Raw genomic sequence first — 57,021 nt, forward strand, 5'->3', positions numbered from 1 at the left:
GTCTGTTCCGGCGCCCGTCATCTGCTCCGCCCCGGCGCCCGCGGCCGGGCCTGTTCCGGCGCCCGTCACCTGCTCCGCCCCGCCGCCCGCGGCCGGGCCCGTTCCGGCGCCCGCCGCCGAGTCTGCCGAGTCCGTCCCGCCGCCCGGCACAGGGCGCGCCTCGGTACTCGACGCCGCCTCCCCCTCGTTCCCCGGCGTCGCCTCCCCCTGGTTCCCCGGCGCCGCCTCCCTCTGGTTCCCCGGCGTCGCCTCCCCCTGGTTCCCCGGCGTCGGGCAGGGCCAGAACACCCCGTTCTCCTCGGCCAGTCGGCGGTAGGTGATGCCCGAGTAGTCGGCGAGCCCGCCCGCGCTCGCCCGGCGCAGCTCCTCGAAGACCTCCTCGGCGTCGGTCGGGAACCCCTTCTCGACACCCAGCCGGTCGGCCAGCTCGTGCATGACCTCCAGGTCGCTGCGGACCCCCTCGGGCGGCGTGATCGCGCGCCGCCGCAGCAGCACCCGGCCCTCCAGGTTGGTGATCGTGCCGGTCTCCTCGGCCCACTGCGTCACCGGCAGCACCACGTCCGCCAGCGCTGCCGTCTCCGACAGCACGACATCGCACACCGCGAGGAAGTCCAGCGACCTGATCCGCTCCTCGATGTGCGCGGCGCGCGGCGCCGACACCACCGGGTTGGAGCCCATCAGCAGCAGCGACTTGATGTCACCGCCGAGCGCGTCCAGCAGCTCGTACGCGCTGCGCCCCGGCCCGGGCAGGCTGTCGGGGTCCACGCCCCAGACCTCGGCGACGTGCCGCCGTGCCTCGGGGTCGACCAGCTTGCGGTACCCCGGCAGCTGGTCGGCCTTCTGGCCGTGCTCGCGCCCGCCCTGCCCGTTGCCCTGCCCGGTGAGGCAGCCGTACCCGGACAGCGGCCGCCCGGCCCGCCCCGTCGCCAGCGTCAGGTTGATCCACGCGCCGACCGTGTCCGTGCCCTTGGACTGCTGCTCGGGCCCGCGCGCGGTGAGCACCATCGCGTGCTCGGGCTCGCAGAACAGCCGTACCGCCTCGCGGAGTTGGGGGACGGAGACCCCCGTGATCCGTTCCACGTACTCCGGCCAGTGCGCCATGGCGGCCGCCCGGGCCTCCTCCCAGCCGCTGGTCCGCTCCCGGATGTAGTCCTCGTCCACCCGCCCCTCGGCCACGATCAGATGCAGCAGGCCGAGCGCGAGGGCGAGGTCGGTGCCGGGGCGCGGCGACAGATGCAGATCGGCCTGCTCGGCCGTACGCGTGCGGCGCGGATCGATGACGATCAGCGTGCCGCCGTTCTCCTTCAGCTCGGTGAGATAGCGCAGCGCCGGCGGCATGGTCTCCGCGAGGTTGGACCCGACGAGGACGACACACCCCGTCCTCGGGATGTCCTCCAGCGGGAAGGGCAGCCCCCGGTCCAGGCCGAAGGCCTTCGTCCCGGCGGCCGCGGCCGAGGACATGCAGAACCGGCCGTTGTAGTCGATCTGGGAGGTGCCGAGGACGATCCGCGCGAACTTGCCGAGCAGATACGCCTTCTCGTTCGTCAGCCCGCCGCCGCCGAACACTCCGCACGCGTCCGGGCCATGTTCCGTACGCGTACGGGTGAGTTCCTCGGCGATCCGGTCGAGTGCCTCGTCCCAGGAGGCGGGTTCCAGGTTGCCCGCCCTTCTGACCAAGGGACCGGTCAGCCTGACCCGGGACGAGAGCACAGCCGGGGCCGTACGACCCTTGCCGCACAGTGCTCCCCGGTTCACCGGGAAGTCCGCGCGCTCCGTGACCACTACGACCCCTTCGGTCCCGTCCGCACCGGGCGTCAGGTTCATCCCGCACTGCAGGGCGCAGTACGGGCAGTGGGTGGGCGTCGCGGAGTTCGGCATACCGCTCAGCGTGCGTCGCACGTGTTACGCGCCGGGACGCCCCTCGTTACGCGACCGGCACGGGGACCTCCCGGCGGCGTCGGGCGCGGCGTGAGGAAGCGGGTGCCGCCGGATGTCGCGATTCTGTCACCGTATGTGGTCACCTTGCCGCTTTCCGTGCATCCGTTCGGGCCCCGCGTGCTAAGAACTACGGGCGTCACAGACACGGGGGTCGTGCTGCGAGCCCCGTGTGGCGCACGACCTGTCACCCGGCCCGCACGCGGGCCGCAGGGGGAAGAGGACCACCACGTGAACCGTATGCGCACCACCGCCGCCGTCCTGGGTGCCGTCGGCGCCCTGACCGCCACTCAGCTCGGCCTCGCCGGAGCCGCCTCCGCCGCGCCGCAGGCCGCCGGCTGTCCGCTCGAACTCAGCTCGCCGAAGAACTTCACCCTGGACGCGAAGAACCGGGTGCAGGGCGGCCTCTACTTCGCGCTCAAGAACAAGAGCAAGACCGCGAGCTTCAAGGACGTCAGCCTGAAGGTCAGCAAGCCCGTCAACCTGACCTTCACCTACGCCACGCCCACCAAGGGCAGCAAGATCACCAAGCGCACCTCGAAGGTCGCCACCGTCTACACCAAGAAACTGAAGCCGAAGGGCACCACCGGGCTGCGCATCAGCGCCTACATGACCAACAGCAGGAAGCCCTACGAGGTCCGCTTCACCCTCCACGGCAAGACCGCCGCCGGCAAGCAGTGGGGCTGCGCGGTGGACCAGGGCTGGTGGGGCTCCATCAAGCACTAGGGGGCCACCGGCGGAGGCTGCGACAGCCCGCACAGGGCCCTCGACGCACCCTCTACCGCCACCCTCTACTGCCCTTCCGAAGGCCCCCGCCCCGCCGACGCGAGCGCCTTCTCGACCCCCGTTTCCTCCGGTCCGAGGAAGCGGGGGTCCGGCTCGAACAGGGCGTCCAGGGAGGCCTTGCCCGCCGCGAACAGCTCCCGGGTGGCCCCGTAGTACCAGGTCCCGTCGTGCCGGTCCTGCACGCCGACGCCGTACGACTCGACGCCCGCCTCCTCGCACAGCGCGACCGCCCGGCGTATGTGGAAGCCCTGGCTGACGAGCACCGCCCGGTCCACGCCGAAGATCTTCTTGGCGCGGACGCAGGAGTCCCAGGTGTCGAACCCGGCGTAGTCGCTGACGATCCGGTCGTCCGGCACGCCGTGCTCGGTGAGATAGCCGCGCATCGCGTCCGGCTCGTCGTACTCCACGCGGCTGTTGTCCCCGGTGACCAGGACCACATTGATCCGGCCCGACCGGTACAGCTCGGCCGCCGCGTCCAGCCGGCGCGCGAGATACGGGGACGGCTCGCCCTGCCAGAGCCCGGCGCCGAAGACCACCGCGACCTCGGTGCGCGGCGCGTCGGCCGTGGTCCGCAGCCGGTCGGCCGCCGCCGTGTACATCCAGGTCGAGGGCAGCAGCGCCAGCACGCACAGCAGCATCACCGCCTGCACGGCCCGCCGCCGCCCCGCCCGCGTACGCGGCAGCCGAACGGCGCGCGCGATCCGCCCGATACGCCTCACTGCGCCCCCGTCCCCTCGGACCCGCTCACGTGTCCTGTTTGTTTCCGGTTGTCTCCGGCGGGCCCGTCCGGTCCCGCCCGGGCCCGCCCACTCGACCAACGAAGACGTCAGTCACGGAGATCCGGTTCACCGCTCAGCGTGACAAGCTTCACCCGAGCGAGTGGAAAGACCAGGTCACGGAGGTTCACACCGCCGTACCGCGCGCGGTGAAGTGCCGGAAAAGACCCGTCACCACCGCGCAACGGGGAGGCAACGTCCTCCCGACACCATCGGTGCATGACGGCGACGACGAGCAAGTCGAACGCGGACCTCGACAGTACGGCGCACATCATGAACCTGATCAGTGACCAGCTGGCCACCCAGCTCAGCCTCGTCTTCCGCGACGGAACCCGGCGCCCCGCCCCACCGGCGCTCGTCCTGGTCGCGCACGGCAGCCGCGACCCGCGCGCCCCGGCGACCGTTCGCACCCTCATGGAGCGCATCCGCGAGCAGCGCCCCGGCCTCGCCGTGCACCTCGGCCACATCGAGTTGAACGAGCCCCTGCTCCCCGACACCCTGGCCGCCCTCGGCGACCGGGAAGCCGTCCTCGTCCCCCTCCTCCTCAGCCGCGGCTACCACGTCAAGCAGGACATCCCGGAGATGGCCGCGGCCGCCCAGGCCCGCACCCGCCTGGCCGCCCCCCTCGGCCCGCACCCCCTCCTCGTCGACGCCCTGCACGCCCGCCTCGTCGAGGCCGGCTGGCGCACCCGCATGAGCGCGGCCCGGCGCCGGGGGAGCGCGGTCGTCCTCGCCGCCGCCGGCTCCCGCGACCCCGAGGCCGCCCTGGACACCGGCCGCACGGCCCGCCTCCTAGCCGACCGCCTGGGCGTCCCGGTCCTCCCCGCCTACGCCTCCGCGGCGTCCCCCACCGTCCCCGAGGCCGTCCGCACCCTCACCGCCGCGGGCCACACCCACGTGGCGGTCGCGTCCTACTTCACGGCCCCGGGCCGCTTCGCGACGGAATGCGCGGCGGCGGCCCCAGGGATCGCGGCGGCCCCGCTGGGCACACACCCCGCGATGGCAAGCCTGGTACTGCACCGCTACGACGAGACCCTGACCGGGACAAGGTCCCTGCCGGCATTGGCATCGGCATAGGGATCCCCGGAACCCCGGGCTGACGGGAGCGCCCGGAAGGGGCGCGGGGCTGTGTCGAATGTGCGGCTCCGCCGCGTGGGCGCGACCAGCCACCACCCTCTCGCACCCACCCGCACCCGCCCGAAAACCGAACCCGGCGGACGAGTAGGCACCCTTATGTCACTCCCGCCCCGTACTGTCGAATCATGGAAGGCACAACACCCCCCACCCACGACACCCCCGCGAGCCACGACACCCCGGCCGACTACGACCCGCCCTCCGCGGAGCGCTACGCCCCGGAGCCCGACAAACGCCCCGGCCGCACCGCCTTCCAGCGCGACCGCGCCCGCGTACTGCACTCCGCTGCCCTGCGCAGACTCGCCGGCAAGACCCAGGTCGTCACCCCCGGCACCCGCTCCCACGTCTGGGACGCCAGCCCCCGCACCCGCCTCACCCACTCCCTGGAGTGCGCGCAGGTGGGCCGCGAGCTGGGCGCCGCCCTCGGCTGCGACCCCGACCTCGTGGAGGCCGCCTGCCTCTCGCACGACCTCGGCCACCCCCCTTTCGGTCACAACGGCGAACAGGCACTCAACGAATTCGCCGAGGACTGCGGCGGTTTCGAGGGCAACGCGCAGTCCCTGCGCCTGCTGACCCGCATCGAGCCCAAGCGCTTCGTGCGGTCCCCCGAGTCCGGCGACCTCGTCAGCGTCGGCCTCAACCTCACCCGCGCCGCCCTGGACGCCGCCACCAAGTACCCCTGGCCGCGCGGCGGTCACCCCACCGACCCCAAGTCGCCCAAGTTCGGCGTGTACGACGACGACCGGCCCGTATTCGACTGGGTCCGCAAGGACGCCCCCGGCACGAGCACGACCTTCGAGGCCCAGGTCATGGACTGGTCCGACGACGTGGCGTACTCCGTGCACGACGTAGAGGACGGCCTGCACGCGGGCCACATCGACCCCAACTGCCTGCACGCGGAGCCCGAACGCCGAGCGGTCTTCGAGGTGGCCCGCGGCCGGTACGTCCCCGCGGACACCGACCCGGCCGAGCTCGCCGCCGCCCTCGACCGCCTCCTCGACCAGGAGTGGTGGCCCCACGGCTACGACGGAACGGCGGTCGCCCAGGCCCGGTTGAAGGACGCCACCAGCCAGCTCATCGGCCGCTTCTGCCTCGCCGCCGAGGGCGCCACCCGGCAGGCGTACGGCAGCGGCCCCCTCACCCGGTACGCCGCCGAACTGGTCGTCCCGCGCGAGGCGCGGCTGGAGTGTGCGGTCCTCAAGGCCGTCGCCGACCGCTATGTGATGCAGCGGGCCGAGCAGGAGCGGCTCCGCGCGGACCAGCGGATCGTCGTGGCCGAACTGGCCGAGGCGCTCACCGCCCGCGCGCCGGAGGGACTCGAACCCCAGTTCCGCGCACTGTTCGACTCGGCCCCGGACGACCGCGCCCGCAAGCGGGTGATCGTCGACCAGATCGCTTCCCTCACCGACACCTCCGCCCGCGCGCTGCACGCGAGACTGACGGGGCGGAAGTGACGAAAACGTGACCCTGCGTGGCCTGATCGGGTCACTACCCCTTCCCGCATCACGCTCCGTGCGGGACGCTCGCATGTGGACGCACCCTTAAGAGGAGGCATCAAGTGGTCGACGCGGATCAGACATTCGTCATCGTCGGAGGCGGTCTCGCCGGCGCGAAAGCGGCCGAGACGCTCCGAGCGGAGGGCTTCACCGGCCGCGTGATACTGATCTGCGACGAACGCGACCACCCCTACGAGCGCCCGCCGCTCTCCAAGGGCTATCTGCTCGGCAAGGAGGAGCGCGACAGCGTCTTCGTCCACGAGCCGTCCTGGTACGCGCGCAACGACATCGAACTCCACCTCGGCCAGACCGTCGACGCGATCGACCGCACGGCCAGGACCGTCCGCTTCGGCGACGACGGCACCCTCGTCCACTACGACAAACTGCTGCTCGCGACCGGCGCCGAGCCCCGCCGCCTGGACATCCCGGGCACCGATCTCGCGGGTGTCCATCATCTGCGCCGCCTCGCCCACGCCGAGCGCCTCAAGGGCGTCCTCGCCGCCCTCGGCCGGGACAACGGCCACCTCGTGATCGCGGGCGCCGGCTGGATCGGCCTGGAAGTGGCGGCGGCGGCCCGCGAGTACGGCGCGGAGGTCACCGTCGTCGAGCCGGAGCCGACGCCCCTGCACGGCGTCCTCGGCCCCGAGCTGGGCAACCTCTTCGCCGAGCTGCACCGCGAGCGCGGCGTCCGCTTCCACTTCGGCGCGAGGCTCACGGAGATCGTCGGCCAGGACGGGATGGTCCTGGCGGCCCGCACGGACACGGGGGAGGAGCACCCGGCCCACGACGTCCTCGCGGCCATCGGCGCGGGTCCGCGCACGGGCTTGGCCGAAGCGGCGGGGCTGGAGGTGGCCGACCGGTCACAGGGCGGTGGCATCCTGGTGGACGCGGGGCTCCGTACGTCCGATCCCTCCATCTACGCCGCCGGTGACGTCGTCTCCTTCCCGCACGCCCTCTTCGACACCCGACTGCGGGTCGAGCACTGGGCCAACGCGCTCAACGGCGGCCCGGCCGCCGCCCGCTCGATGCTCGGCAAGGACGTCACCTACGACCGGGTGCCCTACTTCTTCTCCGACCAGTACGACCTGGGGATGGAGTACTCGGGGTGGGCGCCGCCCGGATCGTACGACCAGGTGCTGATCCGGGGGGACGCGGGGAAGCGGGAGTTCATCGCGTTCTGGGTGAAGGAGGGGCGGGTCCTCGCCGGGATGAACGTGAACGTGTGGGATGTCACTGAGCCGATCCAGAAGCTGATCCGGTCCCGGGAGCGGGTCGATGTGGACGCGCTGTCGAATCCCCAGGTTCCGTTGGAGAGTCTGACCGCCTAGCCGTCTGCGGGGTGGGGCGCGCGGGCGACCGCGGGTGGTTCGTGGTTGCTCGCGCGGTCCCCCGTGCCCCTTCGGGGCGCCGCCCGTGCCCCATGGTTGTCAGTGGACCACCGTAGAATCTCCGCGTGGCAGGACGGATCAACGACGAGGACGTGAAGGCGGTACGGGACGCGGTCCCGATCGACGCCGTGGTGTCCGAGTACCTCCAGCTGCGCAACGCGGGCGGCGGGAACCTCAAGGGCCTCTGCCCGTTCCACGACGAGAAGTCGCCGTCCTTCCAGGTCAGCCCGAGCAAGGGCCTCTTCCACTGCTTCGGCTGCCAGGAGGGCGGCGACACCATCACGTTCGTGATGAAGGTCGACCACCTGTCCTTCTCGGAGGCCGTCGAGCGCCTGGCCGGCCAGGCCGGCATCACCCTCAGGTACGAGGAGGGCGGGTACAACCCCTCCCACCAGCGCGGCGAGCGGATCCGTCTGGTCGAGGCCCACAAGATCGCCGCCGAGTGGTACGCGGAACAGCTCGCCACCAGCCCCGAGGCCGACACCGGCCGGATCTTCCTCGCCGAGCGCGGCTTCGACCAGGCCGCCGCCGTCCACTTCGGCGTCGGCTACAGCCCCCAGGGCTGGGACCACCTCACCCGCTTCCTGCGCGGCAAGGGCTTCACCGACAAGGAACTGCTCCTGTCCGGCCTCTCCCAGGAGGGTCGCCGGGGCCCGATCGACCGTTTCCGGGGCCGCCTGATGTGGCCCATCCGCGACATCGGCGGAGACGTGGTCGGCTTCGGCGCCCGCAAGCTCTACGAGGCGGACAACGGCCCGAAGTACCTGAACACCCCCGACACCGCGATCTACCGCAAGTCCCAGGTCCTCTACGGCATCGACCTCGCCAAGAAGGACATCGCCAAGGCCAGCCGGGCCGTCGTCGTCGAGGGCTACACCGACGTCATGGCCTGCCACCTCGCCGGGGTCACCACGGCCATCGCCACCTGCGGCACGGCCTTCGGCAGCGACCACATCAAGATCCTCCGTCGGCTGCTGATGGACAACGGCTCGGCCCGTGTGATCTTCACCTTCGACGGCGACGCGGCCGGCCAGAAGGCGGCCCTGCGCGCCTTCGAGGACGACCAGAAGTTCGCCGCCGAGACCTACATCGCGATCGCCCCCGACGGCATGGACCCCTGCGAACTGCGCCTCGCGAAGGGCGATGACGCGGTGGTCGAGCTGACCGAACCCCGCACCCCGCTCTTCGAGTTCGCCCTCCGTCAGATCGTCGCCCGCTACGACCTGGAGACCCCCGCAGGGCGGGCCGCCGCCCTCGACGAGGCCGCCCCGATCGTGGCCCGCATCAAGAACAGCGGCGCCCAGCACGAGGTCGCCGTGGAACTCGCCGGCATGCTCGGCATCCTCGACACCCAGTTCGTCGTCAAGCGCGTCGCCCAGCTGGCCCGCTGGGCCCGCGACCGGGGCGGCCAGGGCCCGGCCCCGTCCGCCCAGCGCACCGCCCAGCCGTACGAGTCCACCTCCCGGCCCCCGTCCGGCCCCGCCCTCACCCTCCGCAACCCGGTCTTCGCCACCGAGCGCGAACTCCTCAAACTCGCCCTCCAGCGCCCCGAGTTGGTGGCCCCCGCGTTCGACGCGTACGGCGTCGACGAGTTCACCGCCGCCCCCTACGCGGCCGTCCGTGAGGCGATCATCGAGGCGGGCGGCGTGGAGTACGGCGCCGAGGACCCGCAGGAGTACCTCGTCCGCGTCCGCGAGGCGGCACCCGACGACACGGTGCGGGCCATGGTGACCGAGCTGGCGGTCGAGGCGATCATGCGCAAGACGGTCGACGACGTCTACGCGGGCGCACAACTGGTCACCGTGCGCCGCCGGGCCGTCGAACGCCGGGTGCGCGACGTCCAGGGCAGCCTGGCGAGGGCGGCCGCCCAGGGCGACCCCGCCCAGCTGGCCGCCGTCCAGAACGAGTTGTGGGTCCTCCAGCAGTACGACCAGGCATTGCGGGAGCGGGGCGCGGAGGCGCTCTGACCCCGCGACGGTTCGCGCCCCCGGCCGCGCACGTCCCCGCAGCACATGCCAATCCGCGCCGGAGCCACCCCGCTCCGTACGGCCTTCAAGCTGTTTGCGGCCCGCCCAGCAGCGCACTCGTGCAGCACGGTAACCGTGCGGTCACGGGCCGGACGCAAAAAGTCACCGCACGCCCCTCGTGGCGGCTGTGTGTCGTACTCCACACTGGGTTGCGGTGCCTGAGTCCTCGGAGCGCGGCCGACCCGTCCCCCATGGGTCCAAGATCCCCGCGGTTCCGCTCGATGAGTACGGGATGGACGGCGGCGAGGCCGCCCGCGTCATCCCAGACGTACCGCTGCCGTACGCCCTGGCAGCGACATTCCTGGAGGTCGCCCCCGTGCAGACCCAGACCCTCATACAGAACGACACCAGTACGGCCATCGGTACCGACGGCTCGGAGCCGGCCGCGGAGACCGATGTCATCCCTGCGGTGCCCGCCCAGAGCCGCGCCGCGCACCACCCCGAGGCGGTCCCGGACGGCCCGCCCGATCTGGACGAACCGCCCGCCGCGGTGGTCGAGGCCCTGGAGACGGCCGACACCCCGGAGCCCGAGCCCGTGGAACTGCCGCGCGCCCGCGCGGACACCAGCGGCCCGTCCTCCGACCTCTTCCGCCAGTATCTGCGCGAGATCGGCCGCATCCCCCTCCTGACGGCCGCGGAGGAAGTGGAGCTGGCCCGCCGCGTCGAGGCCGGCCTCTTCGCCGAGGAGCGGCTCGGCAACGCCCGCGACCTCGACACCGAGCTGGCCCTCGACCTCGACAAGCTGGTCGTCATGGGCCGCATGGCCAAGCGCCGCCTGATCGAGGCGAACCTGCGGCTCGTCGTCTCCGTGGCGAAGCGTTACGTCGGCCGCGGTCTGACCATGCTGGACCTGGTGCAGGAAGGAAACCTGGGCCTCATCCGGGCCGTCGAGAAGTTCGACTACGCGCGCGGCTACAAGTTCTCGACCTACGCGACCTGGTGGATCCGCCAGGCCATGTCCCGCGCGCTGGCCGACCAGGCCCGCACCATCCGGGTCCCGGTCCACGTGGTCGAGCTGATCAACCGGGTCGTCCGAGTCCAACGCCGCATGCTCCAGGAGCGGGGCTACGAGCCCACGTCGGAGGAAGTGGCCGCCCACCTCGACCTCGCCCCCGAACGCGTCAGCGAGGTCCTCCGCCTCGCCCAGGAACCGGTCTCCCTCCACGCCCCGGTCGGTGAGGAGGACGACGTGGCCCTCGGCGACCTCATCGAGGACGGCGACGCGGCGAGCCCCGTGGAGTCGGCCGCGTTCCTGCTGCTGCGCGAACACCTGGAGGCGGTCCTCTCCACCTTGGGCGAGCGGGAGCGCAAGGTGGTCCAACTCCGCTACGGCCTCGCCGACGGCCGCCCCCGCACGCTGGAGGAGATCGGCCGCATCTTCGGCGTGACCCGGGAACGCATACGGCAGATCGAGTCCAAGACCCTGAACAAACTGAGGGACCACGCCTTCGCGGACCAGCTGAGGGGTTACCTGGACTGAGGGGGCGCGTTGTCGGGTGCGGGTCCGGTGGGGCTTCTCGCGCAGTTCCCCGCGCCCCTGAAAAAAGCGGGGCTGCGTCCCGGCTTTTTTCGGGCCCGCAGGGCCTGAATCTTCAGGGGCGCGGGGAACTGCGCGACCAGCCTCACCCACCCGCACCCGACAACGCACCCCCCTCGCCCCCCTCGCCCCCCTCTACCCATCCCCTCAGTCCACCTCGGCCACCGCCTCCGCGAACTGCGCCTTGTACAGCCGCGCATAAGCCCCGTCCGCCGCCAACAACTCCTCGTGCGCCCCCTGCTCCACGATGGAACCGTTCTCCATCACCAGAATCGTGTCCGCGTCCCGGATCGTCGACAGCCGATGCGCGATCACGAACGACGTCCGCCCGTGCGCCAGCTTCGCCATCGCCTTCTGGATCAACACCTCGGTCCGGGTGTCCACCGAGGACGTCGCCTCGTCCAGCACCAGGATCACCGGATCCGACAGGAACGCCCGAGCGATCGTGATGAGCTGCTTCTCACCCGCGCTCACCCCGGTCCCCTCGTCGTCGATCACGGTGTCGTACCCGTCCGGCAGCGTGCGGATGAACCGATCCGCGTGCGCCGCCCGAGCCGCCTCCTCGACCTCACCCCGCGTCACCTTCCGCGACGCGGACGCCCCGTAGGCGATGTTCTCCGCGATGGTTCCCCCGAACAGCCAGGTGTCCTGGAGCACCATCCCTATCCCGTCGCGCAGTTCGTCCCGCGACATGGACGCGACATCGACCCCGTCGAGCGTGATCCGCCCGCCGGTGACCTCGTAGAACCGCATCAGCAGGTTCACCAGCGTGGTCTTGCCCGCGCCCGTCGGCCCCACGATCGCCACCGTGTGCCCCGGCTCGACGACCAGCGACAGATCCTCGATCAGCGGCTTGTCGGCCTCGTACCGGAAGGACACCCCCTCCAGCGCCACCCGCCCCCGCAACTCCTCGGGCCGCACCCCGGGCACCGCGTCGGCCTCCTGCTCCTCCGCGTCGAGCAGTTCGAAGATCCGCTCGGCGGAGGCGACACCCGACTGCACGAGGTTGGCCATGGACGCCACCTGCGTCAGCGGCATCGAGAACTGCCGCGAGTACTGGATGAAGGCCTGCACGTCACCGATCGACAGCGCACCGGTCGCGACCCGCAGCCCGCCCACCACGGCGACGAGCACATAGTTGATGTTCGACACGAACAGCATCAGCGGCTGCATGATCCCGCTGTTGAACTGGGCCTTGAACCCGGCCTCGTACAGCCGCTCGTTCTCCTCGGCGAACTGCTGCGCCGACTCCTCCTGGCGCCCGAACACCTTCACCAGCGTGTGCCCGGTGTACATCTCCTCGATGTGGGCGTTGAGCCTGCCCGTCACCCGCCACTGGGCGACGAAGTGCGGCTGCGACCGCTTGCCGACCCGCGTGGCCACCAGGAACGACACCGGCACGGTCACCAGTGCGACCAGCGCCAGCAGCGGCGACACCCAGAACATCATCGCCAGCACGCCGATGATGGTGAGCAGCGAGTTGATCAGCTGCCCCATGGACTGCTGGAGCGTCTGCCCGATGTTGTCGATGTCGTTGGTCGCCCGGCTCAGCACCTCACCGCGCTGCCGCTTGTCGAAGTACGACAGCGGCAGCCGCGACAGCTTCGCCTGGAGCTCCTCGCGTATGTGGTAGACGGTCCGGTTGATCGCCCGGTTGGAGAGCCGCGTGGCCGCCGCCATCAGCAGCCCCGCGACCAGGAAGATGCCGAGGGCAACCAGAAGAACCGTGCCGACGCCCTCGAAATCGATGCCCTTGCCCGGCGTGAAGTCCGTGCCCGACAGCATGTCGGCGATCGCGCCGTCCCCGCGCTCCCGCATGGACGTAAGGACTTCGGCCTTGGTGGCGCCCGCAGGCATCTCCCGCCCGACGACACCCGCGAACACCAGGTCGGTCGCCTTGCCCAGGATCCACGGCCCCAGCACGGACAGCCCCACACTGATCACCGCGCACAGGACCATCGCGTACATCGTGAACCGCTCGGGCCTGAACTGCGCGAGCAGCCGCTTCCCGGACCCCTTGAAGTCCATGGAGTGCTGATCGGGGGCCCCGGCCCCCGCCATCCGTGCCAACGGCCCGGCCATCAGGCTGCCTCCGCTTCCGTGAGCTGGGAGAGGACGATCTCCCGGTAGGTCTCGTTCTCCGCCATCAGCTCGTGGTGGCGTCCGGTGCCGACGACGCGGCCCTCGTCGAGGACGACGATCCGGTCGGCGTCCCGGATGGTCGCCACCCGCTGGGCCACGATCACCACGGTCGCGTCGGCGGTCTCCCGCGCCAGCGCGGCCCGCAGCGCGGCGTCGGTCGCGTAGTCGAGCGCGGAGAAGGAGTCGTCGAACAGATAGATCTCCGGCCGCTGCACCAGCGTCCGCGCGATCGCGAGCCGCTGCCGCTGACCGCCGGACACGTTCGTCCCGCCCTGCGCGATGGGGGAGTCCAGCCCGTTCTCCAGCCGCTCGACGAACTCCTTGGCCTGCGCCACCTCCAGCGCGTGCCACAACTCCTCGTCGGTGGCGTCCGGCTTGCCGTACCGCAGATTCGTCGCCACGGTCCCGGAGAACAGATACGGCTTCTGCGGCACCAGACTCACCGTCCTGGCCAGCAGCTTCGGGTCGAGCGCCCGCACGTCGACGCCGTCCACCAGGACCTCGCCCTCGGTGACGTCGAATAGCCGGGGCACCAGCCCGAGCAGCGTCGACTTCCCGCTGCCGGTGGACCCGATGACCGCCGTCGTCTCACCCGGCCGGGCCACGACCTCGATCGACCTGAGCACCGGCTCCTCGGCACCCGGATAGCGGAACCCCGCACCCCGGACCTCCAGGAACCCGTGACGCCGCAGCTCCCGTACGGGCTCGACCGGCGGCACCACGCTCGTGTCGGTCTCCAGCACCTCCTGGATGCGCTCGGCGCACACCTCGGCGCGCGGCATCATCATGAACATGAAGGTGGCCATCATCACAGCCATGACGATCTGCATCAGATAGGCGAGGAAGGCCGTGAGCGCACCGATCTCCATGCCACCGCTGTCGATCCGAAGGGCTCCGAACCACACCACCGCGATCGACGAGAAGTTGATGACCGTCATCACGATCGGGAACATCAGCGCGAGCATCCGCCCGGTGCCCATCGACACGTCCGTCAGCTCGACGTTCGCCTTCCGGAACCGCTCCTTCTCGTAGTCGTCCCGCACGAAGGCCCGGATCACCCGGTTGCCGGTGATCTGCTCCCGCAGCACCCGGTTCACGGTGTCCAACCGCTCCTGCATGGTGCGGAACAGGGGGCGCAGCCGGCGCACGATCAGGCTGACGGAGATCCCGAGCACCGGTACGACCGCCAGGAGCACCCCCGACAGCGGCACGTCCAGCCCGAGCGCCAGCACGATGCCGCCGACACACATGATCGGCGCCGACACCACCAGCGTGAACGTCATGAGCACCAGCATCTGCACCTGCTGGACGTCGTTCGTCGTCCGCGTGATCAGCGACGGGGCCCCGAAGTGACCGACCTCACGCGCCGAGAACGACTGCACCCGGTCGAACACGGCGGCCCGGATGTCCCGGCCGACCGCCGACGCGGTGCGGGCGCCGTAGTACACGGCCCCGATGTTGCAGACGACCTGAACCAGCGAGATACCGACCATCAGCGCGCCGAAGGACAGGATGTAACCCGTGTCCCCCTTCACCACGCCCTCGTCGATGATGTCCGCGTTCAACGTGGGCAGATAGAGCGTGGCGCACGTCTGCACGAACTGCAGCAGCACCAGCAGGGTGATCGGTGTCCGGTAGGGACGGAGATGACTTCTCAGCAATCGTATGAGCACGCGAGATCTCTCGGAGTCGAGGACGGGGTTCGGAACGCACCACCCCCCATCGTCGAACACTCCACCCGCGTTACCTCAACCGAATTAACCCGACGGTGAAGGTCCCATGGCCGAATCTCGCAGTTGACGCGCGCCGCGGGTCCTCAACCGGCAGGCACCCCATCGGGAACCGGCAGACACCCCATCAGCCGCCCCATCAGGCACGGAACGCCCCGGGGTGGGTCTGCTCCCGAACCGCCACGTACTGCTGCCGAACCGCCTGCCCCACCGCCAGCTCGTCACCCGGCTCCAGCACCTGCGCCGCCGCCCCCGGCCACATCGGAGGCGTACGCGGATCGAGCGCCCCCTGCGAGACCCCGAGCGCCCACGCGGCCTGCCGCGCCGCGCCCACCGCCGCGTAGTCCGCCGGCTGCGGCACCACCACCGGCACCCCGAAGAGCGCCGGCGCCGCCGCCTGCACGGCCGGCAACTCCGCCGCCGCACCCAGCAGGAAGATCCGCCGTACGTCCACGCCCCGGCCCCGCAGCACGTCCAGCGCGTCCGCGAGCCCGCACAGCATGCCCTCGAAGGCGGCCCGCGCGAAGTGCTCCGGCTTCATCGACTCCCGCCGCAGCCCGGCCAGCGTCCCCGCCGTGTGCGGCAGGTTCGGCGTCCGCTCGCCCTCCAGATAGGGCAGCATGACCAGCCCGTGCGACCCGGGGGTGGACTTCATCGCCAGGTCGGACAGCGCCTCCAGATCGGCCACGCCCAGCAGTTCGGTGGCCCCGCGCAGGGTCCGTACGGCGTTGAGCGTGGTGACGACCGGCAGATGCATCCCGGTCGCGTCGGCCAGCGAGGTGATCATCCCGGAGGAGTCGACGAGCGCCTGGGTGTGTACGGCCATGACGGACCCGGAGGCCCCCAGGGACACCACCGCGTCACCGAGGCCGATACCGAGCCCGAACGCGGCGGCCATGGTCTCGCCGGTGCCGGCGGAGATGAGGAGCCCCTCCGGCGTCGTACCGGCGGCGTCCGAGGGGCCCAGCACCTCGGGAAGCATCACCTGATGTCCGAGCGCCATCTCCACGAGGTCCGTGCGGTACTGCCCGGTCGCCGCGTTCCAGTAGCCGGTCCCGGACGCCCCGCCCCGGTCCGTGGTCCTCCTGACCGGCCGCCCGAGCAACTGCCAGACCAGCCAGTCGTGCGCCTGGAGCAGTACGGCCGTCCGCATCGCGGCGTCCGGTTCCGTACGGCTCATCCAGCGCAGCTTGGTCACCGGCTGCGCGGCCCCCGGCACACAGCCGACGGCCTCCGCCCACGCCCCTCGCCCGCCGAGCGCGTCGACGAGGTCGGCCGCCGCGACCTGGGTCCGCTTGTCGCCGCCGACCATCGCCGGACGCACGGTGTTGCCCTGTGCGTCCAGCGCGATCAGCCCGTTCTGCTGGGAGGAGACCCCGATCGCCTGCACGCCCTCCAGCAGCCCACCGCCGGCCGCCTCTCCCAGGGACAGCAGCCAGGCCTGCGGATCGACGTCGGCGGGGCGCCCCCCGCTCTCCGCCGGCTCCAACGGGTGCGGGGCATACCCCTGCCTGAGCACGGCCCCTGTGTCCGAGTCACAGACGACAATGCGCGTAAAATCGGGCGAACTGTCCAGCCCGGCGACTATCCCCATGGCGGAAATTCTGCCGCACGGGAAGGGGTGGGAGCGCCGCGCGTTGCTCCGGTCGGCGCGATGTGGTCCCTAGGTATTGCTGGTGCCCCAGTCGTCTCCGGCCGAGCCGTTGGCGTTGCGCTCCCGCAGTGAGCGAACCCGCTCGGCGACCAGATCGGGCATGCGGTCGCCGACCTTCTCGCTGACCACGTGGTACGCCTTGCCCGCGTAGACCCGCCCCTGCTGGGCGGCCGACTCGGCGGTGTTCCGTACGGCGGGGTTCTGTGCGACCTGCCGGGCGGACTTCTTCAACTGTTCGTAGCGTTCGCGACCGGCCTTCGTGCCGAGCACGTACCCCAGGGCCAGTCCGGCAAAGAACGTGAGCCGATAGCGCATGGCGACCACCCTTCCCTTACGTCTGCGTCGGTCCCTTGCGTGCCCTGCGCGGGCGACGGGCGCGGGGGATACCGATTGGCGGAGCACCCCCCTGCTTGCGCTAATGTATGTGTCGCAGCGAGCGCACGCCCCCTGGCGAATACCCAGGGAGGTACGTTCGATGCAGCGAAGCGATCCTCCGTAGCTCAATTGGCAGAGCAGCCGGCTGTTAACCGGCAGGTTACTGGTTCGAGTCCAGTCGGGGGAGCTTCGATCTTCCGTAGCTCAATTGGCAGAGCAGCCGGCTGTTAACCGGCAGGTTACTGGTTCGAGTCCAGTCGGGAGAGCAGTGAGGAAGGACCCCTTGAGGGTCCTTTTTCATGTTCGGGGGAACCGTGTGCGCCGCGCCGAGGTCTTCAAGGTCAAGAAGCGCATGCGAAGGCCGACCATCCGAAGCAGGAGATCGTATGAGCGGCTATGCTGCGGCAGACGGCGCGCACACATGTACGCGACACGCCGTACGGGGCGGTAGCTCAGCCGGTTAGAGCAGCGGACTCATAATCCGTCGGCCGTGGGTTCGAGTCCCACCCGCCCCACCAGTGCAGGGCTTTGACCTGCGGAAACGTTCATTTTCGGGTGTCGGAGCGTCAACTTTGCCTGAACGGACTCAATCCGCTGCTCGTGGGTTCGGCTCCGTTGCGGTCGGTGTTAGTCCGCATCGCTCTCACCTGCGTAGATGTCGTGTTCCGGTGATGAGGCAGGTCTCCGCGGGTGGCGTGTACGAGGCCTGGGCGCCGGATTCTGGACGCTGGCTGGACGCGAGGATTCAGAAGTGCTGCCAGGGACCTTCGAGTAGGCGGCTCTGCTGGGTCGGCCGCTGGGTACGGAGGCCGCCCGAATGGGGTGCGGTCCGAGCTGGGACGCGAAAACGGCCCGTACTGGAAACGGCCCGGAAAGGACCGGCAGACATGGCGGGACGGGCCGGACTGGGCGGGTCGCGCCCCACTACAGCCGCACCGGTGCTCCTGCTCATCCTGTCCATCGAGAGGCATCGATGGCCACTGCTCAGGCGTGACGTGATCCGGTGTGCAGGCGCGGGTGGGCTTGGTTTTACCGACGGGACCTGGCACCAGAACCGGCAGGGCTCGGCGGCGGCCGCACACCCCTCAACAGAGGTATGCCCGCCCGCCGCCGAGCCCTGCCCTTTCAGGGGTGTGATCTTGAGCAGCAGTCACTTCCGGTGTACGGACTTTCCGGGGTGCCCGCCCGAGGCTCAGCGGACGCGGTTCGCCAGTTTGGTGGTGGTGTTGAGGAGGTACTCCAGCGGTCCGCGGTGGAAGAAGCGGGACCAGATCGCCGCGAACAGGGTGGCTCCGACGACGAAGCAGAGCAGCAGCTCGAAGGAGGCGGACTGCGGTGGGGTCACCGCTTCGCCGGGCAGGGCGAGGATCACCAGGATGTGGCTCACGTAGAGGGTCAGGGACATGGTTCCGACGGCGATGACTGGCGCTGCCAGCCGGCGCAGCACCGGCAGCCGGTCCACGGCCACCGTCAGGCAAAGGATCACGGTGATCGCGACACCCAGGCAGCCGACGAGGTCGAACGTGGAACCGCTGTGCGGCTCGGCCGCCAGCAGCCCCCAGCCGTCGGGGCCCCACAGCCCACTGCCGACCGGCAGGTCGAAGGATCCCTCTGCCATGCCGGGATCCTGCATGGCACCGCGGTCCTTGAGGACGTCGAACTCCTTCATGCCAGGCATCCCGGCCGCCATCTCCTTGGCGCCGCCGGTCAGCCGGAGCGCCAACCACGAGACGCCGTATCCGAACGCGATCAGCGCGGGCCCGACCACGGCCAGCCGCCGCCGCACGGCGCCCGAGGACAGATCAAGCCGGCCCAGCGCCATGCCGGTGACCACGAACGTCATCCAGGTGATCGCCGGGTAGAAGCCGGTGAGCAGGAAGTCGAGCACACCCACGCCGGAGAGGCGCGCGATCGGGTCGTACGAGTCGATGGTGTTCACGATCGACTCGCTGAGCAGCGCCCGCAGGCAGTACGCCACCTGCGGCGCGATGAGCGCGAGCGCGACCGCGATGAGCGCGAGCGTCCTGGCCCGCAGCCGCAGCAGGGGCAGGGACAGCAGGAAGTACACCGCGTAGAAGTTGAGGATCGTGGCGCCGCCGAAGTCGGTCATCGCCAGCGCGGTGCCCACCACGAGCAGGATCACGGCCCGGATCACGATCCTGGCCCTCGCCTGCCGGCCGGCCAGTCCGGTCTTCGGCTCCAGGCGGCCGGCGATCAGCACCAACGAGAACCCGGCGAGGGTGGCGAACAGCGCCGAGGCCCGGCCGCTCGCCAGCCAGACGAACCAGGTGCCCGCGCCGTCGCCGGAGGTGGGGAAGGGATTGAAGGGGCCGACGTGCACGGCGAACATTCCGAACACGGCCACGGCACGGGCGAGGTCCACTCCGACCAACCGTGCGGTCGACGAAGGGCGTTTCGTCGCTGTGGCGGACTCGGGTGCGGGTAAGGGCTGGGTAGGCGCCTTCTTGGCGCTTTCGATCTCGGTCACCGGGACAACCTTGCCGAGGCGGGGGCGGTCGACCATCCGCCGGGCTTCAGGAGGTCCCCCGCCGGTCGGCCGACCGGTCCCCTCCGATCGGCGGGGGCCCGGTCTCGGTCGTACAGGCACGCCTGTGGTGGTCAAGCTGGTCGCCGCGATGCCGCGGGTCGGCAGGCTCACCACGAGTCGGCAGTTCTTCCGCTCCGCCTGAAGGCCGAGCGGCGTCACTTCTCATCGATATTGATCACGCAGGCGGGCGGCGGGGTGACGTCCGAACTCGCGTCGGAACGGCATCCGCGGGAAGCGACACACCCCGATGTGTCTTATCGGATGTGTCGGGCCAGTCCGGTCGCCCTGCCCATCAGCCATTCGAGCGGCCCTCGCTTTACGAAGCGGGACCAGAGGGTGGCGAGGACGGTGACGGACGCGATGAGGCCGAGCAGGATGTGCAGCGGCGGGACGGCCGATGTCTCGGTGTCCAGGAGCCAGATGGCGACGATGTGGTAGACGTACGCCGTCAGTGACATCGAGCCGACCGCGATGACGGGCTTGGCCAGGCGGCGCAGCCGGGGAAAGGCGTCCATGGCGGCCAGGCACGCGGTGATCACCAGGATCGCCACACCCGTGGCGGCCATGATGGACAGGGTCGCCTCGCTGTGCGGGGCTGAGGCCAGCATCCCGGCGGGGGTGTCGCCGAAGATGCCGATGCTGTCGGGCGACACGGACGACACGGACGACATGCCCGGCCCCTCTTCGGCTTTCCGGACGGCTTCGGCGGCACCGGGTACGAGACGCACCGCGAGCCAGGAGCCGCCGTAGCCGGTGACGGCGAGGGCGACGCCGGTGAGGGCGAGGCGCATCCGGACAGCCTTGGCAGCCAGGTCGCAGCGGGCGACAGCCATACCGGCGATCACGAACGGGACCCAGGTCAGGGCCGGATAACCGCCGGTGAAGAACAGTGAGACGGGGCCGTCGGCCTGGCCGTAGGAGAGGAATACGCGGCCGCCGACCACCGGCTTCAGCGCGTACAGCAGCTGCGGACCTACCAGGGCCCATCCTGCGGCGATCAACGCCAGTGGCTTGGCGCCCAGCCGGTACAGCGGCAGCACGAGCAGGAAGAACAGTCCGTAGAAAGCGAGGATCGGCACGACCGGGGTGCCCGTCAGGGTCAGGGCGGTGCCAAGGGCCATCAGGATCACGGCCCGGATGATCACCTTGGCGACGGCCTGCCGGCCGGCCAGACCGGTCTTCGGTGTGCGGCGGCCGGTGATGAGGGCGACCGCGAAGCCGGCCAGGACGGCGAACAGGGCGGATGAGCGGCCTTGCGCCAGTTCCATCAGGTAGCCGATGACCCCGCCCTGGCTGGGGGCGGGGCCTACGTGGACCGCGTACATGCCGAAGACGGCCAGGCCGCGGGCCAGGTCCAGCCCTATCAGCCGGCCCACGCCGGGCGCGCCGGTCGAGGGCTCGCTGCGCTCGCGTTCGGGGGACGGCGCGTCGGCCGTAAGCGGCGGGGAGTCTGGGTGATGGGTCATGACCCTCAGGCTGGAGACCCGGGCCGATCATGGACTATCCGGCAGAAGGCTGCCGTGTCCCTGCCGAGTGGTGGGTGCTACCCCGCCGTGTGGCTGGAGCTGCCGCTCGCCGGGCCGCAAGAGCTCTACGTGGCTTTAGGGTCGAGTCGACATGGGCCGGACGGCATGAACGAAGGTGAGGCGGAGCGCGTGATCCGGGTAGTGGTGGTCGACGACGAGGCACTGGTCCGCTCGGGCTTCGAACTCATTCTGGGCGCGTCCGAGGACATCGATGTCGTCGCGACCGCGAGCGGCGGCCACGCGGTGGAGGCCGTCCGGCGGGAGCGGCCGGACGTGGTGCTGCTGGACATCCGGATGCCGGACGTCGACGGGCTCACCGTCCTGCGCGAGCTGCGGACGATGCCGGATCCGCCGGTGGTGGCGATGCTGACCACGTTCGACGCCGACGAGTACATCCTGACCGCGCTGAACTCCGGCGCGGCTGGCTTCCTGCTCAAGGACACGGAGCCGGAGCAGCTTGCCCACCTGGTGCGGACCCTGGTCGCGGGCGGTGTGGTGCTGTCGCCCAAGGCGTCGCGGACGCTGGTGCACAGCCACCCCGGCACCGAGGCGGCCGTCGACGAGGAGGCCGCTCGGGTCCGGCTGCTCACCGCGCGGGAGCGCGACGTCCTCGTCCTGGTGGCGGAGGGGCTGTCGAACGCCGATATCGGGGCGCGCATCCACCTGGGGGCGGGCACGGTGAAGGACCACGTCAGCGCGATCCTCACGAAGCTGCGGGTGACGAGCCGGGTGCAGGCCGCGCTGCTGGCGCAGCGGGCCGGGCTGCTCGACGAGCGCCCGCGGTCGGAGGCCGGCCGATGAGCCGTGCACGTGCCGTGTGGCAGCGGGTTCCCGCGCCGGTCGTCGACATCGTCCTGGTGGCGGTGGCGGCCGTGGATGTGCTGGTGGTGGACATGTGGGAGCAGACGCCTCCCGAGGTCACGCTGGCCGCGGTCGGCTGCGCCGCGTTGGCGTTCCGGCGCAGGTTCCCGCTCGGCGTCTTCCTGCTCACCCTGCCCATCGCGCTGATGCAGGATGTCGCCGTCGCTGTGCTCGCGGCGCTGTTCACGCTGGCCGAACGCTCCCGCAACCGCCGTCTCCTTGCGGTGTGCGTCGTCCTGGCCGCCGTCGCGAGCAGTACTCCGTGGCCCCTGGCCGAGGCGGACCGGACCATGACGCTGGTCTTCTTCGTGTACGGCCTGGCAACCAGCGTCGCCCCGGTCCTCTTCGGCCAGCTTCTCCAGGCACGACGGGACCTGGCGCGGCGGCTGGCTGAGGTCGAGGAGGCCAGGGAGCACGAGCGGACCCTGCACGCCCAGGCCGTGCTCGCCCGTGAACGCGCCCAGCTGGCCCGCGAGATGCACGACGTGGTCTCCCACCAGGTCAGCCTGATCGCCGTACGGGCCGGGGCGTTGCAGGTCGCCGCGCGGGACGCGGACGCCAAGGAGGCCGCCCGCACGATCCGTTCGCTGAGCGTCACCACCCTCGACGAGCTGCGCACCATGGTCACGCTGCTGCGCGCCTCCGGCGGCAAAACCACCGAGCTGACGCCGCAGCCCACCTTGGCCGACCTGCGCAAACTGGTCGAATCCAGCGGCACTCACACGGAGCTGACGGGTGAGCTGCCGCCCACCGTGGGCACACCCGCCCAACGCGCCCTTTACCGCACGGTTCAGGAGGCGCTGACCAACGTCCGCAAGCACGCCCCCGGCGCCAACGCTCGCGTCGAGCTGTGGCAGGACGGGGACGGTATCGGAGTGACCGTCACCAACACCCCTCCCACGCGCCCCTCCCTCTCCTTGCCCGGTTCGCAGCAGGGCTTGGTTGGCCTGCGGGAACGGGCCGAGATCCTGCACGGCACCCTGGACGCGGGCCCGACTGCTCAGGGCGGCTACCGGGTGCGGCTGAGGGTTCCCCTGAGCGCGGACTGACATGCTGTTCTGTCGGCTTGGCTTGCGGCTTGCGGCTTGCGGTTCACACGTGAGCCTCAAGCGGCAGCGCACGCCGACGCCCCTGGACCGTGCTCCGCCGGCTTGCCTTTTGTCCAGCTCCCCGTCCTGACCGTGTCCGGTGCCGCGTCAGCCCGGTGAGGATGCCGGAACCAGGCTGACAGCCCTGATCGCCGCCTCACTTCAGCAGGGTGCTGACCAAGGCGACGGCCACTCCCAAGAGCGCGTCAGTACCGCCGATCCTGACGGCTCGTCCCCACGTACGGCCTGCGGCCCGGGAGGCGAGCAGGCCCCAGCCCAGGAGCAGGACGGTGTTGATTCCGAAGGCGACGTACTCGATGCCTGTGGAGTGCCACCAGCCAAGGCCCGCCCCCCACAGCAGCAGTGTGGTGGGCAACGCCGCCACTACCAGCGGCCATTCGGCGAGGACTGCGCGCACCACTCCCCGTATGCCGGGATGGCCCTGAGCATCGCGGTGAGCGATCTGGTGGGCGTATCCATGAGCCAGGGCCGAGGCAAGGGCGGTGAACAGGACCCACACGGCGTCGTACATGCGCGCCGCCCGAGTCACCTCGCCGAACTGCGTGAGCGCGGCAACGGCCGAACTCGACACCAGGAGCCCGTACACGCCGCCGAACAGCGCAGTCGGCTGGGCCAGCCAGTCCCATGGCCCACGTCTGCAACGGATGGCGGACTCGGTGCGCATAGGCGGCCTTTCGCGGTCTTGGTTTCCGTGGGTGTCGGTGCGTGGGGTTGTCCGGCCGGGACTGGGACAGTGGACGACCGGACAACCTTGCGTGTGGTGGGTCATCGCGCGGGGGCCAGGAGCTGGGTGGCCGCCAGCCGCGCGTACAGCCGGTCCTGGTCCACCAGTTCCTCATGGGTGCCCACGGCCCGGACCCGGCCGGCGTCCATGACGACGATCCGGTCGGCGCTTGTCACCGTCGACAGGCGGTGGGCCACCACCAGCACAGTGGTCTCCCGGGCCACGTCCGCGATGACGTCCCGCAGCGCGAGCTCGTTGACGGCGTCGAGTTGCGAGGTCGCCTCGTCCAACAGCAGCAGGCGGGGCTCGCGCAGTACGGCGCGGGCGATGGCGATGCGCTGCCGCTCGCCGCCCGACAGCTTCGAGCCGCGGTGGCCGACCGGGGTGTCCAGGCCGTGGGGCAGACGCTCGACGAGGGTGTCGAGCTTCGTGCGGGCCAGGACGTCGCGGAGGGCGTCGTCCGTCGCATCGGGCGCGGCAAAGACGAGGTTCTCGCGGAGCGTGCCGGCCAGCACCGGGGCGTCCTGCTCGACGTATCCGATGGCGGAGCGCAGTTGGGACAGCGGCCAGTGCCGTACGTCCTTGCCGTCGACCAGGACCCGGCCACCGGTGGCCTCGTGGAACCGCTCGATGAGCGCGAAGATCGTCGACTTGCCCGCACCCGAGGGGCCCACGAAGGCCGTCATCCCGGCACCCGGTACCTCGAAACGCACCCGCTGATGGACGTACGGCAGGCCCGGAAGGTAGCGGAAGGACACGTCCTCGAAACGGACCGACGCCGGACCCGGCGCGGCTGTCCCCTGCCGGGGCAGGGCGTCCGTCCGCCGAGCGGGCGATTCAGTCGAGAGGCGTTCCACGGCCGCGATGCGGGAGATCGCGGCTGCCCCCTCCTGATAGGAGGTCACGGCGTCGACCAGTTTGGACACCGGCTCGATCAGATAGAAGAGGTACAGCAGGAAGGCGATGAGAGTGGACACGGGGATCTCCCCGGACGCCACCCGCGCCCCGCCGACCCCGAGCACCGCGAGAAAGGCCAGCTGTACGGCGAGTTCGTCGGCCGAGCCGGCCACGGCCTCCCACTTCGCGCTCTTCACACCGTGCCGCCATGCCCGCCGGGCCGCCGCCACCACCCGAGCGGTCTCCCGCTCCTCGGCACCGGACGCCTTCACCGTGCGAAACGCCCCGAGAGACCGCTCCAACCCGACGGAGATCTCCCCGACCGCCTCCTGCGACCGCTCGGTGGCCCGCGCGATCTGTGGCATCACCAGCGCGGCGGCCCCACCGATCAACACGATCACGCCGAGCGTCACACCCAGCAGCACGACGTCCAGGAACGCCATCACCACGACCGCCGCGACGAAGGCCACCGCGCCGGTGGCCGCGGAGACGACCGCCTGGGTGCTGACCGCCCGCAGCAGAGTGGTGTCCGAGGTGACCCTCGACATCAGATCGCCCGGCGGGATCCGCTCCCACTCCGCGATCCGCAACCGCAACAGCCGCCCTACAAGGGTGCGTCGCGCGGCCAGGACCACCGACTCCGCCGTCCGCTCCAGCACGTACGCGCCGAACGCCTCGACCGCCGTGCCCAGCACCACCAGCACGGTGAGCGCGATCAGGATCCCGGCGATGGTCTCGCCGGAGGCCAGCCGGTCCACCAGCGCCTTCGTGGCCAGCGGCTGCAGCAGCCCCCCAGCGGCCCCGACCAGGGCGCACAACAGGCCGAGGGCGACCGCCCACCGGTGCGGCCGCACATACGCGCCCAGTGCCTTGATCGTCTCCCGGGCGGACAGGGACGGCTCATCCGTCGGGGACGGCTCATCCGTCGTCGGAGCGGATGCGGTGTTCACGAAGTTCCTTTCTGCTGCGGTGTCGCGGCGTCACGACCCGGTGCGCGGGCCGAAGTGCCGGGGCAGTCCTCGCGCTCCGTGTGTCGGCGCGGTCTGTCATGCCTCCAGCCTTCAAGCCCGGCCGCCACTGGCCCATCCGGCAACCGTCGGGTCCACCCCCGCCGAGTGGCCGAACAACACCGCCCGACCGGTCACCGAACCGACCGGTCAGAACGAGACTCCGCCAGTCGGCAGGGCCGTAACCGCCGGTCGGCGGGGAAGAGCCCGAAGACTGCCGGATGGTCCGCCCCCGGACGCCCACACGAGATTCTTCGTATGACACAGACACAGCCGCCGCAGGAGACGTCAGCTCCGCAGGAGAAATCGCCTCCGCCGCCCCAGACCTCCCCCGCGTCCCCGGCCTCGCCCGGTCCCTCGACGGGACGCCTCGTCGGGGTGGACCTGGCCCGCGCGCTGGCGGTGTTCGGCATGTACGTCGTGCACATCGGCCCCCCGCTGTCCGCCACGACCGGCGTCGGCAGCTGGATCCGGTACATGTCGGACGGCCACTCGTCGGTCCTGTTCGCCACCCTCGCCGGTTTCTCCCTGATGCTGCTCGCCGGCCGCCGCGAGCCCAAGACCGGCCTGGCGGGCCGGCAGGCGAGGGCCCGCATCGCGATCCGCGCCGTGATCCTGCTGGCGCTGGGCACCGTGATGGCGATGGAGTACGGGGGCGTGATCATCCTCGGCTTCTACGGGGTCTACTTCCTCCTCGCCCTGCCCCTGGTGCGACTGAGCGCCAGGACCCTCGCGATCATCGCGGCCGCGTTCGCCCTCGTCACACCGCAGCTGGCGTTCGTCCTCAGCTCGCTGCTGACCCCGTCGGTCCAGGAGAGCATCAACGCCTACGACCCGCTCCGCCGCCTCAGCGAGGTGGGAGTGCTCGACCTGCTGCTCACCGGCTTCTACCCGGCGCTCACCTGGATGTCGTTCGTCATCGCGGGCATGGCGCTGGGCCGCCTCGACCTGTCCTCCACCACCGTTCAGAAGCGCCTGGCCGCGCTCGGCGCCTCCCTCACCGCGGCCGCGTACGGCATGTCCCTGCTGCTCGCCGGCAAGGGTGCGTTGCGGAGCCTCGCGGAAGACGGGCCGTCGTCCGGCGGCTCCGGTTCGATGCCCACCGGCAGCGGGTCGATGCCCGCTGATGCAGGGTCGTTCCCCGACATGTCCGCGTCGTTTCTCCTGAAGGCCGGGCCGCACAGCGGAACCACGTTCGACATCATCGGCAGCATCGGAATCGCGATCCTCGTGATCGTGGGCGCGACGGTGGCGATGGACCGCCTGCCGCGACTGCGCCGCCTGGCCAAGCCGGTCATCGCCGTGGGCACCATGTCCCTGACCGCCTACGTCGGCCACTTCCTCGCACAGACAGCGTTCTCCACGCCCTCCGGAACCGGCACCCAGCAGTCCTGGCTGCCCCTGATCCTTTACGTCCTCGCAGCCATCCTGTTCGCCGCGATCTGGTCCCGTTTCTTCCGCCGCGGCCCCCTGGAGTACCTGCTCAACGCCGCCACCAAGCCTGCGAAGCACATCCGATGAGACCCGGGCCGGGGTGTGAACCTCCACGCTCCACCCCGGCCGGGCCGCTCATGGATCCAGCATCTGCCGCTGCTGCCCCGACGCCCATCCGGACAGGTAGTGCTGGAGCAGCCCCTGAACAACCCGCACTAGAAGGTTTCGAGACCCTCTCATCGGCTGGGGAGAGGATCCTTGAACCGGGTGTGCGCGTCCGTCCAGGGCGCGTTCTGGACGCAGGTTGGGCACAAGGATCGGAAAAGACTGACAAGAGCCGAGAAGGACTGAGGCGCCAAACCGCGTCTGACCTGGGAAAACGGTCAAGATGAGCATGGATCGACAAGGGTCGCCAAGATCCTCGAAGGACTCATGATCCGTCGGCCGTGGGTTCGAGTCCCACCCGCCCCACCACTCGCTACGCGAGAAGAACCGTTCTGACCAGCCGAAACGACAGAGCCCCCGGTTTCACCGGGGCTCTTTTTGTGCCGTGGAGCGCTCTGCTCGCTCGCTGCCCGCTCGAAACGTCAGCGGGCCACTTTCGGCCCACCGAAGCAGATGCCCAGGAACTCGAACCGGCAGTTCAACCCCGCCGAGTGGATCGAGCTGGAGTCGGGCAAGAGGCCGAAGGTGAAGCTGTGGACGCCGCAGCACGTCGCCCACTGGGAGCGGACGGGGGAGAAGCCGTCGCCGGTCATGGTGTGGACGCCCGACCAGCTCGGCGTGTTCCTCGACGCGGCCGAAGAGTCGCGGCTGTACTCGTTCTTCCACCTAGTGGCGTTCCGTGGCCTGCGGCGCGGGGAGGGCGTCGGGATCGAGTGGACGAACATCGACCTCGACGGCGGGCTGATCACCCCGTCGCGAGAGCTGGTCGTCGACAACTGAGAGGTGTCCGAGGACGACCTGAAGACGGAGGAGTCGTCGTCGACGAATGCCCTCGACTCCCTGAACGTCGTGGTTCTGCGCGAGCGAAGGAAGCAGCAGCTCGCCGAGCGGGACGAGTGGAACCGGCATGCGGCCGAGGAGCGCGGGAAAGGCAAGGACACCGCGAACTGGGTGGACACCGGCAAGGTGTGGATCGAGCCCGACGGCACATGCATGCACCCGGAGAAGGTCAGCGACGAGTTCCGGCGCCTGCGTGAGCGGGCCGGGCTGCCGCCGATCAATCTGAGGGACCTTAGGCACCTGGCGGCCACGCTCACGCACGCCGGTGGCGGCGATATCTTCGCGGTGAAGAAGGTGCTGAGGCACACCACGATCCAGCTCACCGGCGACATCTACACGGAGTTGCTGGAGGAGGTCGACCGGGAGATCGCGGAGAAGGCGGCGGGCCTTGTGCCGCGCGCCCGACGGTCCCTGGAGAGGGAAACTTCTGCGACGCTGGCCGATGGCGATGAGGAGGAAGGCGAGCCCGACGGAGGGGAGGGGGAAGGACGAGTAGGCTCCGCCTGTTCTGATGAACGCTAACTCCTGTCCTTGGGAAAAGCGTTGATCTTCCGCTCACCGTTGAACTCCATCGTCGCCCGTCCGCCCTGACTGCCGCAAGGACTCGTTCATGACAACAGTGACGCTCTTGCACCCAGGCGCCATGGGTGCCAAGGTCGGCGCCCAGGCATGCCGTGCCGGGGCTCGGGTTCTCTACGTCCCATTTGATCGTAGTTCTGCCAGCATCGAGAGGGGCCGGGAAGCTGGCCTGGAAGCGGCCGAGTCATTGGGGGCTGCCTTGGCCGTTAGTGACTTGGTCCTGTCAATCTGCCCACCGCATGCGGCCGAGGACGTCGCCCTCGAGGTCCTCGCCCATTCCTTTCGTGGCACCTACGTGGAGGCGAACGCCATCAGTCCTGACAGGGCGCTCCGCATCGCCACTGCCTGCCTCGAACACGACATCGTCATGATCGACGGCTCGATCATCGGAGCTCCCCCAGGAACAGACACGCCCCCACGGCTTTACCTGAGCGGTGACCCGAAGGGTGTCGGTCAGGTCACCACGATGTTCAAAGGCACCGATGTGCTCGCCAGGCCTCTGGAAGCCCCGGTCGGTGCCGCGTCGGCGCTGAAGATGGCCTTCGCCTCCTTCCAGAAGTCTGCCCGCGCGCTCGCGGCTGTCTCACACGCGCTGGCCACCAGTCACGGAGTAGGTGACGAACTGGCCCTGGAGGCCGAGTCGATCACCTCCAAGATTCTCGCCGAGGTGGACTACTTGCCCAGCCTCGCGGCCCGCGCTTGGCGTTGGGCGCCCGAGATGGAGGAAATTGCCGCGACACTGCGCTCTGCCGGCCTTCCACCCGCACTGGCTGAGGCCAGTGCGACGGTCATGCGTCAGTGGGAGTCGGACAAGGATCGTTTCGACCTACCCCTCGAAGACGTCCTGGCTCATCTACACACACCAGACGGTGAAGGTTAACGGCGGCGTTGCCAGTCGGACAGCATGCTCTGCATGTCTCCTGGCGGGCAGGCGTGCAGCCGAGCGGCGAAGATCTCCAGAATGTTGAGTATGGCACTGCTGGGCAGGCCCTGGAGCTCACGCTCCTTGTGCACGAACGGCTCCAGCGCAGCCCAGGTCTCGATGTAACGACGGCGAAGCAGGGCGCTGATGAACCGCTCGTCGATGATGTCGAGGTACGCCAGGATCGCGTAGAGCTGGAGGAAGTATCCGACATCGTAGATCTTCCTCTGCGCGTCCTCGTCCAGCCCCGAGATCCCGTGATCACTCGACAGATTCGGCAACTCAGTACGGATGAATGAGTAGTTACGATGGAACTCCAGCGATCGGAATTCCGTGAGCAGTTCTATCAGTGGGTCAACGTGGTTTCCGTGCCGCTGTGCCCTGAACTGGTTCTTGGCGATCCAGGAGGAAATGGTGACCGCCGAGATCGACACGGCCACCGCTCCGATGTTGATCAGCGTCGAAGTATCCACGGTGCAACCTCAGTCGTCATCGGCAGTCAGTTTAGCGAAAAAATCGTAAAGCGCTTTATTCACAGCGCCTGGTTGCTGGAGATGAGGCCAGTGCCCAGGGCACCACGGTCTCAGGTCCATGGTTGAGATCAACGGGTTCAGTGACTGAAGTTGCGCCAGGTTCGTTTCCCTCTTGCTGCGAATGTAGAGGAACGGCACCTGGCACTGCCGCAGGAGCGGTTCGGGCTCGAAAAGCAGAATTTCGTGCCAGAGTGGCCGCACGATGTGTTCAGGTGCCCGTTCCAATACATCGAATACCGCTGTGCGCTGATGGAATGCAGCACCATCGCATTCCCCCCATGCCGCAGTCATCGAGGCCATGAAGTGACTCCGCCAGTCCCCGGCGTCGGATTCCTCGGCGCGTGCCCTGTTTGCCCGCCGATCAGTGTCACTGAGCACAAGGTTGGTGTCGAGCGCCACGACTCCCCGCACGAGGTCGGGATGCTCGACAGCGGTGCGCAGCGCGATGAGCCCGCCAGCACTGTGACCGACCATCACGCCGCCCAGGTGGGTTCGTCCACGCAGCTCGGCACTGACCGCAGCGGACATCGTTGCGAGGGATTCGCAAGTATGCGACTCCGGCGATTCCCCATGTCCCGGAAGGTCCAGGCTGAGGAGCCGTAGGCGAGGATGGAGCCCTTCCATCTGCCGGATGAACTGTCCACGCTCGCACCCCAACCCGTGCAGGAACACCACAACGGGGTCGGCGGCGCGCGCGCTGGCCGCACCGACGCGTTCCGTGGCCGCGAGTCTCAGCGGTGCGTCGGCCATCGGGTCGATCACTGGCAGCTCCCCTCAGTCTTCCGGCGAGAACCCACGGGAGCTGCGCAATCCGATGGACGCGAGTATGGAATTAAGGGGTTTGCTACGGGCTCGGAGATAGAGATTCTCGAAAAATGGACAGACCGGCGCATTCCGTGCCGTCCGCTCCGCGCGGATATATGGCTCCAGCGTTTCCCACACTTGGTTTATGCGGAAGTGGAATATTCCCAAAGCGATACGCGAGTCGACCATGCCTAGCGCGTACATGATGGCCAGATATTCGTAGGTGAAAGCAACGTTTCGAGTCATGGAGCGAGCCGGTTCGGGGAGGGCATCCATTCCGCCATCCGGTGGATGCTCCCGGGCGAGTTGCGTAAGGACGTACATTTGATCGCTCTGAAATTCTTTGTCACGAATATTGCGCATGGCGACCTCGAGCACCATCGTCATGTCGCTCTCCGACCTGGCGTGCCGCGCCTGCCGCACCGTGGCGAAGCCTGACAGGGCTAGAGCAAACATCGAGATGGCCAGGGAAGCGGCGTTATACATGGTCCCCCCGACTCCTCAGCCTTATAGGTCGGCCTTCACCGTTGAGATCGACAGCAGTACCGGGCCGACGGCACGCCAGTGGCAGCAGTGTGGGCTCGGTGTGGGCCTGCCAACAAGAGGGCCTGAAAAGGGAGTTAGCTGCAGTGACACAGGAGATTCTTTTGGAGGCTTCGCCCCTTGGTGACTCACGACCTGACCGCCGCCCGCACTCACCGGATCATCCGCATCTGAACCGCTCCGGAGCCCCCACCGATCCCGGAGCGGTTCAGTTCAGCTCTGCCGCTCATGCGGCCATGCCATCGTCGTCCATCGGCGGGACCTCACCGAACGAGCCACTGATGCTGAGGGCCCAGGCGTCGTTCTCCTGGGCGAGGGCGAAACCACCCCGCGCGTACTTTCGGGGTAGCGGCGATGGCGGTGCCGTATCGGCCGTCGAACTGGTCCGGCACGCGTCGGTAACGGCGCTGCTCTTCGACCTCCAGGCAGCCGAGCCGACCGAGCCAGTGGCGGGTGCGTGGGCCGCGCCCGGAGGCATCGACCACCATGTCCGCGTCGTCGATGGTGTTCTCCTCGACGGCGGCGATCGCCCGCACGCCGATGACCCTTGTGCCGTCCGGCGTCGTCACCAGTTCGGTGACGGCGGCCTCAGGACGTATGTCCACGTTCGGCAGCGCGGCGATCCGGCGCCGGATCGCCCTCTCGAGTAGCGGTCGCCCGGCTCCCAGCACGGTCATGCCGGAAGACCCCGTGGCCGGCGGCCTCCCGTCCACCCACCAGTGCATCTCCTCCTGCACGTCGAAGGCCGGCGCACCCAAGTCGATCAGCTCAGCCGTCAGCCCCCATCTCCTGCATGCCGTGCGTCAGCAGCCCGAGTACGACGACCTCTTCGCAGGTCCCGTGCAGCGCCTGCGCGGCGAGCAGCCCCGCGAGCGAGGCCCCGGTCACCACCGAGCGCCCGCCCATGTCCCGGTGTTCCCAAGTGAATTGCCTTCCTTCTGCTTTCAGCCGATGTCAGGCGAGCAGGCTCGCGGTGCGTGTGATGAACGCGTCGAAGGCCCGGTCCGGCAGCATCCTGCGCACGAGGAGAATGGGCCGGGCGCCGAAGCCGGCGGTGTACCGGGTGCGGGGGCGGCGGGCCGTGGCGGCTCGGGTCACGGCACGGGCCACGACGTCGGGGGACGAGGTCCTGGGCGCATCCGGCCGAGACGCGTTGTCCAGGGACAAGGCCATGGCCTCGGCCTGGTCGCTGTAGGGCCCATCGCCCGACGTGGCACGGACCTTGCGGGCCGCGATGCCACCCCACTCGGTGCGGATCACACCGGGCTCGATGACGACGACGTCGATCCCGAAGCGCCGCAACTCCAGGCGCAGGGCGTCACTGAGCCCCTCGACCGCGAACTTGCTGGCGTGGTACCAGGCGCCCAAGGGCGTGGCGATCCGGCCGCCCATGGAACTGATGTTGACGATGGTGCCGCTGCGCTGGGCCCGCATGGCCGGCAACACGGCCCGGGTGAGGTGGGCGAGGCCGAAGAGGTTGACCTCGATCTGGGAGCGGGCCTCGGACATCGGGACGTCTTCCAGCGCGCCGTACGAGCCGTATCCGGCGTTGTTCACCAGGACGTCGATCCGGCCGTGCGCCGTGATGATGTCCGCGACGGCTTTCTCGGCCGAGGACTCGTCGGTGACGTCGAGGGCGACGGGGTGCATGCCCGCGGCGGCCAGCGAAGCCATCCGGTCGACGCGGCGGGCGGCGGCGTAGACGACGAAGCCGGCGTCGTGGAGGTGGCGGGCGGTGCTCTCGCCGATGCCCGAGGAGGCACCGGTGACCAGGGCGATCTTGTTGCTCATGGGAAGCCTTTCTCGGCGGACGGTGGGGATGTCAGGAACCGGCGCGACGGAAACCCGCGCGCGTCGCGGCGAAGGCGAGGGCGAACAGCCGTGGCCAGGTGGGGCGTACGGCGTACCGGGCGAAGCGCGTCGACAGGTCGAGCCAGCCCCGCTTGCTCGTCATGATCAAGTGGCCCGGCGAGGTGAAGCCGCTGACCACGATCGATTTCTCGGCGTTCTCGTAGCCCAGGAGGTTGCCGAAGTTGCCGCGGCCGGAGACGAACTCGCGGCCTTCCTCGTTCCCGCCCCAGATGAGGTAGGGGTTCGTCCACACCACCGGTGGCATCGTGTTGACGCCGATGGCGCCGTAGCGGAGGTCCGTGACCGCGCGGTCCACGGTGGCCGCGTGGGCCTTCTTGGTGTCCTCGTCGATGAGGATCGTCGCGGCCAGGGTGCCGAGGAGCTTGTCGTTGGCGAACTCCGTCGCGGCGGGCAGGAAGGTCCCGGCGTCGGGCGCGACGTCGAGCGCGACCTCGGTCATGACCTGGCAGAACGCCTCGTTCTCCAGGGCGAAGCCCTCGGTGCCGACGTCCTCGATCACCATGACCCGCGAAGCGGGGCGGCCGTCCACGGGCTGCACGATCCGCCCGCCCGGATAGGCGTCGCGGAAGGCCGTGAAGGTCTTGTCGACCCCGGGGTAGCTGGTGCTGGAGCCGGGTGTGAGGTTCCGTAGGGCGACGGTGATCGCGTCCAGGAGCTGCCGCCGCTGGGGCCAGTGCCGGCTCGTCACCAGGGTCTGCGTGCGGCCGCAGATCGAGCCGCCGCTGATGGTGACGATGGTGGCGATCTGGAGCGCCTGGTGGCGGATCTCCCGCTCGGTCCACGGACGGTCGCCGGGAACGATGATGCACGGGTTGTTGCCGCCGCACTCGGAGACCAGCTCGGTGTCGGTGGCCTCCATGATCGCCTTGGCGGAGCCGGTGCCGCCGGTGAAGTAGATCTTGGAGAGGCGGGGGTCCTGGGTCAGCTCCCGCCCTTCGTCGGCAGGGCAGAAGGCGACGGCGTGAACGTCGACGAGCGGCTGCAGGACCTTCTCCCACACCCGGTCGGCGTCCTCGTTGAGGGGATGAGGCTTGTGGACGACCACAAAGCCGTCGACGAAGAGGGCCCGGATCATCTCGAACGACGAGGCGACGTTCCCTGCCCCGAGCACGGCCACGATGCCGCCGGGCTTGGCGTAGGGGTCCACCCTGCGCGGCTCGCCGACGACGCGCAATACGTCGGTCCGGTCGCTGTTGAGCAGGCGGTCCTTCCCGCGCGGGGAGACCCGGACGTCGAAGCGGCCGTCCCCGGCAGGGGTGACCGCGAGCGGCTGGAGCGGGCGGCCGCGGACCAGGCCCTCGTACAGGTCGATGGCGGCCGCGACGTTCACGGGCACCGGCACCAGGACACGCTGCACGCCCGTGCCGACCTGGTGGGCGTCGGCCGGGTTCGCGGGGTCGATGCCCTTCGCACGGCAGTCCGCCGCCACCAGCTCGTCGAAGTACCGCTCGATGTTCGCCTGGACCAGGCGAAGCAGCCTGAGTCGCTCCGCCGCCGGCGTGGCCCGCCAGCGGGCCGGGTCGACCCAGTCGACAGCCTCCGTGGCCTTCATGGCGTGTCCCTTCGCTCGGTCGTCGATGGCGCGACCCGCTCGCTCCTCATTAGCGGACCGGCGGTACATTGAAGTTAATGTACCGCCGGTCCGCAGTCAATGGACCGGCGGTCGGTTATCCTCGGGGGGTGGCAACCTTCCATCGCGCACGGAGCGAGGAGCAGCGCGCCGAACGGCGGCAGAGCATCCTGCGGACCGCGGCCGGCATGCTCGACGAGATGCCGGTCGTGGCGGTGAGTTTCAACGAACTCAGCCGCCGGGTCGGGCTGTCGAAGTCCGCCATGTCGCTCTACTTCGAGTCACGCGAGGCGGTGCTGCTGGGCCTGCTCACCGAGGCGGCCGCTCGCTACCGGACCGAGACCGCCGAGACGTTCCCCGAGTGGGTCGACCCGTCCGCACCGGCTCCGGTGAGGGCACGCCAGGTCGCGGCGCGGCTGGCTGCCACGTTCGCCGCTCACCCGATGCTGTGCGAACTGCTGAGCGTGCAACACGCGATCCTGGAGCGCAACATCTCCGTCGACGTCGCGACCAGCTACAAGAGGTCCTCGCGTGACGCCATCCGCTGGCTCGGGGGGCAGCTCCGCGACCTGCTTCCCGAACTCGACGACGAACGGGCGCTCCGCGCCGCGCACATGGTCATCATCCTCGTCGGCGCCCTGTGGACCCGCAGCCGTCCCGCCCCCTCGCTGCTCGCCGCCTTCCAGGCCGACGAGAGTCTGGCGTTCATGCACCCAGCCTTCACCGAGGCTTTCGAGGCCGCTATCGCCACCTTCCTTCAGGGGCTCATCGCGGAGACCGCCGACACGGCCTGACGGCCGCTTGGCCGCCTGGCCGAGTGCCGCGGTCCTAGCGGCGCTGGACACCGCCGGGCGCAAGGCGCGTAGAGCCGCCGAGCGGCAGCGGATCACCATCTCGACCGCCAGGACCGCTCTCGTCACCGGCGCCTCTTCCGGTACGCCCAGCAGGTCGACGCCGTAGCCTCCTCGCTGCGCTCCGAGGCCGACACCAAGCGCAACTCCCCGCCCCAGGCCATCGCGACGCGATCGCCGAGGCCGTCGCCGCCCGCCGCCCCAAGACCCGATACGCCACCGGCTTCGGTGCCCGCCCACTCATCGCCCTGCGCCACGTCGTGTCCGACCGCGTCTTCGACACCGTCATCTCCCGCGCAGTCGGCCTGCCCACCTGATCCTCGCCGGGCCTACTCCGGCAACAGCCCTGTACCACCGGTGGTCTGGGCGCGGCACGGACCGGCCCCGGGGCATGCCGTCACGGCCAGACCCGTACCGTGCCTTCACCGGATTCCTCGGCGGCAGCCGTCGTCCTCCCGCATCGCCTTCGACCCCCCATCCGCACGACGGGCGCTCTGGCCGATGCCGGAGCCGGCGCCCGTGACGATGGCTACCTTCATGGTGTTCCTCCTGGGTGCAGTGGTGTGTGCGCGAGTGAGTCGGCGGCGCCTATGCGGCGGAGTCCGGGTCCAGGACGCGGGCGAGCCAGTCGGTGCGGGTCCGGCGGGCCGTGGCCGAGATGCGCGCCTGCGGGTACAGCGCGTCGAAGCCGTGGAAGCCGCCCGCCCAGACGTGGAGTTCGGCCTGGCCGCCGGCCGCCCAGATGCGGGTGGCGTAGTCGGCGTCCTCGTCGCGGAAGACTTCGGCGGAGCCGGTGTCGATGTAGGTGGTCGGCAGGCCCGAGAGGTCGTCGGCCAGCGCGGGTGAGACGTAGGGGGGTACCTCGTCGTCGGTGAGGTCGCCGAGGACGCAGCGCCATCCGAACGCGTTCATCTCACCGGTCCAGACGCCGGGCACGCCGGAGTACTGGCGGCTGGAGGCGCTGGTGTTGCGGTGGTCGAGCATGGGGCAGATCAGCATCTGCGCGGCGATCGCCGGGGTACGGAGGTCGCGGGCCAGCAGGGTGACTCCGGCGGCGAGGCCGCCGCCCGCGCTGGCGCCCGCGACGACGATCCGGGCCGGGTCGATGCCCAGTTCGGCGGAGTGTTCGGCGACCCAGAGCAGTCCCTGGTAGCAGTCGTCGACCAGGGTGGTGCCGGTGGCCTCGGGTGCGAGCCGGTAGTCCACGGAGACCACGACTGCGCCGAACCGGTCGAGCCACTCCAGCGGGATGTCGATCTGCGAGAAGCGGTCGCCCATGACCATCCCGCCGCCGTGGATCCAGTAGACGCAGGGTGCGGCCGGGGTGGTGCGGTCGGTGTGCGCGGGGCTGAAGACCGACAGGGGGATCGGGGCACCGTCCTTGGCGGGGACGGTGATCTCGTGCCGGTCGACCTGCCGGTGGGCGAGGAGGGACTCGACGGGCGTAGAGGGGAGCCGGCGCAGCTGCGCGAGGATGTCCGGGCTGAGCTGGGACATCAGCGGCATGTCGGCGAGCAGCTCACGCAGTTCGGGGTCCAGGGCGGGTCGTGTCGTGGTCATTTCGCTGCCTTTCGTGGGGTGGTGCCGGAGGTCGGGTGGTGCCGGAGGCCGGGCGGTGCCGGAGGCCGGGCGGGAAAGGGCGCCGGCTCGCCAGGTGCCGAGGCGGCAGGGGCGGGGGTGTGGGGCGATCGGCGGGTCAGAAGGCGGCCTTGCCGCAAACCGGGACGTAGTCGGTGTACTCGGATTCCTTGGCCAGCAGTGGGCCGATCTGGGCCACGATGGCCTGGGCGGCCTCACCGGCGAAGATCCGGTGGTGGTCCTCCTCGCTGGTCCAGCCCTCGGCCACGTGGACGACGTCGGGGTCGGAGGCGGAACGGGAGACGAGGTAGACGACGCAGTGTTCGCTCGCGGCGGGGCTGCCCTCGTTCAGGCCGGTCAGCAGCAGGTCGACCAGCTGGTCGACCATTCCGGGCCTGGCGGTCAGGGTGGCGTTGAAGCCGTATTTGACGATCATGGATGCCCTCTTCTTCGGTGATGGAGTGAGGTGATTCCATTCAACCGGCCTGAACTGCGAAAACGTTAGAACGATGCTCGCTCGTACTTGCACGATCCTCGCGATTGCGGGAGCAGCAGCGTGGAATGGTGCCGCAATGGACGCATGTACCTCGACGAGCTCCGCACCCTGCTGGCCGGGCATGCCCGGCCCGACTGGACCACCGCCATCGACGGGGTCCTCGTCTCGAAGGTCGACCGGCCGGATCCGCCGGCGCCCTCGATGTCCGGCACGGTGCTGGCGGTCATCGCCCAGGGCGCCAGACGACTCGCTCTGGGCGAGCGGGTGACCGTCAACGCGGCTCTTCGGGACCATGTGGCGCGGATCAAGAGGCTGGAGGCTGCGGAGGCGCTGGCCGCGCGAGGTGAGCGCGACGAGTTCGAGCAGGCCGCAGCGGCGCATGAAGCCGTGAAGCGTGCGCGACGCGAGGCCTTCGAGTGATCACGTATCTGGTGGACACCTCGACTCTGTGGCATCTGTTCCGTACCCCAGGTGCGCTGCGCCCCTGGGAGGGGCACATCGCCGCCGGGGTGTTCCACATCTGCGAGCCGACACGTGCCGAATTCCTCTGCTCGGCGACCAGCCCGTCTCACCGGGATGAGCTGGCCGAGGAACTAACTGGACACGCGCTGTCTGCTCTCTCCGGTTCCGAAGAGCGCCTGGCGGTGGGTCGACGCAGACGGACGAGCCTGATCTCCGAGGCAGCGAGGCCGACCGCTTCGGCGCACCGAACGAGCCCGCCACCTTCGAGCCGTCCCCACGTGCGCGGGGCCGACTGGCAGGCATTCGGAGGCGGCATGAAGAAACATGGAGCTGTCCCCGCCCATTCGGGGGGTCACTCCGCCTGCCTTGGAGTCGCTGTAGGGACATCCGCTGTGTGCCAGTCCGAGGCCCGCTCCACAGGCCCCGGCGGGCACCGATCCTCAGCAGCGGCTGCGCAACTCCTGCGTGGTCCGGCGCATCTCGTCCGCCAGCCGCGTCAGGACCGCGGGGAGGGGAGCGTCGTCACGAGCCGTCCACGGCCGCCGCGCGTCAGCAGCGGCCTCGAGGTCCTGGCAGAGTTCCGCCGCCCGGGTCGCTCCCACGGTCACGCAACTGCCTTTGAGACGGTGCGCCCACAGGCGCGCCGCATCGAAGTCCCCGGTCTCCAGCGCCTCCCGCAACCGGTTGAGGACCTCGGGGGTCGAGGCCGCGAACGCGTCGGCGATGTCCGCGATGTCGTCGGCGGACAGGCCGTCGAGCTCCGCCGGTATGCCCGAGGTGTTGGGTGCGGCGGATTCGGTGGGCGGTTCCGCCGCCGTCCAGACGGCGATGCGGGTGAGTACCTGCGTCCAGTCCACCGGTTTGGTGAGGTGGTCGTCCATGCCCGCCTCGATGCACCGGGTCCGGTCGTCCGGCATGGCCGCCGCCGTCATGGCGATGATCGGGACGCGCTCGGATCCGCCCTGGCGCCGCCTGATCTCGGCCGTCGCGGCGAGGCCGTCGAGTCCCGGCAGCTGGCAGTCCATGAGGACGAGGTCGTACCGGTCGCGGAGCACGGCTCGAACCGCACGTTGCCCGTCGTCGACCACGTCGACATGGTGGCCCGCCTTCTGCAGGACGAGCCGTGCGACCTGGGAACTGACGTCGTCGTCCTCGACGACGAGGACACGGACCGGGCGTGCCGCCACGCTGGCACGATCTTGTGCTCCGCCGTCGTACTGGTGGGGGAGCAGCGCCGGGGGCTCGGGGGCTTCCGCCGCGCCGAGCGCGTTCTGCGCCGCTGCCAGCAGACGGCGTCGGCTCAGTGGCAGCGTCACGGACTGGACGATCCGGTCCTTGGTCCGGGAAGCGGCAGGCCACGCGGCACCGGTGCGTCCCGGAGTGATCAGCACGATGACGTTGGTCGCGTGGAGCCGAGGATCGGTGAGGACGGCGTCGGCGAGCGAACCGTTCTCGTCGTCGTCCGGCCGGGCCGGACGCGTACCGTTCCCGGCGAGTGACATGTGGAGGTCGATGACGGCCAGGTCGAACGGCGACCGAGCCGCTGCCGCGGCCCGTAGCGCGGCTGTGGCTGCGGCAGCGTCCGCCGCCTCTTCCACCACCAGACCGGCTCCGGACAGAATGCGGCGCGCCAGCTCCCGGTTCTCCTCGTCCGCGTCGGCGACGAGGACACGACGACCGTTCAGTTCCTCGTGGGTGGGGGCGGTCCGGGCGAGGACGTCCATGGGCAGGGTCACCCAGAAACGGCTGCCGACGCCCTTCACGCTGTCCAGTCCGATCCTGCCGCCCATGAGCTCGACCAGCTGCCGGCTGATGGCAAGCCCCAGTCCGCTGCCGCCGGTGCGGCGCGTGATGGGCGAGTCGAGCCGACGGAAGGTCTCGAAGACCCGGTCCCGGTCCTCGGGGCCGACACCGATGCCGGTGTCGCGGACGGTGAACCGCAAGGTCGCCCGGTCGGCAGCGGACGGGGCAGGCTGATCGCGGCCGGGCTCCGGTGACGGGGCACGTCGATCGCGGTCGGCCTCCAACGTGACCTCCAGGTCGATCCCGCCCTGGACGGTGAACTTCATGGCGTTGCCGAGGACGTTGGTCAGCACCTGCCGCAGCCGGACGGGATCCCCGACCACGTGCTGGGGGAGGTCCTCGGCCAGGTGGAGCGCCAGCCACAGGCCCTGCCTGTAGGCGTGCGGGGCGAACAGGGCCACGACCTCGTCACACAGCCGGGGCAGGTCGAAGGCCACCTGCTCGATCCTCAGGTGGCCCGCCTCGACCTTCGACAGATCGAGGAAGTCGTCCAGCAGCCGGAGCAGGTTCTGTGCGGATTCCTGCACGGTGCTCGCGTAGTGCCGCTGCTCGTCGTCCATGCGGGTGCCGAGAAGGAGGGTGTTCATGCCCAGTACGCCGTTGATCGGCGTGCGGATCTCGTGGCTGACCTTGGCCAGGAACTCGGACTTGGCGGTCGAGGCCCGCACCGCCTCGTCCCGCGCCGTGGCGAGCGCGTCCGCGTACCGCGCCAGGGTCCGCTGCGCCCGTCGACGGCTGCGGCTGGTGTGGATCTGGAAGCCGAGCCCGGCCAGGATCAAGGCGGTGAGCAGGGCGGCTATGAACAGCACCCGGCTGCGCAGATGCTCCGCGGAGGCCAGTGCCTCGGCGGCGGGCACCTCCGCGGTGACCGTCCAGCCGATGCCCGGGATGGGCTCGGAGGCCGAGAGCACCGCACCCTCGGTGCCGCGCCAGTTGGTGAAAACCCTGCGTCCGGCCAGCGCCGCGTCCACCCGAGCGTCCTCCCGCAAGGAGGTGAGCGCGAACAGCCGGCCCGCCGGGTCCGCCACGAGGACCCCGGCCCGATCCGTGATCAGCAGCCGGATCCCCTGAGCCGCGGCGGCCTCGGAAGCGTACGCCTGGACCGCGTCCAGGCTGTAGACGGCGGTCAGGATGCCCAGCATCTCCCGGCCGTCCTCGTCCGGGATCGGCGCCGCGACCGCCACGGCACGGGAGACTCCCTGCATGGTGGGCGTGTACGCCTGCGACACGTACGGCTGCATGTCGCTGCGCACCGCGCGGTACCAGTCGGTTCTGCTGACGTCCTGGAACAGTTCTGCCGAGGGCTGGGCGTCGATCAGCCGCCCATCGGGAGCGGCCACGATCACTCCGCTGATCCCGGGCCGCATCCGGGCCAGCTCCGCCAGCGCGTCGGTCAGACCCGGCCCCGCCGCCCGGTCGCCGGAGGTGACCGAGGCGCGTATCGCGGGCCGCTGGGCGTAGGCGCTGACGAGCTGCTTCAGCGTCCCCATCTGCTGCTCCACGACCACCCGGCTCACCGCGGCGGTCGTCTCCACCCGGTCTCGCACCTCGCTGCGGACAGCCCGGTCGGACAGCGTCACACTCGACGAGGTCAGCAGTCCGAGGGGCAGCAGGCCGAGCAGCACCCACAGCGCGGCCACCGCGAACAGCCATCCCCGGTCGCCGTCACCGCGGCGCGGGAACGGCCAGGCACGCCGTCCGGTCCTGGAGAGTCGCCCTCCCAATGCGTTCACCTCCAGGTGAACCGGCGGCTCATCGAGATGCTGCCGCAGTAACAAGAGTGGTTGCCGGGAAAAAATAGTAGGTCAAGCGGTTGAAAGAGACATTTGCGGTGAGCACAATGCTCAAAATGCCGAGGGGACACCGCGTCGATTGAGAATCTATGGGGTCGTCTGGACGGTCGCCGAAACGAGGAGCGTGGCGATGGCGTCGAAGGAGATAACCCTTCTCATCGTGGACGACGACCCGGTCGTCACCACTGCCTTGCGGGCTCAGGTCAACCGGATCTCCGGGTTCAGGGTCGTGGCCATCGCGCACACCGGGCGCGAGGCGCTGGCCGCCGCGCGACGGTTCGCACCGCGCCTGGTCCTTCTTGATCTGCACCTGCCCGACATCTCGGGATTGGACGTGGCCCATCAGCTTCGGCGGCCCGACTATTCGCCCACGGACGTCATCGTGATCTCCGGCAGGCGGGAGTCCGCCGCCGTACAGGCGGCGATGCAGCGCGGCGCCCTCTACTACCTGATCAAGCCCGCCCGGACAGCCACCGTGGAACAGACCCTCCTCAGATACGCGGCAGCGTCGGCGCACCTGTCGGCCGGTGGGGGGATGGTGGAGCAGCGCGCGATCGACCGCGTCTTCCGCTCCCTGCACCTCGACGCGGTCGTCCGGCCCAAGAGCATCTCGGCCGCGACCGAGCGGGTGGTGCTGGACGCGCTGTCCGCCGCGGGACGGGATCTGTCGGCTCACGAGACCGCGGAGGCCGTCGGCATCAGCAGGGCCACCGCCAGGCGGTATCTCGAGTATCTGGCCGACCGGGGAGACGTCGTGACGAGCCTGCGCTACGGGTCGTCGGGGCGGCCGCAGCACCGCTACCGCTTCTGCGATTCATGATTTCCCGCCGTGCGGTACTGGCCGCGCTGAGCTGTCTGGTGCTCGGCGGCTGCGGCCTGCCCGGTCCGGACACCGGGGCACGCTTCCCCGGGGGGTCGGCCATGGCCCGCGTCGAGGACCGGGGCACGTTCACCGTCGGCATCAAGTTCGATCATCCGCTCTTCGGGTACAAGGACCCCTCCACCGGCCGGATCACCGGATTCGACGCGGAGATCGCCCGCATGGTGGCGAAGGACCTCACCGGCAGCGAGCGCAACATCCGGTTCATCGAGACCATGCCCCGCAACCGCGAGGACTTCCTGCGCCGCGGGGTGGTGGACGTCGTGGTGGCGACGTACTCGATCAGCGAGGAGCGCCGCAAACTCGTGGACTTCACCGACCCGTACTACTACTCCAGTCAGGACGTGCTGGTCCGCCGCGACGAACGGAACATCCACGACCTCGCCGACCTCGCCGGCCGGGACGTGTGCACGGCGGCGGGCTCGACGTCCGCTCAGCGGTTGCGGGGCGAGGTCCCGCGCGCCCGACTGGTCCTCGTCGACACCTACAGCGAGTGCATGTCGGCGCTGGTCGACGGGCGGATCGACGCGATCAGCACGGACGAGTCCATCCTGCTGGGCATGATGAGCCAGTATCCGGACACGGTCCGCCTCGTCGGCAAGCCGTTCGGAAGGGAGCCCTACGCCATCGGTGTGCGCCGGGGCGACGCCGACTTCCGCGACTATCTGAGCGGGCTGATCCGGCAGTATGTGCGCGACGGCCGCTGGGACAAGGCATTCCGGGACACCATCGGCGTGATGAACGTGCCCGCGAAGGCGGCCAAGCCGTCCCCTTCCCCTTCTTCGCTTTCCCTTTCCCCGTCTACGCTCTCCCTTTCCCGCTCTTCACCCTCCCTTTCCTCGCCCTCCCGCTGAGCAGAAAGCGCACAAGCCCTTTACGGGAGTGCGCTTTTCCTACGGTGACGCCATCGCCGCCGAGAACGGCATCGCGGTCGGCGAATCCGAGGAAGGGAGATGTGTTCCCATGACCAAGGTTGTGTCCGCGACGCATCAGCGGGCGGTGCCGAGCACCGACTTGGTGGTGCTCGACAGGGTCAACAAGCACTACGGGCATCTGCATGTGCTGAAGGACATCGACCTGGCCGTGAGCCGCGGTGAGGTCGTGGTGCTGATCGGTCCCTCCGGGTCCGGCAAGTCCACGCTCTGTCGCACCGTCAACCGGCTGGAGACGATCGACTCCGGCACCATCACCGTCGACGGAACGCCGTTGCCCTCCGAAGGCAGGCAACTGGCACGACTGCGCGCCGAAGTCGGCATGGTTTTCCAGAACTTCAACCTCTTCGCACACAAGACCGTCCTGGACAACGTCACCCTCGCCCCGGTCAAGGTGCTGAAGCAGAACCGGAGGGCCGCCGAGCAACGCGCCCACGAACTCCTCGACCGGGTCGGTATCGGGGCCCAGGCCCACAAGTACCCGGCCCAGCTGTCCGGAGGACAGCAGCAGCGGGTGGCCATCGCCCGGGCCCTGGCTATGGACCCGAAGTTGATCCTCTTCGACGAGCCGACCTCCGCCCTCGACCCCGAGATGGTCAACGAGGTACTGGACGTGATGACGGCCCTCGCCCGGGACGGCATGACGATGGTCGTGGTGACGCACGAGATGGGCTTCGCCCGCCGGGCCGCCGATCGCGTCGTGTTCATGGCCGACGGCCAGATCGTCGAGGAGAACACCCCCCACGAGTTCTTCGACCACCCGCGCAGCGAACGCGCCCAGTCGTTCCTCGCCAAGATCCTCACCCACTGACACCTGGACCGCCGGCCGTCCGAGGGCCGGCCGTCCAAGCGCCGGGCGCACCCCGCACATCCAGACCCTCCTCCCCTCTGCCATCGAAGGATTCAGCATGTCCAAGAGACTGATCAGCGTCGCTCTCACCTCCGTGATCGCCGTACTGAGCATCGGCGCCTGCACAAACGGCGGCGCCGACACCGGCTCGTCCGTAGTCGACCGGGCCGAGAAGGACAACAAGCTCGTCATCGGCGTGAAGGCCGACCAGCCCGGTCTCGGCCTGCGCACCCCTGACGGCACCTTCACCGGCTTCGACATCGACGTCGCCAAGTACGTCGCCAAGGAACTGGGCGTCGACGAGAAGAACATCACCTTCAAGGAGGCCGTGTCGGCCAACAGGGAGGCGTTCCTCCAGCAGGGCCAGGTCGACATGGTGGTCGCCACCTACTCCATCAACGACGCCCGCAAGCAGAAGGTCTCCTTCGCCGGGCCCTACCTGGTCGCCGGCCAGGACCTGCTGGTCCGCGACGACAACAAGGACATCACGGGTCCGGAGTCGCTCAACGGCAAGAAGCTGTGTTCGGTCGCGGGCTCGACCTCCGCGCAGCTGATCAAGGACAAGTACGCCAAGGAGGTGCAGCTCCAGGAGGAACGGACCTACTCCGCATGCGTGGACCGGGTGCTCAGCGGACAGTTGGACGCGGTCACCACCGACAACTCGATCCTCTACGGCTACGCGGCCCAGCACCCCGGCAAGCTGAAGGTGCTCGACTCGCCCTTCAGCCAGGAGAACTACGGCATCGGGCTGAAGAAGGACGACAAGAAGGGCCGGGACGCAGTCAACGACGCGCTGGACAAGATGGTTTCCGACGGCTCCTGGACCAAAGCGCTCAAGGCCAACCTCTCCGCCTCCGGATTCCCTGTCCCGAGCCTCGAGCGGTACTGACGACGAAGCCGGACTGCGGGCCGCCGGGCAGCACGTTCGTTCCCGCTGCCCGGCCCCGCCCTTGATTGAAGGTACTGATGGACGCACTGTTCACCGAGCGAGAGACGATCCTCGCCGCGTTCTGGATGACCCTGAGGCTCACCGCCGTCAGCGCGCTCGGCTCACTCGTGCTGGGCACCGTACTGACGGGGATGCGCGTCTCGCCCCTCCCGGTGCTGCGCACCGCCTCCCAGGTCTACGTGACGGTGGCCCGCAACACCCCGCTCACGCTGGTCCTGCTGTTCACCAGCCTGGGCGTGGGCGCCAATCTCGGTGTGGAGTTCTCCGCACAGATCAGCGTCAACAACTACTGGCTCGCCGTCCTCGGCCTGACCGCGTACACGTCGGCGTTCGTGTGCGAGGCACTGCGGTCGGGCATCAACACCGTCCCCGTCGGGCAGACGGAGGCGGCCCGGGCGGTGGGGCTCGGGTTCGGTCGGACCCTGGGCTCCGTCGTTCTGCCCCAGGCGTTCCGGGCGGTGATCCCGCCGCTCGGAAGCATTCTGATCGCGCTGACCAAGAACACCACCGTCGCCCTCGTGGCAGGGGTGGCGGAAGCCTCCGTCCGGATGCGGGAGATGATCGAAATCTACGGCGACCAAGTGATCCAGATCTTCCTCGGCTTCGCGGCGGGCTTCGTGGTGCTGTGCCTGCCGACCGGCCTCCTGTTCGGCTGGCTCTCGCGTCGCCTGGCGGTGGCCCGATGAGTGGCTACTCGAATCTGTACGAGGTCCCCGGCCGCCGGGGAATCATCCGCAACCGGGTGCTGGCGGCGGTGATCACCGTCGTCTTCGGCTGGCTCGGATACGTGGTGTACGCGCGGTTCGACGAGCGTGACCAGTGGGCGGCGGAGAAGTGGCAGCCCCTGCTGCGCGCCGACGTCTGGACGACGTTCATCCTGCCGGGCCTGGAAGGCACCCTCAAGGCCGCGGGGCTGGGGATCGTGCTCGCGGGCGCCTTCGGGCTGGTCTTCGCGACGGCTCGGATGTCAGAACACGCCTGGATCCGTGTGCCCGCCGCAGCGGTCGTCGAGTTCTTCCGGGCCGTTCCCCTCCTGCTGCTCATCTTCTGCGCGTTCTTCGGCTCCTTCGCGATCACCGGAACGACCATCTCCCCGTTCGCCGCCGTGGTCCTCGGCCTCACCCTCTACAACGGGTCGGTCATCGCGGAGACGCTCCGGGCCGGAGTGAACAGCCTTCCCAAGGGACAGGCGGAGGCCGCACGGGCGCTCGGCATGAGCAAGGCCCGGACGATGGCGCTGGTCCTGATGCCCCAGGCGATCGTGGCCATGATGCCGGCCATCGTCAGCCAGTTCGTCGTCCTGCTGAAGGACTCGGCCCTGGGATTCATCGTCGGCTACGACGAACTCGTCGACCGTGGCCTGAACGGCATCGCCGCCAACTTCTCCAACGTGATCCCGGCCGCCCTGCTCGTCGCGGCGATATTCATCGCGATCAACACGGCCCTCGACGCACTGGCGCACTGGCTCCAGCGGCGGATCAGCAAGGGCAGAAAGGTGACGCGCGAGCCCGGCGGGGACACGGCCGCACCTCGGCCCGCCGCCATGGACAAGGCCCTCACCAAACCGCTCTGAACAAACTCACGGTGATCCGCCCAGATCAGGAGTACACCCCTCATGGACGACGAGTTCCGCTACGAGCACGACCTCCTCGGCGACCTTCCGGTGCCCCGGTACGCCTACTTCGGCATCCACACCCTCCGGGCGGTGCACAACTTCCCCATCACCGGCACCCGTATCTCCACCCACCGTGACCTGGTCAACGGGCTGGCCGCCGTCAAGCAGGCCGCGGCGCTGGCCAACCGCGACCTGGGACTCCTGGAGGCCGACAAGGCCGAGGCCATCGTCACCGCCTGCGAGGAGATCCGCTCCGGCAAGCTCCACGACCAGTTCGTCGTGGACGTCATGCAGGGCGGCGCGGGCACGTCCACCAACATGAACGCGAACGAGGTCATAGCCAACCGGGCACTCGAACTCCTCGGTCACCACCGCGGCGAGTACCACCACCTGCACCCCCTCGACGACGTGAACGCCGGGCAGAGCACCAACGACGCCTACCCGACGGCGGTCAAGGTGGCCCTCCAGGCAAGCGCTCACCGTCTCCGACAGGCCATGGCCACCCTGCGGCAGGCCTTCCGGGCCAAGGCCGACGAGTTCGCCGACGTCGTCAAGACCGGCCGCACCCAACTGCAGGACGCGGTACCCATGACCCTCGGCCAGGAGTTCGGCGCGTACGCGGTGATGCTGGCCGAGGACGAACAGCGGCTGGCCGAGGCGAGCGCCCTCATCCGGGAGATCAACCTCGGAGGTACGGCCATCGGGACCGGCCTCAACTCCCACCCCCGCTACGCGGCACTGGCCTGCGCACACCTCAGCACCATCACCGGTGAGCCCCTGTCCACCGCCGCCGACCTGGTGGAGGCCACCCAGGACGCCGGAGCGTTCGTCCAGCTCTCCGGGGTGCTCAAGCGCATCGCCGTCAAGCTCTCCAAGACCTGCAACGATCTCCGTCTGCTGTCCTCCGGGCCGCGCGCGGGCCTCGGCGAGATCAACCTCCCCGCCGTGCAGGCCGGCTCCAGCATCATGCCTGGCAAGGTCAACCCGGTGATCCCCGAGGTCGTCAACCAGATCGCCTTCAAGGCCATCGGCAACGACATCACCATCACCATGGCCGCCGAAGCGGGCCAGCTCCAGCTCAACGCCTTCGAACCGGTCATCGCCCACTGCCTGTTCGAAAGCCTCGGTCAGCTGGAGGCCGGATGCCTGACGCTGGCCGACCGCTGCGTGAACGGCATCACCGCCAATCGCGAGCACCTGCGCGCGGTCGTGCACAACACCATCGGGATCGTCACCGCCCTCACCCCCGTCATCGGCTACGCGCAGGCCAGTGCCGCCGCACAGGAGGCACTGGACAGAAGCCTGCCCGTGGCCGACGTGGTCCTGGCACGCGAACTGCTGGGCGCCGACGAACTCCGGCGCGCTCTACGTCCCGAGACGCTCGCCGGAAGTAATGACCGGGAGCCGATCGCACGCGCGTCGGACTGACCTGCAGCCCTCCACGGACGCGGCCCGGCACGCGGCGAGCACCCTCAACGCGAAGGCCCCGGTCCGGGAACGCCGGGCGGCCCGCGCCCATGTCACCGCTGAACTCGACGCCGCCGACACAAGGCGCTCGGCCGAGTAACCCCAGCCGAGCGCCATTTCACACCGTCACGAACTCCCTCGGTGCGTCCGGTCAGGTCCGGATCACCGGCGTTCACCGTGGGAAGTGGACCGCGCCGGCGACCTGCCCGGATGTGGAGAGGTGGTGGAGCGGGATCTGGTCTCGGCTCGGCGATCCGCTCGCCGGGCGGGCTGCACCAGGCGTCGCTCGACGCCTTCGCCGACACCGTGCGCGGGCCCGGACCTTGACTCTGATTGCTGCTCGCCAGATCGCCGGGTACGTCTCCGCCCTCGCGCTGCCGGCGCAGGCCGTGCACCTGGACCTCACCGACGACAACCTGATCCGCCGTCCCGACAGTCGGCCGCCCCTGCCGGACGGGGTAACCATGAGGCCGTCGAGATCGCCAACGACACCGCATACGGCCTGACGGCGGCTGTGCACTCCGGTTCGACCTCGCGGGCCGCGGCCATCGCCGAGCAGTTGCGCACCGGCATGGTGCACCTCAACGACGTCTCCGCCATGGACGCCGCGAACGCCCCCTTCGGCGGGATGGGAGCGTCGGGCAACGGCTCCCGCATCGGCGGCACCGCCAACCTGGAGCAGTTCACCCAGTGGCGCTGGATGACGGTCCTGGGGTCCGTGTGATCGCGGGGACGACTGACGCAACCGGCGAGTACCCAGGCCGGCCCCAGTAGTCCCGAACCCTCCCCCCTCCCTCTGCCTGCCTGCCTGCCGCGCGAGCCGCGCGGTCGAGGTCCGAGGCAGCTGGTCCCGTCGTCCGGCCAATCCGGTGCCCGAGCGGATCCGGATTACGCGAGAGCGTTGATCGCGGCCGACAGGAGGATGGCGATGGAGGGGACGTCGAGGGAGGCGTCGCGGGGAGCGGAACGTGGGCGGCGGACCGCCGTGGTCGGTGCGGGGGTGGCGGGGCTGACCGCCGCGTACGTCCTGGGCCTGAACCGTCACGTCACCCTGTACGAGGCGGACGGCCGGCTCGGCGGACACGCGCACACCCATGAACTGGCCTCGCCGCACGATGGGCGGACACACCGCGTCGACTCCGGTTTCATCGTGCACAACCGGCGCACCTACCCGTACCTCCTGCGGCTGTTCGACGAACTCGGCGTCAGCACGCAGGAGTCCGAGATGAGCATGTCCGTACGGTGCGAGGGCTGCGGATTGGAGTACGCCGGCGCCCGCGGTCCCGCCGGACTGTTCGCGCGGCCCCGGAACCTCCTGCGCGGCCCCTACCTCAGGCTGCTGGCCGAGGTTCCCTCCTTCCACCGGGCGGCTCGCCGACTGCTGGCGGAGAGCCCCGACGATCCGCTCACCCTCGCGGAGTTCCTGGACCGGGAGGGCTTCTCCGCCTACTTCCGCTCCCACTTCACGACACCGGTGGTGTCCGCCGTGTGGTCGTGCGACGCCGCCACCGCGCAGCTCCATCCGGCCGGCCACCTGTTCCGCTTCCTGGCCCACCACGGGCTGCTCTCGGTGGGCGGCTCACCGGTGTGGCGCACCGTGACCGGTGGTTCGCGCGAGTACGTCGACCGGATCGCCAAGCACATCGGCGAGGTCCGCACCGCGACCCCCGTACGGTCCGTGCGACGGCACGCCGACGGTGTGGACATCACCGCCGAGGACGGCACGACCGAGCCGTACGACGCCGTGGTGATCGCCGTCCACCCGGACCAGGCGCTGCGAATGCTGGCCGACGCGAGTCAGCGGGAGCGGGAGGTGCTGGGCGCGTTCCGGTACTCCCGCAACACCACGCTCCTGCACACCGACACCAGGCTGCTGCCCCGCGCACGCGGCGCCCGCGCGTCATGGAACTACCTCATGCCGTCGTGCGCGGCGGGCGCCGACCGCGTACGGGTCAGCTACGACATGAACCGGCTGCAACGTCTCGACGCCCACGAGACGTACGTGGTCACCCTGGGCGGCGAGGACCGTGTCGACCCCGGGCGGGTCCTCGCCCGCATGGTGTACGAACACCCCGTCCACACACCGGAGTCGGTGGCCGCCCAGCGGCGGCTTCACCAACTCAACAGCCCGGTCTGCGTGTTCGCGGGCGCCTACCACGGCTGGGGGTTCCACGAGGACGGTTGCCGCTCCGGCGTCGAGGCCGCGACCGCACTCGGGGGGCGCTGGTGAGCACCGTCGTACCGGCCCTGTATCCCTGCACGATCACGCACGTGCGGACGACACCCTGGCGGTACGCGCTGCGCCACCGCACCTACATGTGGCTCGTCGATCCCGACCACCCGCCCCGACTCCCGCCCCCGCTACGGCCGTTGGCCCGGTTCGACCCGCGCGACCACTTCACCGGCGACCGGCCCACGCTCCGGGCCGGTCTGGACGCCTTCCTCGCCGAGCACGGTGTGGATCTGGACGGCGGGCGGGTGGTGATGCTCACCCACGCACGCGTGCTGGGGCACGTGTTCAACCCGCTCACCCTGTACTGGTGCCACGGCCCGGCCGGGGAACCGCGCTGTGTGGTGGCCGAGGTGCACAACACCTACGGCAGGCGCCACACCTACCTGCTGCGCCCCGACGCGGCCGGAACCGCGCGCACGGACAAGGAGTTCTACGTCTCGCCGTTCTTCCCCGTCGACGGCCACTACCGGATGCGGCTGCCGCCGCCCGGTGCACGGCTCGACCTGACCGTGCACCTGGACCGCGAGGGCGGCCGGGCCTTCACCGCGACCGTACGCGGCACCCGGCGCGCACCGACCACGGCGTCCCTGCTGCGGCTCGCGCTGCGGCACCCCTGGTCCACCCTCGCCGTGTCGGCCGCGATCCGCGCCCACGGCATCCTCCTCCACCTGCGTGGGCTGCCCGTGCAGCCCCGCCCCGATCACCGCACCTCGAAGAAGGCGACATGACGACAGCGAGGACGACCGAGCCACGCACCGCCCCCGGTGGGCAGCCCACGGTCCCCGGTGGGCGGACCGCCGCCGACGCCACGACGGCCGGCGGACGCGACATCGCCGACGCCCCCGCCCGCCGTACGGGCGTCGATGCCGCGCCGCGTGCCTCCTGGTCGCGGTCCGCCGTGACCCGCGCCGTCGTGCGGCACGCCCTGCGGGAGCTGCCCCTGAGCGCCCGGTTCGCCGGCTCGGAACCGGTGGGCCGGGGCGGGCCACTGCTGGAGGTGCGCGATCCGCGGAGCTTCCACGCCCGCGTGGGCACGCACGGTCTGGTCGGATTCGGGGAGTCGTACATGGCGGGCGAGTGGGACGCCCCCGACCTGGTCGGGGTGCTCACGGCGCTCGCCGCGCACGCCGCCGACCTGGTCCCGGCCCCGCTGCAACGGCTGCGCGGGCTGTGGACGCTGCGCCAGCCGCACGACGAGCGCAACACCCCCGACGGCTCCCGGGCCAACATCAGCCGCCACTACGACCTCTCCAACGACCTGTTCGCCCTGTTCCTCGACGACACTCTCACCTACTCCTCGGCGGTGTTCCGGGGCTTCCCGGCGAGTTGGGACCTGCTCGCGGCGGCCCAGCGCCGCAAGATCGACCGGCTTCTCGACCTGGCCGACGTGGGCGAGGGCACCCGGCTGCTGGAGATCGGCACCGGCTGGGGCGAGCTGGCCCTGCGGGCGGCCGCGCGGGGAGCCCGCGTCACCACCCTCACTCTCTCCCGCGAACAGCGGGCCCTGGCCCTGGAACGTATCCGCGCGGCGGGACTCGACGACCGGGTCTCCGTCGAACTGCGCGACTACCGGGAGGCGGGCGGCGAGTACGACGCCGTGGTCAGCGTGGAGATGATCGAGGCGGTGGGCGCCGAGTTCTGGCCGGTGTACTTCCGCGCTCTGGACGACCGGCTGGCACCGGGCGGCCGGGCCGCGTTGCAGGCCATCACCATGCCGCACGAGCGGATGCTCGCCACCCGGGACACCTACACCTGGATCCACAAGTACGTCTTCCCCGGTGGACGCATCCCGTCCACCCGGGCGATCGAGGAGACGGCCCGCGACCACACCCGGCTGCGCCTGGCCCGCCGCGACGGCTTCGGCGCCCACTACGCCGAGACCCTGCGCCTGTGGCGGGAGCGGTTCACCGCGCGGGCGGGGGAGGTCGACGAGGCCGGCTTCGACGAGACCTTCCGGCGCCTGTGGACCTTCTATCTGGCCTACTCCGAGGCCGGGTTCCGCTCCGGTTACCTCGACGTCCAGCAGTACCTGTTCACCAAGGAGCAGTCCGCCCGATGAACACCGCCCGCACCTCCGCCCGGCCCGGCGCCCCATCGGCCTCCCCGAGGCGCTACGGGTGGCTGGACCGGCCGTGAACGGGTTCGACCTGAACGCGTTCGCGCCCAACCTCGGCTGGGCCGCCGCTGCGGCGCTGGGCGTCATGCTCGTCACTTTCGGCCTCGCGCTGCGCGCGGGGGTGCACCGGATCGTCGATGTCGCGTGGGGGGTCGCTTTCGCCGCCGTCGCCGCCGTGACCTTCGCCGCGTCCGACGGGCACGGGGATCAGACGCGGCGGGTGCTGGTGACCGTGTTGACCGTGGTGTGGGGGCTGCGGCTGGCCGCGCACATCGCGCGCCGCGGCCGGGGCCACGGCGAGGACCCTCGCTACGAGGCGATGCTGGCCAGGGCTCCCGGCCGACGGAACCCGTACGCCCTGCGCATGGTCTACCTGCTGCAGGGCGCGTTGGTCTGGCTGGTCTCCCTGCCCGTCCAGGCGGCGCAGTACGTGTCCGGCCCACCGTCCTTCCTCACCTGGATCGGCGTCGCGGTGTGGGCGGTGGGCCTCGGCTTCGAGGCGGTCGGGGACGCCCAGCTCGCCCGGTTCAAGGCCGACCCCGGCAACCGGGGCCGGATCATGGACCGAGGGCTGTGGTCCTGGACCCGGCACCCCAACTACTTCGGTGACTTCTGCGTGTGGTGGGGTCTGTTCCTGCTCGCCTGCGACGCGCCGGAAGCGGCCCTGGCGTCCGTGGTGTCTCCGCTGGTGATGAGTCTCCTGCTGGTGCGGGGGAGCGGAAAGCGACTGCTGGAACGCCACATGGCGGGCCGTCCCGGCCATGCCGAGTATGTTGCGCGCACCAGCGGCTTCTTCCCCCGCCCGCCGCGTCGGTGAGAAGGTGCCGCACGTAGTGCCGCCGGCCACGAGCACCCGCCGTGCCCGCAGGGGCGAGGGCGATGACGCGGAAGCGGCTCCGGACGATGACGATGACGATGACCATGATGAAGACGGATACGGATACGGAGACGAGAGCGACGACTTGGACGAGACCGTGATCCCTCTCTCGCCCGGAGCGGCGCTCGTGCCACGGCGGCTTCCGGCGCGGCCCCGGGCGGCCGTGCTGGTTCTGCACGGCGGGCGGGAGTTCGGCCCTGGCCCCTCGCGCCCCTGGCATCTCGCCGCACTGCGTATGCATCCGTTCCTGTGGTCCCTGGGCGCCGAGCCGAGCGGCCGTGACGTCCTGCTCGGCCGTGTGCGCTACCGCCTCCAGGGCTGGAACGGCACCCGCGCCGACCCCGTCCCGGACACCCACCGGGCCCTCAGCCGTGTCGCCGAACTCGCCGGCCCGGTGCCCACGGTGCTGGTCGGTCACTCCATGGGCGGCCGGGCCGCCCTGCGTGCCGCCGGACACCCGGGGGTGAGCGCGGTACTGGCGCTCGCGCCGTGGTGTCCGCCGGGCGAGCCGGTGGCCCAGCTGGCGGGCCGTCGGCTCGTGGTTCTGCACGGAGAACGGGACCGTGTCACCTCGCCCGTGGACTCGGCGGACTACGTGCGCCGGGCGCGCGGCACGGCGGCACGGGCGGGCATGGCCCTGGTCGGCGGTGGTGACCACGCGATGCTGCGCCGCCGCGCCCTCTGGCACCGCGCCGCCACGGCCGCCGTGGCCCACCTCCTCGACCCCGACTCCGCTCCCGACCCGCTGCCCGCGGAGTCCTACCGCGTCACGGACCACTTCCCCGTGCTCTGAGCGTTCCGGTCACCGCCCGCACGGCGCGGTCCCGCGAGTTCCGCGGCGAACCCCGCCCCGGTCAGCAGAGCACGGTGGCCCTCCGGCGCCGCGGCCGAACCCGTACCGTGCCGATGCCTTCCACGTCTTGCATCGAGCCCCGGAGCGCCGCCGCGCCGCGGGGTGACGGCGCGCGACCGTCGTGCCGATCGGTCGAGACGGCGCGACGGCGAAGGCCCCGGGAACGCCACAGCGGTGGCATCCCCGGGGCCAGGGCGTGCGCGGTCAGGTGGTGGGCATCAGGCGGGCATCAGGCGGTGGGCATCAGGACGGTGTCGATGATGTACACGGTGGCGTTGGCCGTCTTGACGTCACCGCAGACCACCTTGGCGGAGTCGTTGACGGTGTAGGACTCGTCCGAGCCCGAGGTGGTCAGCTTCGACTTCTCCAGCGTGTCGAAGGAGCCGCTCTCCAGGTCCGCCGGCGCCAGCCTCTGACCGACGACGTGGTAGGTGAGGATCTTGGTCAGCTGCTCCTTGTCGTTGAGGACCTTGTCCAGGGTGGCCTTGGGGATCTTGTCGAAAGCGTCGTTGGTGGGGGCGAACACGGTGATGTTCTCGGCGTTGTTGAGTGTGTCGACCAGACCGGCCTTCTTGACGGCCGCGACGAGCGTGGACAGCGCCGGGTTGTTGGAGGCGGCGGTGGCCACCGGGTCCTGGGCCATGCCGTCGAAGGAGCCGGCGCCGTCCTCGGGGACCGCCGAACAGGCCGGGCCGAAGGGCTGATCGGCCGTCGACGTGCCGGAGCCGTTCATTCCCTCCTCGGACGCGGTCGCCGGCGCGGACGCCTTCGTGGAGGCGTCCGACGACGCCGCGTCGCCGCCGTCGTCGGAACAGGCGCTCAGCGTCAGGGGCAGTACGGCCGCGGCGGCGAGGACGACGGCGGTACGACGGATACGGGTGTTCATGGGTTTCTCCTGTGGGATCGACGCGGCCGGAGGCCACGTCCGTGTGGGAAGGGAAAACTGGGAAGGGAACCGAGGGCCGGAAACCCCGGGTCGGGAGAGAGGTCAGTCGACGGTCACCACGACGGAGTGCCATCCGGTGGCGCCGTCGGGGACGGTCCGGGCGCGTTTCTCCGGCTGCACCCGGCCGGTGCGATCGGTGGCGCGAACGGTGAGGGTGTGGCCGCCCCTGGTCGCCCGCCAGGGGAAGGACCACTGACGCCAGGTGTCGCGTGAGTCCTCGGCGGCGAGCCGGGCCTGCTGCCAGGGGCCGTCGTCGACCCGGATCTCGACCTTGTCGATGCCCCGGTGCTGGGCCCAGGCGACACCGGCGACCATGACCGGACCGGCCTCGGGGCGGGCGAACGGCTTCGGGGTGTCGATCCTCGACTGTGTCTTGACCGGTGCCCTGCGGGCCCATCCGCGCCGGACCCAGTAAGGGTCGTAGGCGTCGAAGGTGGTGAGTTCGAGGTCCTCGATCCACTTGCAGGCGGAGACATAGCCGTAGAGGCCGGGCACCACCATACGGACGGGGAAGCCGTGGTCGAAGGGGAGCGGCTCGCCGTTCATGCCCAGGGCGAGGAGGGCGTCCCGGCCGTCCAGGACGTCCTCGACCGGGGTGCCGATGGTCATGCCGTCGACCGAGCGGGCCACCAACTGATCGGCCGGACCGCCCTCGGACGGGGGCCGCACACCGCACTCGGCGATCAGTTCGGAGAGCCGTACGCCGATCCAGCGGGCGTTGCCCACGTACGGGCCGCCGACCTCGTTCGAGACGCAGGTCAGGGTGATGTCGCGCTCGACCAGCTCACGCCGCAGCAGATCGTCGTAGGAGAGGGAGAGCGGTCGGCGAACACCCTCGCCGTGGAGGCGCAGCCGCCATGCGGTCACGTCGACCTTGGGCACCACCAGCGCGGTGTCCACGCGGTAGAAGGCGTTGTTCGGTGTGGTGAAGGAGCTGACACCGGGGATGCGTAGCTGGGCCCCCTCGGGGACGGGAGGAGCCGGCGAGGCGGGAACAGGCAGCGCGAGCGCCTCGCGTGCGGAGACCGCGTCCCGGCCGCGCGAGCCGTTCAGGGCCCGGCCCAGGGTGCCGGCCCCTGCGGACGCCGCGGCGGCGGCCGTAGCGGCGATCACGAACCCGCGGCGATCCCACCCCGGGGCGGCGGCCGACTCGCCGTGCGCACCGGACGCCGCGGCCGGCGCCGGGCTGCCTGGAGCGAGGCGGCCGGCCAGGACATGAAGCAGCACGGCTCCCACGAGCGCGCCCACCGCGGACGGCACGGCGTCGAGGAAACCGTTCGAATCAGGTCGCTCGGTGGCCGCGACCGCGCCCACCGCCCCGAAGAGCAGCAGGCCGGCCACGGCGGCGCGCCGGAAACGCAGCGCGGAAATTCCGAGAGCGACCGCGAATACGGCCAGCAGGAAGA

Annotated in this window: 48 protein-coding genes, 3 tRNA genes and 2 pseudogenes (2 of these 53 cut by a window edge); 31 read left to right on the top strand and 22 right to left on the bottom strand. The window is 70.2% G+C overall.

What is annotated here, in order from left to right; translation table 11 throughout:
* Positions 1-1,878, bottom strand: partial view of a molybdopterin oxidoreductase family protein gene (locus ACZ9QC_RS28940; protein WP_472915788.1) — the 5' portion only. 618 nt of this gene lie to the left of the window's left edge; 1,878 of the gene's 2,496 nt are visible here — the first part of the coding sequence; it begins with the start codon at positions 1,876-1,878; the stop codon falls past the left edge of the window.
* Between the two features lie 297 nt (positions 1,879-2,175).
* On the opposite strand from ACZ9QC_RS28940, the gene ACZ9QC_RS28945 reads away from it, so the two are divergent.
* On the top strand, positions 2,176-2,661 hold the full coding sequence (locus ACZ9QC_RS28945) for a hypothetical protein (RefSeq protein WP_472921841.1): 486 nt from the start codon (positions 2,176-2,178) through the stop codon (positions 2,659-2,661).
* Positions 2,662-2,726: 65 nt separating this feature from the next.
* On the opposite strand, the gene ACZ9QC_RS28950 is transcribed toward ACZ9QC_RS28945, so the two are convergent.
* The gene (locus ACZ9QC_RS28950; RefSeq protein WP_472921842.1) at positions 2,727-3,359 is read right to left on the bottom strand and encodes a SanA/YdcF family protein; all 633 of its coding nucleotides are present in this window, start codon (positions 3,357-3,359) and stop codon (positions 2,727-2,729) included.
* A 357-nt stretch (positions 3,360-3,716) separates the two neighbouring features.
* Between ACZ9QC_RS28950 and ACZ9QC_RS28955 the strand changes: the two genes are divergently transcribed.
* The 5 genes from ACZ9QC_RS28955 to ACZ9QC_RS28975 all read left to right on the top strand — a co-directional run bounded on the left by ACZ9QC_RS28955 (position 3,717) and on the right by ACZ9QC_RS28975 (position 11,022).
* A complete protein-coding gene (locus ACZ9QC_RS28955; protein ID WP_472915789.1) occupies positions 3,717-4,574 on the top strand; it encodes a sirohydrochlorin chelatase in 858 nt (285 codons plus the stop codon).
* Positions 4,575-4,759: 185 nt separating this feature from the next.
* Positions 4,760-6,085, top strand: coding sequence for a deoxyguanosinetriphosphate triphosphohydrolase (locus ACZ9QC_RS28960; protein WP_472915790.1), 1,326 nt, complete (start codon positions 4,760-4,762; stop codon positions 6,083-6,085).
* A gap of 104 nt (positions 6,086-6,189) precedes the next feature.
* Positions 6,190-7,455: an NAD(P)/FAD-dependent oxidoreductase gene (locus tag ACZ9QC_RS28965; protein ID WP_472915791.1), complete on the top strand. Its 1,266-nt coding sequence runs from the start codon at positions 6,190-6,192 to the stop codon at positions 7,453-7,455.
* Between the two features lie 125 nt (positions 7,456-7,580).
* Positions 7,581-9,482, top strand: coding sequence for a DNA primase (dnaG, locus tag ACZ9QC_RS28970; protein ID WP_472915792.1), 1,902 nt, complete (start codon positions 7,581-7,583; stop codon positions 9,480-9,482).
* Positions 9,483-9,696: 214 nt separating this feature from the next.
* Positions 9,697-11,022: an RNA polymerase sigma factor gene (locus ACZ9QC_RS28975; protein ID WP_472915793.1), complete on the top strand. Its 1,326-nt coding sequence runs from the start codon at positions 9,697-9,699 to the stop codon at positions 11,020-11,022.
* 204 nt (positions 11,023-11,226) lie between these two features.
* On the opposite strand, the gene ACZ9QC_RS28980 is transcribed toward ACZ9QC_RS28975, so the two are convergent.
* The 4 genes from ACZ9QC_RS28980 to ACZ9QC_RS28995 form a co-directional block, all read right to left on the bottom strand.
* Positions 11,227-13,161, bottom strand: coding sequence for an ABC transporter ATP-binding protein (locus ACZ9QC_RS28980; RefSeq protein ID WP_472915794.1), 1,935 nt, complete (start codon positions 13,159-13,161; stop codon positions 11,227-11,229).
* Entirely contained in the window at positions 13,161-14,894 is a 1,734-nt protein-coding gene (locus ACZ9QC_RS28985; RefSeq protein WP_472915795.1) for an ABC transporter ATP-binding protein, read from the bottom strand. Before ACZ9QC_RS28985 ends, ACZ9QC_RS28980 begins: the two co-directional genes overlap by 1 nt.
* Positions 14,895-15,090: 196 nt before the next feature.
* Positions 15,091-16,545: an FGGY family carbohydrate kinase gene (locus ACZ9QC_RS28990; RefSeq protein ID WP_316728556.1), complete on the bottom strand. Its 1,455-nt coding sequence runs from the start codon at positions 16,543-16,545 to the stop codon at positions 15,091-15,093.
* 69 nt (positions 16,546-16,614) lie between these two features.
* Entirely contained in the window at positions 16,615-16,920 is a 306-nt protein-coding gene (locus ACZ9QC_RS28995) for a hypothetical protein (RefSeq protein WP_045557412.1), read from the bottom strand.
* Between the two features lie 174 nt (positions 16,921-17,094).
* Between ACZ9QC_RS28995 and ACZ9QC_RS29000 the strand changes: the two genes are divergently transcribed.
* The 3 genes from ACZ9QC_RS29000 to ACZ9QC_RS29010 all read left to right on the top strand — a co-directional run bounded on the left by ACZ9QC_RS29000 (position 17,095) and on the right by ACZ9QC_RS29010 (position 17,498).
* Positions 17,095-17,167: transfer RNA gene (locus tag ACZ9QC_RS29000), tRNA-Asn, on the top strand.
* A gap of 6 nt (positions 17,168-17,173) precedes the next feature.
* A tRNA-Asn gene (locus ACZ9QC_RS29005) sits at positions 17,174-17,246 on the top strand.
* A gap of 175 nt (positions 17,247-17,421) precedes the next feature.
* Positions 17,422-17,498: transfer RNA gene (locus ACZ9QC_RS29010), tRNA-Ile, on the top strand.
* Positions 17,499-18,172: 674 nt separating this feature from the next.
* Here ACZ9QC_RS29010 and ACZ9QC_RS29015 read toward each other — a convergent pair.
* Both ACZ9QC_RS29015 and ACZ9QC_RS29020 read right to left on the bottom strand, forming a co-directional pair.
* Positions 18,173-19,468 (bottom strand): heparan-alpha-glucosaminide N-acetyltransferase domain-containing protein, encoded by a 1,296-nt coding sequence (locus ACZ9QC_RS29015; protein ID WP_472915796.1) that lies wholly within the window; start codon positions 19,466-19,468, stop codon positions 18,173-18,175.
* 314 nt (positions 19,469-19,782) lie between these two features.
* Positions 19,783-20,994 carry a DUF418 domain-containing protein gene (locus ACZ9QC_RS29020; protein ID WP_472915797.1) on the bottom strand — a complete coding sequence of 404 codons (1,212 nt, stop codon included), beginning with the start codon at positions 20,992-20,994 and terminating at the stop codon, positions 19,783-19,785.
* Positions 20,995-21,159: 165 nt separating this feature from the next.
* Between ACZ9QC_RS29020 and ACZ9QC_RS29025 the strand changes: the two genes are divergently transcribed.
* Positions 21,160-21,855: a response regulator gene (locus ACZ9QC_RS29025; RefSeq protein WP_472915798.1), complete on the top strand. Its 696-nt coding sequence runs from the start codon at positions 21,160-21,162 to the stop codon at positions 21,853-21,855.
* Entirely contained in the window at positions 21,852-22,964 is a 1,113-nt protein-coding gene (locus ACZ9QC_RS29030) for a sensor histidine kinase (protein WP_472915799.1), read from the top strand. Before ACZ9QC_RS29025 ends, ACZ9QC_RS29030 begins: the two co-directional genes overlap by 4 nt.
* A 196-nt stretch (positions 22,965-23,160) precedes the next feature.
* Here the strand turns inward: ACZ9QC_RS29030 and ACZ9QC_RS29035 are convergent, their stop codons facing one another.
* Both ACZ9QC_RS29035 and ACZ9QC_RS29040 read right to left on the bottom strand, forming a co-directional pair.
* Positions 23,161-23,688, bottom strand: coding sequence for a hypothetical protein (locus ACZ9QC_RS29035; protein ID WP_472915800.1), 528 nt, complete (start codon positions 23,686-23,688; stop codon positions 23,161-23,163).
* 101 nt (positions 23,689-23,789) lie between these two features.
* Positions 23,790-25,595 carry an ABC transporter ATP-binding protein gene (locus ACZ9QC_RS29040; protein ID WP_472915801.1) on the bottom strand — a complete coding sequence of 602 codons (1,806 nt, stop codon included), beginning with the start codon at positions 25,593-25,595 and terminating at the stop codon, positions 23,790-23,792.
* 315 nt (positions 25,596-25,910) lie between these two features.
* Between ACZ9QC_RS29040 and ACZ9QC_RS29045 the strand changes: the two genes are divergently transcribed.
* From ACZ9QC_RS29045 to ACZ9QC_RS29060, 4 genes are all read left to right on the top strand, one after another.
* The gene (locus ACZ9QC_RS29045) at positions 25,911-27,173 is read left to right on the top strand and encodes a DUF418 domain-containing protein (protein ID WP_472915802.1); all 1,263 of its coding nucleotides are present in this window, start codon (positions 25,911-25,913) and stop codon (positions 27,171-27,173) included.
* A gap of 531 nt (positions 27,174-27,704) precedes the next feature.
* Positions 27,705-28,031, top strand: coding sequence for a site-specific integrase (locus ACZ9QC_RS29050; protein ID WP_472915803.1), 327 nt, complete (start codon positions 27,705-27,707; stop codon positions 28,029-28,031).
* A gap of 3 nt (positions 28,032-28,034) precedes the next feature.
* Positions 28,035-28,613 carry a tyrosine-type recombinase/integrase gene (locus ACZ9QC_RS29055; RefSeq protein ID WP_472915804.1) on the top strand — a complete coding sequence of 193 codons (579 nt, stop codon included), beginning with the start codon at positions 28,035-28,037 and terminating at the stop codon, positions 28,611-28,613.
* Positions 28,614-28,701: 88 nt separating this feature from the next.
* The gene (locus ACZ9QC_RS29060) at positions 28,702-29,550 is read left to right on the top strand and encodes an NAD(P)-dependent oxidoreductase (RefSeq protein WP_472915805.1); all 849 of its coding nucleotides are present in this window, start codon (positions 28,702-28,704) and stop codon (positions 29,548-29,550) included.
* Here ACZ9QC_RS29060 and ACZ9QC_RS29065 read toward each other — a convergent pair.
* From ACZ9QC_RS29065 to ACZ9QC_RS29095, 7 genes are all read right to left on the bottom strand, one after another.
* Positions 29,547-30,065, bottom strand: coding sequence for a DUF4760 domain-containing protein (locus tag ACZ9QC_RS29065; RefSeq protein WP_472915806.1), 519 nt, complete (start codon positions 30,063-30,065; stop codon positions 29,547-29,549). The genes ACZ9QC_RS29060 and ACZ9QC_RS29065 overlap by 4 nt on opposite strands.
* Positions 30,066-30,074: 9 nt before the next feature.
* Positions 30,075-30,887 (bottom strand): alpha/beta fold hydrolase, encoded by an 813-nt coding sequence (locus ACZ9QC_RS29070; protein WP_472915807.1) that lies wholly within the window; start codon positions 30,885-30,887, stop codon positions 30,075-30,077.
* A 12-nt stretch (positions 30,888-30,899) separates the two neighbouring features.
* Complete coding sequence (locus ACZ9QC_RS29075) at positions 30,900-31,415, bottom strand: DUF4760 domain-containing protein (RefSeq protein WP_472915808.1); 516 nt, start codon at positions 31,413-31,415, stop codon at positions 30,900-30,902.
* Positions 31,416-31,735: 320 nt separating this feature from the next.
* Positions 31,736-32,149: a hypothetical protein gene (locus ACZ9QC_RS29080; RefSeq protein ID WP_472915809.1), complete on the bottom strand. Its 414-nt coding sequence runs from the start codon at positions 32,147-32,149 to the stop codon at positions 31,736-31,738.
* Between the two features lie 91 nt (positions 32,150-32,240).
* Positions 32,241-32,378 carry a hypothetical protein gene (locus tag ACZ9QC_RS29085; RefSeq protein WP_472915810.1) on the bottom strand — a complete coding sequence of 46 codons (138 nt, stop codon included), beginning with the start codon at positions 32,376-32,378 and terminating at the stop codon, positions 32,241-32,243.
* Between the two features lie 48 nt (positions 32,379-32,426).
* Positions 32,427-33,263 (bottom strand): oxidoreductase, encoded by an 837-nt coding sequence (locus tag ACZ9QC_RS29090; RefSeq protein WP_472915811.1) that lies wholly within the window; start codon positions 33,261-33,263, stop codon positions 32,427-32,429.
* A 31-nt stretch (positions 33,264-33,294) separates the two neighbouring features.
* The gene (locus ACZ9QC_RS29095) at positions 33,295-34,896 is read right to left on the bottom strand and encodes an aldehyde dehydrogenase family protein (protein ID WP_472915812.1); all 1,602 of its coding nucleotides are present in this window, start codon (positions 34,894-34,896) and stop codon (positions 33,295-33,297) included.
* Positions 34,897-35,024: 128 nt separating this feature from the next.
* Here ACZ9QC_RS29095 and ACZ9QC_RS29100 point away from each other — a divergent pair, with 128 nt between their 5' ends.
* Complete coding sequence (locus tag ACZ9QC_RS29100; protein ID WP_472915813.1) at positions 35,025-35,708, top strand: TetR/AcrR family transcriptional regulator; 684 nt, start codon at positions 35,025-35,027, stop codon at positions 35,706-35,708.
* A 645-nt stretch (positions 35,709-36,353) separates the two neighbouring features.
* On the opposite strand, the gene ACZ9QC_RS29105 is transcribed toward ACZ9QC_RS29100, so the two are convergent.
* Together ACZ9QC_RS29105 and ACZ9QC_RS29110 are read right to left on the bottom strand one after the other, a co-directional pair.
* The gene (locus ACZ9QC_RS29105; protein WP_472915814.1) at positions 36,354-37,325 is read right to left on the bottom strand and encodes an alpha/beta hydrolase; all 972 of its coding nucleotides are present in this window, start codon (positions 37,323-37,325) and stop codon (positions 36,354-36,356) included.
* Positions 37,326-37,461: 136 nt separating this feature from the next.
* The gene (locus tag ACZ9QC_RS29110) at positions 37,462-37,779 is read right to left on the bottom strand and encodes a putative quinol monooxygenase (RefSeq protein ID WP_472915815.1); all 318 of its coding nucleotides are present in this window, start codon (positions 37,777-37,779) and stop codon (positions 37,462-37,464) included.
* A 144-nt stretch (positions 37,780-37,923) separates the two neighbouring features.
* Between ACZ9QC_RS29110 and ACZ9QC_RS29115 the strand changes: the two are divergent.
* Both ACZ9QC_RS29115 and ACZ9QC_RS29120 read left to right on the top strand, forming a co-directional pair.
* Positions 37,924-38,106, top strand: a pseudogene (locus tag ACZ9QC_RS29115) (AraC family transcriptional regulator); the annotation flags it as partial.
* 149 nt (positions 38,107-38,255) lie between these two features.
* Positions 38,256-38,493, top strand: a pseudogene (locus ACZ9QC_RS29120) (PIN domain-containing protein); the annotation flags it as partial.
* A gap of 248 nt (positions 38,494-38,741) precedes the next feature.
* Here the strand turns inward: ACZ9QC_RS29120 and ACZ9QC_RS29125 are convergent.
* Positions 38,742-41,828, bottom strand: a complete 3,087-nt coding sequence (locus ACZ9QC_RS29125; protein WP_472915816.1) for a response regulator — start codon at positions 41,826-41,828, stop codon at positions 38,742-38,744.
* Between the two features lie 199 nt (positions 41,829-42,027).
* Here ACZ9QC_RS29125 and ACZ9QC_RS29130 point away from each other — a divergent pair, with 199 nt between their 5' ends.
* The 13 genes from ACZ9QC_RS29130 to ACZ9QC_RS29190 all read left to right on the top strand — a co-directional run bounded on the left by ACZ9QC_RS29130 (position 42,028) and on the right by ACZ9QC_RS29190 (position 54,609).
* Positions 42,028-42,717 carry a response regulator gene (locus tag ACZ9QC_RS29130; RefSeq protein ID WP_472915817.1) on the top strand — a complete coding sequence of 230 codons (690 nt, stop codon included), beginning with the start codon at positions 42,028-42,030 and terminating at the stop codon, positions 42,715-42,717.
* Complete coding sequence (locus ACZ9QC_RS29135) at positions 42,714-43,631, top strand: glutamate ABC transporter substrate-binding protein (protein ID WP_472915818.1); 918 nt, start codon at positions 42,714-42,716, stop codon at positions 43,629-43,631. Before ACZ9QC_RS29130 ends, ACZ9QC_RS29135 begins: the two co-directional genes overlap by 4 nt.
* Before the next feature lie 109 nt (positions 43,632-43,740).
* Positions 43,741-44,520 carry an amino acid ABC transporter ATP-binding protein gene (locus ACZ9QC_RS29140; protein ID WP_472915819.1) on the top strand — a complete coding sequence of 260 codons (780 nt, stop codon included), beginning with the start codon at positions 43,741-43,743 and terminating at the stop codon, positions 44,518-44,520.
* Positions 44,521-44,617: 97 nt separating this feature from the next.
* Positions 44,618-45,448 carry a glutamate ABC transporter substrate-binding protein gene (locus ACZ9QC_RS29145; protein WP_472915820.1) on the top strand — a complete coding sequence of 277 codons (831 nt, stop codon included), beginning with the start codon at positions 44,618-44,620 and terminating at the stop codon, positions 45,446-45,448.
* A gap of 77 nt (positions 45,449-45,525) precedes the next feature.
* Positions 45,526-46,194 (top strand): amino acid ABC transporter permease, encoded by a 669-nt coding sequence (locus tag ACZ9QC_RS29150; RefSeq protein WP_472915821.1) that lies wholly within the window; start codon positions 45,526-45,528, stop codon positions 46,192-46,194.
* Complete coding sequence (locus ACZ9QC_RS29155) at positions 46,191-47,081, top strand: amino acid ABC transporter permease (RefSeq protein ID WP_472915822.1); 891 nt, start codon at positions 46,191-46,193, stop codon at positions 47,079-47,081. The genes ACZ9QC_RS29150 and ACZ9QC_RS29155 overlap by 4 nt, the downstream gene beginning before the upstream one ends.
* A gap of 42 nt (positions 47,082-47,123) precedes the next feature.
* Complete coding sequence (locus tag ACZ9QC_RS29160) at positions 47,124-48,551, top strand: aspartate ammonia-lyase (RefSeq protein ID WP_472915823.1); 1,428 nt, start codon at positions 47,124-47,126, stop codon at positions 48,549-48,551.
* 553 nt (positions 48,552-49,104) lie between these two features.
* On the top strand, positions 49,105-49,314 hold the full coding sequence (locus tag ACZ9QC_RS29165) for an aldehyde dehydrogenase family protein (protein ID WP_472915824.1): 210 nt from the start codon (positions 49,105-49,107) through the stop codon (positions 49,312-49,314).
* A gap of 204 nt (positions 49,315-49,518) precedes the next feature.
* On the top strand, positions 49,519-50,820 hold the full coding sequence (locus tag ACZ9QC_RS29170; protein WP_472915825.1) for an NAD(P)/FAD-dependent oxidoreductase: 1,302 nt from the start codon (positions 49,519-49,521) through the stop codon (positions 50,818-50,820).
* Between the two features lie 41 nt (positions 50,821-50,861).
* On the top strand, positions 50,862-51,551 hold the full coding sequence (locus ACZ9QC_RS29175; RefSeq protein ID WP_472915826.1) for a DUF1365 domain-containing protein: 690 nt from the start codon (positions 50,862-50,864) through the stop codon (positions 51,549-51,551).
* Positions 51,548-52,882, top strand: coding sequence for a class I SAM-dependent methyltransferase (locus ACZ9QC_RS29180; RefSeq protein ID WP_472915827.1), 1,335 nt, complete (start codon positions 51,548-51,550; stop codon positions 52,880-52,882). Before ACZ9QC_RS29175 ends, ACZ9QC_RS29180 begins: the two co-directional genes overlap by 4 nt.
* Before the next feature lie 73 nt (positions 52,883-52,955).
* A complete protein-coding gene (locus ACZ9QC_RS29185) occupies positions 52,956-53,756 on the top strand; it encodes a DUF1295 domain-containing protein (RefSeq protein ID WP_472915828.1) in 801 nt (266 codons plus the stop codon).
* A gap of 145 nt (positions 53,757-53,901) precedes the next feature.
* Entirely contained in the window at positions 53,902-54,609 is a 708-nt protein-coding gene (locus tag ACZ9QC_RS29190) for an alpha/beta fold hydrolase (protein WP_472915829.1), read from the top strand.
* 289 nt (positions 54,610-54,898) lie between these two features.
* On the opposite strand, the gene ACZ9QC_RS29195 is transcribed toward ACZ9QC_RS29190, so the two are convergent.
* Together ACZ9QC_RS29195 and ACZ9QC_RS29200 are read right to left on the bottom strand one after the other, a co-directional pair.
* A complete protein-coding gene (locus ACZ9QC_RS29195; RefSeq protein ID WP_472915830.1) occupies positions 54,899-55,555 on the bottom strand; it encodes a fasciclin domain-containing protein in 657 nt (218 codons plus the stop codon).
* A 102-nt stretch (positions 55,556-55,657) separates the two neighbouring features.
* Positions 55,658-57,021: the 3' portion of a sulfite oxidase gene (locus ACZ9QC_RS29200; RefSeq protein WP_472921843.1), read on the bottom strand. 142 nt of this gene lie beyond the right edge of the window; only the last 1,364 of its 1,506 coding nucleotides appear in the window; its start codon lies off the right edge, out of view; its stop codon occupies positions 55,658-55,660.

It is taken from the genome of Streptomyces sp. HUAS MS02, assembly GCF_055702265.1.

What these genes read in the sequence shown, in the direction of transcription:
- ACZ9QC_RS29170 (WP_472915825.1), top strand. Translation starts at nt 49,519, where the DNA reads ATGGAGGGGACGTCGAGGGAGGCGTCGCGGGGAGCGGAACGTGGGCGG.
- ACZ9QC_RS28955 (WP_472915789.1), top strand. Translation starts at nt 3,717, where the DNA reads ATGACGGCGACGACGAGCAAGTCGAACGCGGACCTCGACAGTACGGCG.
- ACZ9QC_RS29060 (WP_472915805.1), top strand. Translation starts at nt 28,702, where the DNA reads ATGACAACAGTGACGCTCTTGCACCCAGGCGCCATGGGTGCCAAGGTC.
- ACZ9QC_RS29090 (WP_472915811.1), bottom strand. Translation starts at nt 33,263, where the DNA reads ATGAGCAACAAGATCGCCCTGGTCACCGGTGCCTCCTCGGGCATCGGC.
- ACZ9QC_RS29145 (WP_472915820.1), top strand. Translation starts at nt 44,618, where the DNA reads ATGTCCAAGAGACTGATCAGCGTCGCTCTCACCTCCGTGATCGCCGTA.
- ACZ9QC_RS29130 (WP_472915817.1), top strand. Translation starts at nt 42,028, where the DNA reads ATGGCGTCGAAGGAGATAACCCTTCTCATCGTGGACGACGACCCGGTC.
- ACZ9QC_RS29025 (WP_472915798.1), top strand. Translation starts at nt 21,160, where the DNA reads ATGAACGAAGGTGAGGCGGAGCGCGTGATCCGGGTAGTGGTGGTCGAC.
- ACZ9QC_RS29110 (WP_472915815.1), bottom strand. Translation starts at nt 37,779, where the DNA reads ATGATCGTCAAATACGGCTTCAACGCCACCCTGACCGCCAGGCCCGGA.
- ACZ9QC_RS29080 (WP_472915809.1), bottom strand. Translation starts at nt 32,149, where the DNA reads ATGACCGTGCTGGGAGCCGGGCGACCGCTACTCGAGAGGGCGATCCGG.
- ACZ9QC_RS29135 (WP_472915818.1), top strand. Translation starts at nt 42,714, where the DNA reads ATGATTTCCCGCCGTGCGGTACTGGCCGCGCTGAGCTGTCTGGTGCTC.
- ACZ9QC_RS29075 (WP_472915808.1), bottom strand. Translation starts at nt 31,415, where the DNA reads ATGTATAACGCCGCTTCCCTGGCCATCTCGATGTTTGCTCTAGCCCTG.
- ACZ9QC_RS28980 (WP_472915794.1), bottom strand. Translation starts at nt 13,161, where the DNA reads ATGGCCGGGCCGTTGGCACGGATGGCGGGGGCCGGGGCCCCCGATCAG.
- ACZ9QC_RS28945 (WP_472921841.1), top strand. Translation starts at nt 2,176, where the DNA reads ATGCGCACCACCGCCGCCGTCCTGGGTGCCGTCGGCGCCCTGACCGCC.
- ACZ9QC_RS29095 (WP_472915812.1), bottom strand. Translation starts at nt 34,896, where the DNA reads ATGAAGGCCACGGAGGCTGTCGACTGGGTCGACCCGGCCCGCTGGCGG.
- ACZ9QC_RS28995 (WP_045557412.1), bottom strand. Translation starts at nt 16,920, where the DNA reads ATGCGCTATCGGCTCACGTTCTTTGCCGGACTGGCCCTGGGGTACGTG.
- ACZ9QC_RS29195 (WP_472915830.1), bottom strand. Translation starts at nt 55,555, where the DNA reads ATGAACACCCGTATCCGTCGTACCGCCGTCGTCCTCGCCGCCGCGGCC.
- ACZ9QC_RS29045 (WP_472915802.1), top strand. Translation starts at nt 25,911, where the DNA reads ATGACACAGACACAGCCGCCGCAGGAGACGTCAGCTCCGCAGGAGAAA.
- ACZ9QC_RS29050 (WP_472915803.1), top strand. Translation starts at nt 27,705, where the DNA reads ATGCCCAGGAACTCGAACCGGCAGTTCAACCCCGCCGAGTGGATCGAG.
- ACZ9QC_RS29150 (WP_472915821.1), top strand. Translation starts at nt 45,526, where the DNA reads ATGGACGCACTGTTCACCGAGCGAGAGACGATCCTCGCCGCGTTCTGG.
- ACZ9QC_RS28960 (WP_472915790.1), top strand. Translation starts at nt 4,760, where the DNA reads ATGGAAGGCACAACACCCCCCACCCACGACACCCCCGCGAGCCACGAC.
- ACZ9QC_RS29020 (WP_472915797.1), bottom strand. Translation starts at nt 20,994, where the DNA reads ATGACCCATCACCCAGACTCCCCGCCGCTTACGGCCGACGCGCCGTCC.
- ACZ9QC_RS29140 (WP_472915819.1), top strand. Translation starts at nt 43,741, where the DNA reads ATGACCAAGGTTGTGTCCGCGACGCATCAGCGGGCGGTGCCGAGCACC.
- ACZ9QC_RS29085 (WP_472915810.1), bottom strand. Translation starts at nt 32,378, where the DNA reads ATGGGCGGGCGCTCGGTGGTGACCGGGGCCTCGCTCGCGGGGCTGCTC.
- ACZ9QC_RS28950 (WP_472921842.1), bottom strand. Translation starts at nt 3,359, where the DNA reads ATGCTGCTGTGCGTGCTGGCGCTGCTGCCCTCGACCTGGATGTACACG.
- ACZ9QC_RS29035 (WP_472915800.1), bottom strand. Translation starts at nt 23,688, where the DNA reads ATGCGCACCGAGTCCGCCATCCGTTGCAGACGTGGGCCATGGGACTGG.
- ACZ9QC_RS29105 (WP_472915814.1), bottom strand. Translation starts at nt 37,325, where the DNA reads ATGACCACGACACGACCCGCCCTGGACCCCGAACTGCGTGAGCTGCTC.
- ACZ9QC_RS29160 (WP_472915823.1), top strand. Translation starts at nt 47,124, where the DNA reads ATGGACGACGAGTTCCGCTACGAGCACGACCTCCTCGGCGACCTTCCG.
- ACZ9QC_RS29180 (WP_472915827.1), top strand. Translation starts at nt 51,548, where the DNA reads ATGACGACAGCGAGGACGACCGAGCCACGCACCGCCCCCGGTGGGCAG.
- ACZ9QC_RS29030 (WP_472915799.1), top strand. Translation starts at nt 21,852, where the DNA reads ATGAGCCGTGCACGTGCCGTGTGGCAGCGGGTTCCCGCGCCGGTCGTC.
- ACZ9QC_RS29155 (WP_472915822.1), top strand. Translation starts at nt 46,191, where the DNA reads ATGAGTGGCTACTCGAATCTGTACGAGGTCCCCGGCCGCCGGGGAATC.
- ACZ9QC_RS28990 (WP_316728556.1), bottom strand. Translation starts at nt 16,545, where the DNA reads ATGGGGATAGTCGCCGGGCTGGACAGTTCGCCCGATTTTACGCGCATT.